This is a genomic window from uncultured Sphingomonas sp., from assembly GCF_913778135.1.
Lineage (GTDB): Bacteria > Pseudomonadota > Alphaproteobacteria > Sphingomonadales > Sphingomonadaceae > Sphingomonas.
On the sequence record NZ_CAJYVU010000050.1, the window covers coordinates 1 to 41,451 of the forward strand.

The 41,451-nt window shown below is 66.2% G+C and carries 32 protein-coding genes and 1 tRNA gene; 14 read left to right on the forward strand and 19 right to left on the reverse strand.

Annotated features, from left to right (window positions below):
* Window positions 1-1,367, reverse strand: a 1,367-nt coding sequence (locus QZ847_RS05260; protein WP_294353877.1) for a GAF domain-containing protein, incomplete at its 3' end; no start/stop codon positions are given.
* Between the two features lies 1 nt (window position 1,368).
* The gene (locus QZ847_RS05265; protein WP_294353880.1) at window positions 1,369-2,757 is read right to left on the reverse strand and encodes a TIGR03013 family XrtA/PEP-CTERM system glycosyltransferase; all 1,389 of its coding nucleotides are present in this window, start codon (window positions 2,755-2,757) and stop codon (window positions 1,369-1,371) included.
* A 148-nt stretch (window positions 2,758-2,905) separates the two neighbouring features.
* Here QZ847_RS05265 and QZ847_RS05270 point away from each other — a divergent pair, with 148 nt between their 5' ends.
* Entirely contained in the window at window positions 2,906-3,949 is a 1,044-nt protein-coding gene (locus tag QZ847_RS05270; protein WP_294353883.1) for a mannose-1-phosphate guanylyltransferase/mannose-6-phosphate isomerase, read from the forward strand.
* A 22-nt stretch (window positions 3,950-3,971) separates the two neighbouring features.
* Here QZ847_RS05270 and QZ847_RS05275 read toward each other — a convergent pair whose 3' ends face one another.
* The 5 genes from QZ847_RS05275 to QZ847_RS05295 all read right to left on the reverse strand — a co-directional run bounded on the left by QZ847_RS05275 (window position 3,972) and on the right by QZ847_RS05295 (window position 8,720).
* Complete coding sequence (locus tag QZ847_RS05275) at window positions 3,972-4,415, reverse strand: DUF3429 domain-containing protein (protein WP_294353887.1); 444 nt, start codon at window positions 4,413-4,415, stop codon at window positions 3,972-3,974.
* Between the two features lie 26 nt (window positions 4,416-4,441).
* Window positions 4,442-5,008 carry a Uma2 family endonuclease gene (locus tag QZ847_RS05280; RefSeq protein WP_294353889.1) on the reverse strand — a complete coding sequence of 189 codons (567 nt, stop codon included), beginning with the start codon at window positions 5,006-5,008 and terminating at the stop codon, window positions 4,442-4,444.
* A gap of 183 nt (window positions 5,009-5,191) precedes the next feature.
* Entirely contained in the window at window positions 5,192-6,835 is a 1,644-nt protein-coding gene (gene groL / locus QZ847_RS05285; protein ID WP_294353891.1) for a chaperonin GroEL, read from the reverse strand.
* A 53-nt stretch (window positions 6,836-6,888) separates the two neighbouring features.
* Window positions 6,889-7,176 (reverse strand): co-chaperone GroES, encoded by a 288-nt coding sequence (gene groES / locus QZ847_RS05290; protein ID WP_093003109.1) that lies wholly within the window; start codon window positions 7,174-7,176, stop codon window positions 6,889-6,891.
* A gap of 128 nt (window positions 7,177-7,304) precedes the next feature.
* Complete coding sequence (locus tag QZ847_RS05295; protein WP_294353895.1) at window positions 7,305-8,720, reverse strand: MATE family efflux transporter; 1,416 nt, start codon at window positions 8,718-8,720, stop codon at window positions 7,305-7,307.
* A 133-nt stretch (window positions 8,721-8,853) separates the two neighbouring features.
* Here QZ847_RS05295 and sppA point away from each other — a divergent pair, with 133 nt between their 5' ends.
* The gene (sppA, locus tag QZ847_RS05300; protein WP_294353898.1) at window positions 8,854-10,722 is read left to right on the forward strand and encodes a signal peptide peptidase SppA; all 1,869 of its coding nucleotides are present in this window, start codon (window positions 8,854-8,856) and stop codon (window positions 10,720-10,722) included.
* A gap of 84 nt (window positions 10,723-10,806) precedes the next feature.
* On the forward strand, window positions 10,807-11,220 hold the full coding sequence (locus tag QZ847_RS05305; RefSeq protein ID WP_294353900.1) for a hypothetical protein: 414 nt from the start codon (window positions 10,807-10,809) through the stop codon (window positions 11,218-11,220).
* A gap of 4 nt (window positions 11,221-11,224) precedes the next feature.
* Here QZ847_RS05305 and QZ847_RS05310 read toward each other — a convergent pair whose 3' ends face one another.
* Complete coding sequence (locus tag QZ847_RS05310) at window positions 11,225-11,851, reverse strand: trimeric intracellular cation channel family protein (protein ID WP_294353902.1); 627 nt, start codon at window positions 11,849-11,851, stop codon at window positions 11,225-11,227.
* 201 nt (window positions 11,852-12,052) lie between these two features.
* Between QZ847_RS05310 and dapB the strand changes: the two genes are divergently transcribed.
* The 4 genes from dapB to QZ847_RS05330 all read left to right on the forward strand — a co-directional run bounded on the left by dapB (window position 12,053) and on the right by QZ847_RS05330 (window position 13,990).
* Window positions 12,053-12,781: a 4-hydroxy-tetrahydrodipicolinate reductase gene (gene dapB, locus QZ847_RS05315; RefSeq protein WP_294353905.1), complete on the forward strand. Its 729-nt coding sequence runs from the start codon at window positions 12,053-12,055 to the stop codon at window positions 12,779-12,781.
* Window positions 12,782-12,784: 3 nt separating this feature from the next.
* Entirely contained in the window at window positions 12,785-13,477 is a 693-nt protein-coding gene (gene nth, locus QZ847_RS05320) for an endonuclease III (RefSeq protein ID WP_294353907.1), read from the forward strand.
* Complete coding sequence (locus QZ847_RS05325; RefSeq protein WP_294353910.1) at window positions 13,474-13,863, forward strand: hypothetical protein; 390 nt, start codon at window positions 13,474-13,476, stop codon at window positions 13,861-13,863. The genes nth and QZ847_RS05325 overlap by 4 nt, the downstream gene beginning before the upstream one ends.
* Before the next feature lie 50 nt (window positions 13,864-13,913).
* Window positions 13,914-13,990, forward strand: a tRNA-Arg gene (locus QZ847_RS05330).
* A 2-nt stretch (window positions 13,991-13,992) separates the two neighbouring features.
* On the opposite strand, the gene QZ847_RS05335 is transcribed toward QZ847_RS05330, so the two are convergent.
* Genes QZ847_RS05335 through QZ847_RS05345 form a run of 3 tightly spaced genes read right to left on the reverse strand, consistent with a single transcriptional unit; the run spans window position 13,993 to window position 15,462 of the window.
* Entirely contained in the window at window positions 13,993-14,421 is a 429-nt protein-coding gene (locus QZ847_RS05335) for a DUF1178 family protein (RefSeq protein ID WP_294353912.1), read from the reverse strand.
* A 24-nt stretch (window positions 14,422-14,445) separates the two neighbouring features.
* Window positions 14,446-14,703 (reverse strand): glutaredoxin 3, encoded by a 258-nt coding sequence (grxC, locus tag QZ847_RS05340; protein ID WP_294353915.1) that lies wholly within the window; start codon window positions 14,701-14,703, stop codon window positions 14,446-14,448.
* Window positions 14,704-14,751: 48 nt separating this feature from the next.
* Window positions 14,752-15,462 carry a ComF family protein gene (locus tag QZ847_RS05345; protein ID WP_294353919.1) on the reverse strand — a complete coding sequence of 237 codons (711 nt, stop codon included), beginning with the start codon at window positions 15,460-15,462 and terminating at the stop codon, window positions 14,752-14,754.
* Between QZ847_RS05345 and QZ847_RS05350 the strand changes: the two genes are divergently transcribed.
* Window positions 15,344-16,390: a methyltransferase domain-containing protein gene (locus QZ847_RS05350; RefSeq protein ID WP_294353921.1), complete on the forward strand. Its 1,047-nt coding sequence runs from the start codon at window positions 15,344-15,346 to the stop codon at window positions 16,388-16,390. The genes QZ847_RS05345 and QZ847_RS05350 overlap by 119 nt on opposite strands.
* On the opposite strand, the gene QZ847_RS05355 is transcribed toward QZ847_RS05350, so the two are convergent.
* From QZ847_RS05355 to QZ847_RS05380, 6 genes are all read right to left on the reverse strand, one after another.
* Entirely contained in the window at window positions 16,387-16,773 is a 387-nt protein-coding gene (locus tag QZ847_RS05355; protein WP_294190687.1) for a response regulator, read from the reverse strand. The two genes, QZ847_RS05350 and QZ847_RS05355, sit on opposite strands and share 4 nt — an antisense overlap.
* Window positions 16,774-16,831: 58 nt before the next feature.
* On the reverse strand, window positions 16,832-19,222 hold the full coding sequence (locus QZ847_RS05360) for an ATP-binding protein (protein WP_294353924.1): 2,391 nt from the start codon (window positions 19,220-19,222) through the stop codon (window positions 16,832-16,834).
* The gene (locus QZ847_RS05365; protein WP_294353927.1) at window positions 19,207-20,490 is read right to left on the reverse strand and encodes an EAL domain-containing protein; all 1,284 of its coding nucleotides are present in this window, start codon (window positions 20,488-20,490) and stop codon (window positions 19,207-19,209) included. Before QZ847_RS05365 ends, QZ847_RS05360 begins: the two co-directional genes overlap by 16 nt.
* A 281-nt stretch (window positions 20,491-20,771) precedes the next feature.
* Window positions 20,772-22,244 (reverse strand): NAD(P)/FAD-dependent oxidoreductase, encoded by a 1,473-nt coding sequence (locus tag QZ847_RS05370; protein WP_294353929.1) that lies wholly within the window; start codon window positions 22,242-22,244, stop codon window positions 20,772-20,774.
* A 59-nt stretch (window positions 22,245-22,303) separates the two neighbouring features.
* A complete protein-coding gene (locus tag QZ847_RS05375) occupies window positions 22,304-26,524 on the reverse strand; it encodes a translocation/assembly module TamB domain-containing protein (RefSeq protein WP_294353932.1) in 4,221 nt (1,406 codons plus the stop codon).
* Entirely contained in the window at window positions 26,524-28,644 is a 2,121-nt protein-coding gene (locus QZ847_RS05380) for a BamA/TamA family outer membrane protein (RefSeq protein ID WP_294353960.1), read from the reverse strand. The genes QZ847_RS05375 and QZ847_RS05380 overlap by 1 nt, the downstream gene beginning before the upstream one ends.
* Window positions 28,645-28,893: 249 nt before the next feature.
* Between QZ847_RS05380 and QZ847_RS05385 the strand changes: the two genes are divergently transcribed.
* The 5 genes from QZ847_RS05385 to QZ847_RS05405 all read left to right on the forward strand — a co-directional run bounded on the left by QZ847_RS05385 (window position 28,894) and on the right by QZ847_RS05405 (window position 37,170).
* Window positions 28,894-30,060, forward strand: coding sequence for an acyl-CoA dehydrogenase family protein (locus QZ847_RS05385; protein WP_294353935.1), 1,167 nt, complete (start codon window positions 28,894-28,896; stop codon window positions 30,058-30,060).
* On the forward strand, window positions 30,057-30,830 hold the full coding sequence (locus tag QZ847_RS05390) for an enoyl-CoA hydratase/isomerase family protein (protein WP_294353938.1): 774 nt from the start codon (window positions 30,057-30,059) through the stop codon (window positions 30,828-30,830). The genes QZ847_RS05385 and QZ847_RS05390 overlap by 4 nt, the downstream gene beginning before the upstream one ends.
* A gap of 155 nt (window positions 30,831-30,985) precedes the next feature.
* Window positions 30,986-32,248: an efflux RND transporter periplasmic adaptor subunit gene (locus QZ847_RS05395; protein ID WP_294353940.1), complete on the forward strand. Its 1,263-nt coding sequence runs from the start codon at window positions 30,986-30,988 to the stop codon at window positions 32,246-32,248.
* Window positions 32,249-35,542, forward strand: a complete 3,294-nt coding sequence (locus tag QZ847_RS05400) for a multidrug efflux RND transporter permease subunit (RefSeq protein WP_294353946.1) — start codon at window positions 32,249-32,251, stop codon at window positions 35,540-35,542.
* Window positions 35,542-37,170, forward strand: coding sequence for an efflux transporter outer membrane subunit (locus tag QZ847_RS05405; RefSeq protein WP_294353949.1), 1,629 nt, complete (start codon window positions 35,542-35,544; stop codon window positions 37,168-37,170). Before QZ847_RS05400 ends, QZ847_RS05405 begins: the two co-directional genes overlap by 1 nt.
* Before the next feature lie 55 nt (window positions 37,171-37,225).
* Here the strand turns inward: QZ847_RS05405 and QZ847_RS05410 are convergent, their stop codons facing one another.
* Both QZ847_RS05410 and QZ847_RS05415 read right to left on the reverse strand, forming a co-directional pair.
* Window positions 37,226-37,567 carry a phasin family protein gene (locus tag QZ847_RS05410; protein WP_294353952.1) on the reverse strand — a complete coding sequence of 114 codons (342 nt, stop codon included), beginning with the start codon at window positions 37,565-37,567 and terminating at the stop codon, window positions 37,226-37,228.
* Between the two features lie 80 nt (window positions 37,568-37,647).
* Window positions 37,648-40,872, reverse strand: a complete 3,225-nt coding sequence (locus QZ847_RS05415) for a cytochrome P450 (RefSeq protein WP_294353954.1) — start codon at window positions 40,870-40,872, stop codon at window positions 37,648-37,650.
* A 113-nt stretch (window positions 40,873-40,985) separates the two neighbouring features.
* Between QZ847_RS05415 and QZ847_RS05420 the strand changes: the two genes are divergently transcribed.
* The coding region (locus tag QZ847_RS05420; RefSeq protein WP_294353957.1) for a homogentisate 1,2-dioxygenase at window positions 40,986-41,451 on the forward strand (466 nt) is incomplete at its 3' end.

Sequence of the window (41,451 nt, forward strand, 5' to 3'; positions counted from 1 at the left end):
TCGTGCGCGCGTTCCTCCGCCAGAAAGCTCGCCGCCTGCTGCCCCGCCGCGCCGAGCAGGTCGAAATCCTCCCAGTCGAGCGCGCGGGGGACCAGCGGATGCGCGAGGACGACCGCACCGATCAGCATGGTCCCGCGCAGCAGCGGCACCACCGCCCAGGCATCGTCGCGCGCGATCAGCCACGGCGGCATGGCCGCGGTCTCATCCGCCGGCGCATCTCCTCGCCGGCAGCGATCGAGGTCGATGATCCGCGCGGTTTGCGCCAGATACGCGATCAACGCTTCTGCCCGGACGGATGGCGCCTCTTCCCAGCGCCAGGCCGAACCCGTCATCAGCTCGTCACCTTCGACGTAGAGCAGCAGGCCTGCGGGCGACCCGGTCAGATCCGCGATCGCCTGCACGACCCGGTCCGGCAAGGACGGCACGTCGGCGCCAGACACACCCAGGGTCTCGGTAAAGCGCATCCACTCCGCACGGTAATCGTAGCGATGACTGAATAGGTGCTTGGCGATCATCACCTTTGACCAGGCGCGCAGCCACGGCGTCGCGACAAAGGTGAACAATGCAGTACCCGTGCCGATGACGAACGCGACCTGGAACACCCGCGCATGCGTCCCCGCAATCTCGCCCAGCAGGCCGGTTACCGCAATTGCGACGGCAACGTAGGTCATTCCGCCTATGACCACAATCATCTGCGCCGCCGCCGCTCTCGACACGCTGAGCGTACGATCGGTGGGGCGCTGGACCGCGACAATCGCCGTCGTTGCCACCAGCACATTTGCCACGCCGCGCAAGGTCGTCAGCCCGTCGGCCCATGTACCCGCAGAATAAGCGACTGCGAGCACGAACAGATCGCTCACCCACATAACCGCCATCGCCGCGGTCAACACCGCCGTTGCCTCGCTCCAGCGGCCTGCACGTGCGATCACGTGCTGGTGCAGCAACACGAGCGCTCCGATGGTGGCGAGCAGACGCAGGATCAGCCACAGCCGCTCGACTTCAGCTTGCGCGTCACCGCGCATCTGCACCGCGAACGCCACGACCAGCGCTGCTGCCAGCAGTAGGCAGAGCGCAACCGACATGTAGACGCCGACACGCCAGCGCGACTCGCCCGCGACGTTCGCGGACAGCGCGAAAAGCACCGCCAGCCAGCCCGCATTGCGCACGATCACCAGCACTCGCGCGACCAGGTCACCGTCACCAATCCCTGCAACGCTCAACGACCAAAGCGCGCTCGATCCAAGCGCGAACAGCAGCAGCCACCGCGGGATCGCGCGTAGCGGCGATCGCGCCTCGGCTAGCGCAGCGCCGACGAACAACAGCGCCGCCAGGCCGTGCAGCCAGATGATAAACGCCGCGACCGTCACCTCAGCGTGCGCCCTCAGGCCACAGCACGACGCGCAATGTCTGCAACAGGATCAACAGATCGAGGAACGGCGTGTAGTTCTTCGCGTAATAAAGGTCGTATTCGAGCTTGTGCCGCGCGTCCTCAGTTGACGCACCATAGGGATAATTGATCTGTGCCCAGCCGGTGATACCCGGCTTCACCATGTGCCGCTCGGCATAGAATGGCAGTTCGCGTTCCAAATCGGCAACGAAATGCGGGCGTTCGGGGCGTGGGCCGACGAAGCTCATTTCGCCCTTCAGCACGCTCCAGCATTGCGGCAGTTCATCGATGCGCACTTTCCGGATCAGCTTGCCGATGCGCGTTATTCGCGGATCGTCCTCCGCCGCCCATACCGCCGTGCCGGCCACCTCGGCGTCCTGCCGCATCGAACGCAGCTTCAGGATATCGAAGGGCTGGTTATAGAGCCCTACCCGACGTTGGCGGTAAAAGGCCGGACCGCGGCTCTCCAGCTTGATCGCCACCGCAGTGACGAGAACCACCGGCAGCGCGAGGACCAGCAGCAGCAGGCTGACCGCGACGTCGAATGCGCGCTTGAACATGCTCGACAGCATCCGTCCCGAAGAAAACCCGTCGGAGAAGATCAGCCACGATGGATTGACGCTGTCGAGATCGATGCGTCCGGTCTCGCGCTCAAGGAAGGTCGAGTAATCGATCACGCCGACGCCCGTCGTCTTGACGCGCAACAGGTCGCGCAGCGGCAGCGAGTTGCGCCGCTCCTCGATTGCCAGCACAACTTCGGTCGCGTCCAGGGCGAGCACGTAGTCGGCCAAATTGTCGATCGCGTCACGACCTATGGCGGTGTCGATGACCGTGCTCGGCTCACCCATCGCAACGTTGCCGACGATCTTGAAGCTGGCCCGCGGCCGCGCGGCCAATTCGGCGAGTTTCGCCGCGCGACGCCCCGCACCCAGTACAAGGATGCGCCGGCGAAGCGCATCGCCGCGAATGAAACTGCCAATCGCGAAACGCACCCCGACGAGGCCGGCGATGGCGAAGATCATGCCAAAGAACAAGTTCGATCGCCAAAAGGTGATGGCGGGCGTCAGAAAGAACAGCAGCGACAGGAAAATGATGCCGAGCGATATGGCGACCAGCAATCGGGCAGTCGCGAAGCGCCAAGACTCGAACGCGTGCACCCCGTAGGCGCCGACAGCGACCATCGCGATCTCGAGCGGCAGCGCGAACGACAGCAATTGCGGGATGCGGGTAGCGACGCCCTCGACGTCCATGCCGATCTGCCAGGCACGCACCTGCCACCCTGCCTCCGCTGCCAGCAGCAGTAGCATGAAGTCGAGCAGCCCGAGCAGCAGTACCGCATTGGGTACGTAATGTTTGAACACCCGCGTCATGGAGGCCGCACCCTCGCGTTGTAAGCCTTTCCGACAGGCCTTCGCGTAAATTGGCAAAGATTTCCTGAACGTGGAGCTTTGTAGCAGCCGGGTCGTTACGCCTGCGTTGCCGTTTTGAGCGGCAGCGGGGGGACTGAGGAGAATACATTTGTCAGCCATTGTGCCGGTGATCCTGTCCGGCGGATCGGGAACGCGTCTGTGGCCGATGTCGCGGCCGGAGCGACCCAAGCAGTTCCTGGCGCTGACCGCGGCCGAGACGATGCTGCAACTGACCGCAGCGCGTGCGCACGGCGACGCCTTTGCAGCACCCATCGTGGTCGCGAATGCGGCGCATGCCGATCAGGTCGAGACGCAACTGGCCGAGATCACCGCCTCGCCGCAGGCGATCATCCTGGAGCCCGCGGGGCGTAACACCGCGCCGGCGATCGCGCTGGCGGCGCTCGAAGCCGACGGCAAGGCACCGCTGCTGGTCATGCCGTCCGACCACGTGATCGCCGATCCGGACGCGTTTCACGCCGCGATCCATGCTGCGCTGCCGCTGGTCGAGGATGGTTGGATGATCACCTTCGGCATCACGCCAGACGCGCCGGAGACGGGCTACGGCTACATCAAGGTGGGTGACGAGGTCGCTGCCGGTGTTCACCGCGTCGCTCGGTTTGTTGAAAAGCCACAGCGTGATGTGGCGGAGGCGATGATCGCGAGCGGCGATCATGCCTGGAACGGTGGCATCTTCCTGTTCTGCGCCGACGCGTACCTAAAGGCACTGGAGCAGTTCCGACCCGACATCCTCGCGGCCGCGAAGGCGTCGCTGGAGGGGGCGCAACGCGATGGCGTGCGGGTGCACCCCGATAAGACTGCATTCGAGGCCTCGCCATCGGACTCGATCGACTATGCGGTCATGGAGAAGGCCGAGCGCGTGGCAGTGGTGCCGGTTACGATGGGGTGGAGCGATGTCGGCAGCTGGGACGCACTCCATCAGATCGCCGACAACGATGCACACGGGAATGTCGTGAACGGCGACGCGATCGTGCTCGACAGCCGCAACTGCCTGGTACGCAGCGATGGCGCGCGGATCGCGATGGTGGGGGTCGAGGACCTGATCGTGGTTGCGAGCGGCAACGACATCCTGATCCTGCCACGTGGCCGCAGCCAGGACGTCAAACTGCTGCAGGAAGAGATGAAGCGAAAATGAACGACTTAGGCGTGGCTGCCGCTCAATGCATCAGCCACGCCCAGCATGCCGCCAATCCTGCAGCGCCGAGCAGGAACTGCGGGCCGCGTAACGTGGCAAAATATGCAGGCGCGTTGCCGCGGCGGCCTGCACGTCGGTCAAGCAGCGCGACAAAGGCGTAACCCGCTGCCAGCAGCGCAAGTGCGATCGAGGCGTAGGGCACGATCAGCGATAGGCCGGCGATCGAAAAATAGGACAGCGCGACCGCGATCTCGGTCGGTTTGGAGGCATTTGGATTGCCGAAGCCGTAGCCGCGCCGCACGCCGGCGACGAACGCGAGGATCAACGCACCCCAGATGATCGCGCAGTTGAGCGCGATGACTTTCCATTCGGCCGGCAACGTCCAGGCGCCAATGCCCGCAGCGACCAACGGAAGCATGGGACCGAAGCCGAGGATCTTGCCGTCGAGGGGTATACGATTGCTCATGCCCGCCCGAACGCACAACCAGCCGATCAGTCGCGCGCGAAAATCTCATCGTGCGGGATCGACAGCTTGAGCGCGGGTAGATCGATGTCGTGCGGCTGCGCGAACAAATCGTCGCGCCACGACGTGGGACCGAGCCGCTGGATCACCCGGCTGAGTTCGCGCTCGGGATCAACGAAAACGATCGTGTCGACCGAAGCGATCGAGCGATATTGCTCCAGCTTGTCGACGCGGTCGATGTTTGACGTCGATGGCGACAGCACTTCGAACAGGACCACCGGGTCGGAGTAGATGCGCTCGGCCTGCTCGCGCTCATGGCTGCCGGGGTTACCGCAGTAGACGCTGACATCCGGGTAGCGACAGTTTACGTCATCGACCCGAAGCCCCATGTCGGCGTTGTAGGCACGACAGCCGGTGCCGCGCAGCTTGCGGTGCAAGAAAGCCAGAATGTTCACTGCCACGCGCGAGTGTGCGGGCGTGCCGCCGGTCATCATCTGGATGACGCCATCGATCAGCTCGTACTTGCGATCGGTGCCGAAATCGATGTCGAGGAACTGCTCGACCGTGATCGGCTGGTAGGCAGCATTGCTCCGCATGACAGTCAAGATAACGCGGATGATCCAACAAAAGAAGGGCCGGGCGGATCGCTCCGCTCGGCCCTCTTTCGGTGGGATGGCAGCGGCGAAGCCGCTGCTGGGCGTCGAACGGGTCCGGCTTTCGCCGACCCGCCGGCCGTTCTGATTTCTGTCCGGGGCAGGCTTCCCTGCCCCGGTCGAAAGTCAGAAGTCCATGCCGCCCATACCGCCCATGCCACCGCCCGGCATCGCCGGCGCTGCCTTGTCCTCGGGCACCTCGGAGACGGTCGCCTCGGTGGTGATGAGGAGGCCCGCGACCGATGCTGCATTCTGCAGCGCGGTGCGCACAACCTTGGTCGGATCGATCACGCCGGCCTGAACCAGGTTCTCGTAGGTGTCGGTCGCGGCATTGAAGCCGAGCGAGGTGTCGTTGCCCTCGAGCAGCTTGCCCGAAACCACCGCACCGTCGTGACCGGCGTTCTGCGCGATCTGGCGCACCAGCGCGGTCAGCGAGCGGCGGACGATGTCGATGCCGCGCGTCTGGTCCTCGTTCGTGCCGGTCAGCCCCTCAAGCGCCTTCGACGCGTAGAGCAGCGCCGTGCCGCCACCGGGAACGATGCCCTCTTCCACCGCGGCGCGGGTCGCGTGCAGCGCGTCGTCGACGCGGTCCTTGCGCTCCTTCACCTCGACCTCGGTCGCACCACCGACCTTGATCACCGCCACGCCGCCGGCGAGCTTCGCCAGACGCTCCTGGAGCTTCTCGCGGTCGTAGTCGCTGGTGGTGTTCTCGATCTGCTGGCGGATCGCCTCGGTGCGGCCCTTGATCGCGTCGGCTTCACCCGCACCGTCGACGATGGTGGTGTTGTCCTTGTCAATCGACACGCGCTTGGCGGTGCCGAGCATGCCGAGCGTGACGCTCTCGAGCTTGATGCCGAGATCCTCGGAGATCACCTCGCCCTTGGTCAGGATTGCGATGTCCTCGAGCATCGCCTTGCGACGATCGCCGAAGCCCGGTGCCTTGACCGCTGCGACCTTCAGGCCGCCACGCAGCTTGTTGACGACCAGCGTGGCAAGCGCCTCGCCCTCGATGTCCTCGGCGATGATCAGAAGCGGACGACCCGACTGCACGACCGCTTCCAGGATCGGGAGCATCGCCTGCAGGTTCGACAGCTTCTTCTCGTGGATCAGGATATACGGATCGGTCAGCTCGACCGTCATCTTGTCCGGGTTAGTGATGAAGTACGGCGACAGATAGCCGCGGTCGAACTGCATGCCCTCGACGACGTCGAGCTCGAAGTCGAGACCCTTGGCCTCTTCAACGGTGATAACGCCTTCCTTGCCGACCTTCTCCATCGCCTCAGCGATCTTCTCGCCGACTTCGCGGTCGCCGTTGGCCGAGATGATGCCGACCTGCGCGACTTCCTGCGAACCGGAGACGGGCTTCGAGCGCGACTTCACGTCCTCGATCACCTTGGTGACGGCGATGTCGATGCCGCGCTTCAGGTCCATCGGGTTCATGCCGGCCGCAACCGACTTCATGCCCTCGCGCACGATCGCCTGGGCGAGCACGGTCGCAGTGGTGGTGCCGTCACCGGCGGTGTCGTTGGTCTTCGAGGCCACTTCGCGCACCATCTGCGCGCCCATGTTCTCGAACTTGTCCTTGAGCTCGATCTCCTTGGCGACCGTCACACCGTCCTTGGTGATGCGGGGCGCACCGAAGCTCTTGTCGATGACGACGTTGCGGCCCTTCGGCCCCAAGGTCACCTTGACCGCATCGGCGAGGATGTCGACGCCGCGCAGGATGCGCTCACGCGCGTCGCGGCCGAATTTCACGTCCTTGGCTGCCATGTTGGCTACCCTTTCAGATTACGAAGTTGAGAAAGTTGAGGTTCGAAGAACGCTCAGCCGACGATCCCGAGGATGTCCGATTCCTTCATGATCAGCAGGTCTTCGCCATTGACCTTGACCTCGGTACCCGACCACTTGCCGAACAGGATGCGGTCGCCGGCCTTGACGTCGAGCGGGGTGACCTTGCCGTCCTCGGCCTTGGTGCCGGTGCCGGCGGCGACGACTTCGCCCTCCTGCGGCTTTTCCTTGGCGGTGTCGGGGATGATGATCCCACCGGCCGTCTTCTCCTCTGCCTCGACGCGGCGGACGAGAACGCGGTCGTGCAACGGACGAAAGTTCATTGCTGAAACCCTTTTTCGATTGATGACACTTTTTTGGCACTCGGCTTGGGCGAGTGCCAGCGGAACGGCATATGTGTGGCGCCCCATGCATCGTCAATGGGGACGGATGAGCTTTTCGGAACCTTTTTTCAGGCCGAGCGTGAGCCCAGCAGGCCGAGCCGATCGCGCGCGTGCCAGCGCCACAGCAGCAGCACCGATACGGCGAGAAGCCCCGACGCCAGCCCGATCCAGATACCGGTACCCGCAAGCGATGTCCCGAAGCCGAGCGCGGCCGCGGTGCCGAAGCCGATCACCCAGTAACCGAACAGCGCGACCAGCATCGGCACGCGCGTGTCCTGCAAGCCCCGCAGCACCCCGGCCGCGACCGCCTGTGCACCATCGACGAGCTGGAATACCGCGGCGACGGCGAGATATTGCAGCGCGAGCGGCACCACCGCTGCGTTCTGCGTGGCGTCGACGTCGATGTAGGCGGAAATGAACACCCGCGGTGCCAGCCACATCGCGATCGCGCTCACCCCCATGAAGCCGATGCCGAGCGAGAGCGCGGTGCGCCCTGCCCTTGCCACCCACACCGCGTCCTGCGCACCGAACGCCAGCCCGACGCGGATCGTCGCCGCCTGCGCGACGCCGAACGGCACCTGGAACGCGACGGCTGCGATGTTGAGCGCGACCGCGTGCGCCGCGACCTCGGTCACGCCGATCAACCCCATCAGGACCGCCGCACCACCGAACAGCGCGCCCTCGAACAGCCAGGTGAGCATGATCGGCACGCCCAGCCGCACGATCTCGCGCGCGCGTGTCCACTCCGGGCGCCACCAACGCCCGAACAGGCGATAGCGCCGCAAGCGACGGTCGGTGAAGAAAATGAGCAGATATGCCGCGACCATGCCGGTCGTGCTGACCACGCTGGCGATCGCCGAGCCCTCCAGCCCCAAGCGCGGGAAGCCGGCATTGCCGAAAACGAGCAGCCAATTCACGAGGATGCTGAGCACCAGCGCGAGACCGGTCACCACGAACGCCCAACCGGGACGCCCCAGCGCCGCCGCCAGAGTCCGCAACACGCCCGCGACCACGCCGGGGATCGTCGCTAGCAAGAGGATGTCGAGGAAGCGCCCGGCGCTGACGGCGACGCGCGGGTCCTGATCGGCCAGCAGCAGCAGCCGCTCACCGTTGGCGAGGATCGCCATGATGACGAGTGATGCCGCAACGCCGACCCACAGGGCCATGCGCACGCTGCGCCGCACCTCGCGTACCGCATGCGCGCGCTGCCCCAGCTCGGCCGCGATCAGCGGTGCAGCGGCGCTGGTCAGCCCGATAACCGCGTAGAGCAGCAGATTGAACAGGAACACGCCCATCGTCGACGCGGCGAGCTCGAGCGTGCCGATGCGTCCCAGAAAGATCACGTCGACCGCGGCGACTGCCATCTGCAACAGATTGGCCGCGACGAGCGGTCCTGCGAGCCGTGAGAGCGCGAACAACTCATCCCGCCAGCCGGTCGGGCGCGGCTCGTCGAGCGGTGCGGGAGTGGTCGGGCCGACGTGCATCGCCGCAGCCGTTAGGCGGTCGGACGGCCGTTGACCATAGAAGCGTATTGCTCACGCCATACACGGCGCGCTAACACCGTGGGTAAGGGGCGAACTCGCCCACGAGGATAGCGATCATGAAGCTGGTGTGCGCATGAAGTTGGTACGGGGCGCGTGGAAACTGCTGGTCGGCATCAAGGACGCGCTGGTGCTCGTCCTGCTGCTGCTGTTCTTTGGTGCATTGTTCGCCGCGCTGAACGCGCGCAGCCGTGCGCCGGCGATCAAGGATGGCGCCTTGGTGCTCGATCTGAACGGCCCGATCGTCGAACAGCCGGAGGACGTGTCATTCACCCAGTTGCTGAGCGGGCAGCAGGTCGGCCGGCAGTATCGCCTACGTGACATCATCCGCGCGCTGGATACCGCCAAGAGCGACGACCGCGTCAAGGCGGTGGTGGTCGATCTGGAGAAGTTCGGTGGCGCCTATCCAGCGGCGCTCGGTGAGGTTGCCGACAAGCTCGCCGAGGTACGCCGCGCGGGCAAGCCCGTGCTCGCCTGGGGCATCGCCTATACCGATGGCGGCTACCGCATCGCCTCGGCAGCGAGCGAGATCTGGATGGACCCGCAGGGCGGCACGCTGTTCTCAGGGCCCGGCGGCACGCAGATGTACTATAAGGGGCTGATCGACAAACTGGGCGTCAACGCGCACGTCTACCGCGTCGGCAAGTTCAAGTCGGCGGTCGAACCCTACATCCGCGCCGACCAGAGCCCGGAGGCGCGCGCCGCGTCCGAGGCGCTGTACGGCGGCCTGTTCGAACAATGGCGCACCGCCGTGCAGCAAGCGCGACCGAAGGCGCAGATCGCGGGGCTGCTAGCCAATCCAGCACAGGTTGTACAGGCCGCGGGCGGCGACATCGCGCAGGCCAATCTGCGCGCGGGGATCGTCGATCACCTGGGCGACCGCGTCGCGTTCGGGCGCCGCGTCGCGCAAATCGCGGGTGGTGACGACAAGAAACCCGCCGGCTTCTTCAACACGATCGACTATGACGCTTATGTCGACGCCAAGCCGTTGCCGAAGACGGGCAAGATCGGCATCGTCACCGTCGCGGGCACGATCGTCGATGGCAAGGCAGGTCCGGGTACCGCGGGCGGCGACACCGTGTCCGACGCGATCTACACGGGCCTGGCGAAGAACGACCTCAAGGCGCTCGTCCTGCGCGTCGACTCGCCCGGCGGGTCGGTGCTGGCGTCGGAGAAGATCCGCCTTGCCTTGCTGGAGGCGAAGCGCCGCGGCTTGCCGATCGTGGTGTCGATGGGCGGGCTCGCCGCATCGGGCGGTTACTGGGTGTCGACACCCGGCGACGTGATCTTCGCCGAGCCGAACACCATCACCGGCTCCATCGGCATCTTCGGCGTGATCCCGACGTTCGAGAACACGCTGGCTAAGGTCGGCATCACCAGCGACGGCGTCCGCACCACGCCGCTGTCGGGCCAGCCGGACGTGTTCGCGGGCACCAACCCAGTGATCGACACGGTGATCCAGTCGACGATCGAGCACGGTTACATGCAGTTCCTGACCCGCGTCTCGCAGTCGCGTCACCTGCCGGTCGCGCGCGTCAACGAGATCGGCCAGGGTCGCGTCTGGCTGGGTGGACCGGCGCGCCAGCTCGGCCTCGTCGACCGCTTCGGTTCGCTGTCCGACGCAGTGGCGGAAGCCGCAAAGCGCGCGAAGGTGGATGCAACCGACATCGTCTACCTGGAAAAGCAGCCCGGCTTTGCCGCAACGGTCGCGAAGCAGTGGAACCGGGACGAGGACGAGGACGCCAGCGCCGGATCGGACGTGATGTCGCGGATGGCGTGGCAGCAGCGCCAGGTGGCAGCGCTGGCGATCGGCGATGCGCGCCGGCTCCTGTCGGGTTCGGCCGTCCGCGCCGAGTGCCTGGAGTGCGCCGGATCGGGGCCGATGGTCGCGCGCGCCGTCGATGTGCGCCTGCTCGACCTGCTGCTCGCCAGGCTGGGGCTGTGATCTGACCGGCTCCGCGCGCCGGACTGGCGTGCGGAGCCGGACAGGTCAGTCTGCGTTCAACAAGCCTCTGCTACGAGGCCAACGATGCCGAAAATATCCCAGCTGCTGTTCGGTGCCGCGGCGCTGGCGCTGGCAGCGATCACACCAACGTCGCCAGCGACCGCGGCGCGTGCAGATCCCGACGCCGAGCTGCAGAAGCTGCTCGACGGGCACGTCGCGGGAAAGCCGGTCGAATGCATCTCGCTCCCCAACGTGACCGGCAACACGATCGTGACCGGCCGTGCGATCGTCTACCGAGTCGGCACGCGATTATACGTCAACGCGCCGCCCGAGGGCGCCAAGCAGCTTCGTCGCGACGACATCATCGTGACGCGGACGTTCGGCACCAACCTGTGTCGCGGCGATATCATCCGACTGCTCGATCGCACGTCCACGATCCCGCACGGCTTCGTCGCGTTGGGGCAATTCGTTCCCTACACGAAGCCGAGATCGGACTGAGCGCTCAGCGTCGTCCGCGATAGGCGGGCAGCGCCAGATGCCAGCGGATCGCCGCGGCGCGCAGCCCGAAGCCCATCAGCGCGGCGACGATCGCGGCCGTGCGCGGATCGACGCTGCATTCGCGCAAACCGACGAACATGCCCGAGGCGAGCGCCGCCGCAGTCACGTACAGCTCGGGCCGCATCAGGATCGACGGCTCACCCGCCAGCACGTCGCGGATGATCCCGCCGACACAGCCCGTCACGACCCCCATAAGCGCGGCGGGCAGCGGCGGCACGCCGTAGCCGATCGCCTTCGCAGCGCCGTAGACCGCGTAGGCGGCGAGCCCGATCGCATCGAACCAGTCGAGCGCGGCGCCGCGCCACCAGCGCTCGGGCGTCAGCCATACCAGCACCGCGACCCCCAGACATACCGCCGCGACGCGAGCATCATGGACCCAGAACACCGGTGCGCCGATCAGCAGGTCGCGAACCGTTCCCCCACCCACCCCGGTAATCAGCGCAAAGAAGGCGAGCGTCACGAACGTCTGCCCCCGCTGCGCCGCCGCCAGCGCGCCAGATGCGGCGAAGACCGCCAGGCCTGCGATGTCGAACCACGGAGCGAAGACGGGCAGGAGGACCTCGGGCGGCATGGAGCCGCGCCTAGCGGATGATCGCCGCGGTGCAAGCGTCGGGCGGTGGCACGCTCCAGCCGACCGGCCGCAGCAAGCGCAAATTTACCTGTTCGCGTGGTCGCCCCTGTCACATCGCTGTGCCATAGCGCCCTTCATGACAACGCCGTCCTACCTGCCGCAGCGCCCTTCAGACGCCCGCTTTCCTAGGGGCAGCGCACGATGACCGCGATTGGGATTTTTGGCAGCAACGGTCGCATGGGTCGCGCGATCGCGACGATCGTCGGCGACGAAGGCGGCACGATCGCGGGCGGCGTCGATGCGGGCGGCGATCCCGTACCGCTGGCGCAGGCAGCCGACGTTTTAGTCGATTTCTCAACGCCTGCCGCGCTCCAGCCGCATCTCGCCGCCGCCGTCGCAGCGGGAACGCCGATCGTGATCGGCACCACCGGTCTGTCGAACGCGCATCACGCCTTGATCGACGAGGCAGCGCAGCAGATCGCGGTGCTGCAGACAGGCAACACGTCGCTCGGCGTCACCTTGCTGGGCATATTGGTGCGCGAGGCGGCGGCGCGGCTCGGCAGCGACTGGGACATCGAGATCGTCGAGATGCACCACCGCCACAAGGTCGATGCGCCATCGGGCACCGCGATTCTGCTCGGCGAGGCGGCGGCGCAGGCGCGCGGCACGTCACTCTCCGAAGTGCGCGTCGACGGCCGCGCTGGGCTGGTCGGCGCGCGGACGGAGGAGACGATCGGCTTTTCCTCGCTGCGCGGCGGCAGTGTGGTGGGCGACCATCAGGTTATCTTCGCTGGTGAGGGCGAACGGATCGAGCTGGGGCACCGCGGCGAGGACCGCACCATCTTCGCCCGCGGAGCGGTAAAGGCAGCCCTGTGGCTCGCCGGCCGAACGCCGGGACGCTATCAGATGGCAGAGGTGCTCGGGCTGTAAGCGATGAAGAAGGCGGACGTCGTCGAGTTCTACGCGCGGCTGGCGGAGGCGAACCCGCATCCCGAAACCGAGCTTGAGTTCGTCAACGCCTACACCCTGCTGGTCGCGGTGGCCCTCTCGGCGCAGTCGACTGATGCGGGCGTCAACAAGGCAACGCGCGCGCTGTTCCGCATCGCCGACACTCCGGCGAAGATGGTCGACCTCGGGCTCGAGGGTTTGAAGGAGCACATCAAGACCATCGGGCTGTACAACACCAAGGCAAAGAACGTCATCGCACTAAGCCAGATGCTCATCGACCATCACGGCGGCGAGGTGCCCGCTGACCGCGATGCGCTCGAAACGCTGCCCGGGGTCGGGCGCAAGACCGCCAATGTGGTGATGAACTCGGCGTTTGGCGCGGAAACCTTCGCGGTCGACACGCACATCTTTCGCGTCTGCAACCGCACCGGCCTCGCCCGCGGCAAGACCCCGCTCGCGGTCGAACTCAAGCTTGACAAGGCGACGCCGCAGCCGTTCCGCCTGCACGCGCACCACTGGCTGATCCTCCACGGACGTTACACCTGCAAGGCGCGAAAGCCGGAGTGCTGGCGGTGCATCGTATCGGACTTGTGCGCGTTCAAGCCGAAGACGGCGCCGCCTCTCACGAAGGCACCCGCTGCTAAGGCGGAGACCAACAAGGCGGCGATCGGAGAGTGACCATGCGCTACGCCGCCCTCGCCTGCTGCCTCGCCCTCCTCGCCGCACCCGGCGCTGTACGCGACCGCAACACCGGTCCCGTCGCGACACCTGTGGGGCCTGCCCGAAACTGCGTGCCGATCACGCAGTTGCGCGACAGCCTGGTGCGCAGCGACCGCGTCATCGATTTTCGCACGACCGGCGGCCGCGACCGTTACTACCGCGTGACCTTGCCGCAGTCGTGCCCGGGGTTGAGCTTCGAACGCCGGTTCAGCTACGCGACATCGATCGGCCAATTGTGCGCGCAGGACATCATCACCGTACTCTATCAGGATGGCGGACTGACGCGCGGCGCAAGCTGCGGCCTGGCGCCGTTCCAGCCGGTGACGATCACCCGAGCACATTAAGCCAATTTGTGGTGGCGCACCGCGAATAGCTGCGCTAACCGCAAGGACAGGCACCCGTAGCTCAGCTGGATAGAGCGCTGCCCTCCGAAGGCAGAGGCCACAGGTTCGAATCCTGTCGGGTGCGCCAGCTTAATTCAGCGACTTCGGCGGAACGATCGGGACCAGTAACGGCGCGACCGGCACGCCCTCGTCGATCAGCGCGCGCGCTTCCGCCGGCGTCGCTTGCCCGTGGATCAGGCGATTGGGCTTCTCACCATCGTGGATCGCGCGTGCTTCGGTGGCGAAATCGCGCCCGACCCAGTTTGAATCCTTCAACGCGGCGGCCTGCGCGCTGGCTACGGCGTTCAGCAGCGACTTGATGTCCGGCTTTCCACTCGCCGCGACACTGTTGCCCTTCGCGCCGACGCGCGGCGCCATCACCGCCTTCTCCACCTCGTCGGTGCCGCAGATCGGGCAGGCCAGCAGCCCGCGCGCGCGTTGATCCTCGTATGCGGCAGTGGAGCCGAACCACGCTTCAAACACGTGATCGCCCGAGCAGCGAAGGTCGAAGACGATCATCGGTTAACTGCCAGCCGCGCACGCTCACGCGGCGAGCAGCGGGTCCAGCTTGCCCGCACGATCGAGCGCGACCAGGTCGTCGCATCCGCCGATATGCTGGCCGTCGATGAAGATCTGCGGCACCGTGGTTCGCCCGTTCGCGCGCGCGATCATCTCGTCGCGCTTGGTACGATCCATCGTAATGTCGGTCTCGCTGGCTTGCGCGCCCTTGTCGCCGAGCAGCCGCAGCGCGCGTGCGCAATAAGGACAGAACGCCTTGGTGTAGATTTCGACCTGTGCCATTGGACTGACCTGTGGTTGCACACCCGGCTTGTCAATCCGCGCGCCACGCTAAATGCCACGGTCATCGAGCACGCGGGTCCAGGTGAGGATCGTCACGCTGGCCGCACCGGCGCGAAGCATCACCGCGGTGCACGCGTCGGTCGTCGCACCGCTGGTGTAGACGTCGTCGACGAGTACGACGTTGCGCCCCTTTACGCCCTCGCCGCGCACACGAAATACTGCGCGTACTGCCTGCGCCCGTGCCCGGCGCGAGTGGCCGCGGAGCGGTGCGGTGGCGCGGTGACGCTCCAGCGCCGTGCGATCGACGGGCACGTTGCCTAGGCGCGACAGATGATCCGCAATCAGCGCTGCCTGATTATAGCCCCTGCTCCACAGTCGCCAGCGGTGGAGCGGCACCGGAACGAGCACCTCGGTCTCCGGAGGCATATGCCGTCTCATCAGCCTGGCAGCGGTCTCGGCGTAGGCAACGCGACGCGCATATTTGAGCCGCAGCGCAACCGTCCGCGCGACCGTGCCGTATGCGACCGCGGCGCGAACGCCCGCGTGCCTCGGTGGATCGGACAAGCAGCCCGCGCATCGCGCCTTCTGTCCGCGATCATGATCGAACGGCAGATTGCATCCGTCGCACCACGGCGGACCGATGAAGCGCAGACTGGACCAGCAAGGAGCGCAGAAGCGATGTGCGGCCGAGACGATCTCTCCGCAAGCCGGGCAGCGCGGGGGCAATGCCAGGTCGCGCAGCGTCGCCAGCATCGTCATCACCGCCCGCATTGCGCTCGCTTTCCCGATCCTGCCAACCCGCCCCCTTGTCGTGGCTTTGACGCGTCGCCACAAGCGAGGCGTGACCCCGCCTCCCGAAATCTTCGACCGCTCGGCGCGACGGCGCCAGCGTGATCGTGCCGCTGCCAACTTTCGCGACCATGACTTCATTCGCGCGATGATGCTTGACGGCATCGAGGAGCGGCTCGGCGCGGTGCTACGCGGCTTCGACGACGTACTCGATCTCGGCTGCTTCGACGCGAGCTTCGCGCCGCCGGCTGGTACGCGAGTCGCGCGCTTCGATCCCGGCCATGCCTTCGCGATCGCCGCAGGCGGCGTGCAGGGGGACGAGGACCGGCTGCCGTTCGCCGACGCCAGCTTCGACCTGGTCGTCGCAGCTGGCACGCTCGATACCGTCAGCGATCTGCCGGGTGCATTGTCGCTGATCCGCCGCGTGCTGCGTCCCGGCGGGCTGTTTCTTGGCGCATTCCCAAGCGCGGGATCGCTTGCGACGCTGCGTGCGGTGCTGCGTGAGGCGGAAGCCGACAAGCCCGCGGTGCGCATCCATCCACAGGTGGAGGTGCGGTCGGCCGGCGACCTGCTGCTGCGCGCGGGCTTTCGACTGCCGGTCGCAGACGCGGAAACGCTGACCGTGCGCTATGGCTCGCTGATGCGATTGCTCCAAGATGTGCGCGGGATGGGTGCGGCGAACGTTCTAAAAGATCGCTCGCCACTTGTGCGCGAAACGCTGGCGCGCGCGGCGGCTGCGTTTGCTGCGCGCGCCGACGCAGATGGTCGCACGTCCGAGCGGTTCGAGATCGTGTTCCTGACCGGCTGGGCTCCATCGCCCGAGCAGGACGCCGGGCGCCGCGGACCACCGCAACCAGCGGGCTCCGCACTGCCGCGTCCCGCCGGACCGTTCGGCTAAATCAGTTCGTCGTCACCGCCGGTTGCGAGCAGCCGGCCCATCGCTTCAAACAGCGAATCCATCGCCACGGGCTTGAAGATGACGTCGTCGGCGCCCGCGGCGAGGCAGCGTTCGCGCAGGTCGACCGCGCGATCGGCGGTGACGACGATGATCGGCAGCCTTCCCTTCGCGTCATCGCGCGCGCGGATGTGCTGAATTGCGGTCAGCCCGTCCATGCCGGGCATGCGCAGATCGACGAGGATCATGTCGAATTCTTCGGCTTCGATGCGGTCGAGGCCAATTTCGGCGCTCTCGGCCTCTTCCATGTGTGCGCCCGCGACATCGAGCATGTCGCGCACGACGCGGCGGTTCATGCGATCGTCCTCGATGAAGAGAACGTTCATGTCCTAACCGTCCGTTGCGACCTGGTGCCCGTGTTGCGTTTCACTAGTACACCCTAGCCTAAGCCGCGCCGCGCACAAGCACACGTTCGAGCCGCATGACATGATCGACCAGTTTCTTCTTGCCGATCGGCCGCTCGATAACCGCATCGACCCCACTGGCGAGCAGGCGTGCGCGACGATCCGGGCCCAGCGCGGGCGTCAGCAGCGCTACCGGCGCAGTGCCGAGAAACTCGGCCAGCACCGGCAGCGTCGCTGCGTCGTCGAACATTGCCTCATCACCATCGATCAGGACGCGATCGAGGGTGCGGGCGCTCGCGATATCCGACGCCTCCGCCAGATCGGCCGCACACACCAAATTTCCGTGCTCCTCGAACAGAGCCTTTAGCATCGCACGGGTGATCGGGCTGCGGACGACCAGCAGCATCGGCGGCGCTTCGGCGAGGTCGGCAGGCGGCTCCGCGGCGATCAACGGCAGGTCGAGCGTGAAGACCGCGCCCTGCCCCAGCGCGCTCACCACCGTTACGTCGCCGCCCATCGCGCGCGACAGGCTGCGACAGATCGAGAGGCCGAGCCCGGTTCCGCCGAATTGGCGCGTCGTACCCGCATCCGCCTGCCGGAACGAATCGAAGATTACCTCGTGCGCCTCGGGCGCGATGCCGATCCCGGTGTCGGCCACCGTGACATGGAACCGATCGCCGGTACAGGTCACCGCCACGCTCACCGACCCCGCCGGGGTGAACTTCACCGCGTTGGAAAGCAGATTGAACACGATCTGCCGCAAGCGGACCGCGTCGCCGATGATCCATCCCGGACAAGCGTCGATCTGCACATCGAATGACAGGTGCTTCGCCTGCGCCTGCTCGCGCCACAGCCGGCACGCCTCGTCGATGGTGCGTCGCAGATCGAGCGGCGCCTGCTCGAGCGTCATCTTGCCAGTTTCGATCTTCGCCACATCGAGGATATCATCGACGAGCGCGCGCATCGTCACCCCTGCGCCGTGGACCACCGACAGACGGTCGCGTGTCTCGGTGTCGAGCTGCCGGTCAGCGATCATGACCTCGGTCATGCCGAGGATGCCGTTCAGCGGGGTACGGATCTCGTGGCTGGTGGCGGCAAGAAATTCGGTTTTCACCGCCAGCGCGCGGGCAACCTTGTCACGCGCGACGCGCAGCCGGTCGCGACTGCGCCGAAGCGTCCACATGCCAAACGCCAGCAACCCGATCACTAGCGCCACGCCCAATGCGGCGATGACGAAGACGGTGCGCTGCATGCGCGCCTGCTCGCGCTCGTGCGCGACCGTGGTCTGCAACTCGTCCGCCTTCAGCTTGGCGATGCGCAGTTCCTGGTTGGCGTAATCGAAGCGGGCGGCGGCGAGTGCGGCGCTGTTCGACCGCGCGACCTCGGTTGCCTGATCGTCGAGCCGCTTGAGCGAAGCGAGATGTTGGAGCGCTAGGTGGTCCTCGTGCAGCGCGGCGTAGATCGAATAAGCCGTCTGGTGGTCGTCACGTTCGGTCAGGATCGTACGGGTCAGGTCGACACCGGCGAAGCGCTCGTCGATCAGCGCCCGCGCGCGCGTCAGGTTGCCGCGCTGGAATGCCGCTTGTGCCGCGAGTCGAAGGAAGGTGGGTCGAACCGAACGGCCCTCGGGCGCAGCAGACATCGACAACCCGCGCGCGATCGCAACGTCTGCGTCCGGGAGGCGTCCTTGCAACAGGCGAACGTTGGCCATGTTAGCGAGAGTGATGGCGGTCATGCCGACGCTCTGCAGCCTGCTCGCCAGACGGTTCGCCCGAACGAAGTCACGCTCGGCTTGATCCAACCTGTTGATGGCAGTGTAGGTGGCGCCGCGCCCACTATACATGGAGATCAACAGACCAGGATCACCATCATACGCGTCAATCGCCTGACCAAAGTAGCGAAGTGCCGAAATCCGATCGCGTGCTCCGTCGTAAAGTAGAGCCAAATTTATCAAGGCCTTCGCTTGGCCACGCCTGTCCTTCTCATCAGAGAACAGCCTATAGGCCTGCTGAAGACTGGGTAGAGCCTCCGCTGTTCGACCAACCTCTATCAGGCTTCCGCTTCTCGACAGCAGGATATCTGGATAAATTGACGGCAAGGGTCGAAGTGTTGCTGCCTCTGTTTCAGCTTTCTTCAGGATCGCAACAGCCTGGGTCGGATCATTGCTCCGGCTTGCGGCCTCTCCGCGCAACCAAAGTGCTATTGCCGACGCGCTCCGCCGCTCATACGCTTCAGGCAGTGATGCAGCAATTGCCTCCGCTTTCTTGGCGATTTCACCAGCCCTTTCTGGTGAAATCAACATCTCCGCCTTGGATGCAGCAATAGCCTGATCGAAAGCACCTTTTTGCGGAACAGGTGCTGCGGCCAGCACAGTCACGCAGGCGGCCGTCAATAGCAACGGCCTGACGGATCTGATCAGCCGCGCTTCCACGTCGCGGCCAGTCGGTTGAAGCTGTCCCGCGACACTTCCGGTGCGCGGCGATGTCGGTCCTCGCGCAAGAAGGTGACGAAGGCGTCGAATGCGATCGGCCGGCTGATCAGGAATCCCTGGATCATGTCGCAGCCCATCACCGTCAGCAGCGCAAGCGCTGCGTGCGTCTCTACGCCTTCGGCGACGACTTCCATGTCGAGCGCGTGCGCGAGATCGATGGTCGAGCGAACGATCAGCGGGTCGCGGTTGGAACTCGTCAACTGTGTGACAAACAGCTTGTCGATCTTGAGTTCGCGCGCAGGCAATTGTTTCAGATAGGCGAGGCTCGACAGGCCAGCACCATAATCGTCGATCGAGATGCGGATACCGATATCGGCGAAGCGTTGCAGGTTGGCGATCGCGCTCTCCGGATCGCGGATCACCGACGTTTCGGTCACCTCGAAGCCGAGCGCCGCGTCGTTGCCACCAACCATGCGGCAGGCATTCGCCACGAACAAATCGTCCGACAGCAATTGACCGGAAATGTTGACAAACAGCCGCATATCGTAGCCAGCGGTACGCAGCCTGGCTGCATCGACGATCGCCTGCTCGATCGTCCAAAGGGTCAGCCGCCGGATCAGCTGCGCCTGTTCCGCCACCGGAATGAAGTCACCCGGCAGGATCAGCCCGCGCGTCGGGTGCTGCCAGCGTATCAGCGCTTCCGCGCTCGTGATCTCCTGCCGTCGCGCGTGCACCTTCGGCTGGTAGAACAGGACCAGTTCGCCCCGACCGATCGCGAGGTCAAGTTCCTCGGCCAGCTTCTTCGCGTCGTGCGGCAGCGCTTCGATCGCCTGCGTGACGGGCTTGTCATATTCGCGTGCCTTGGCGAGCGCGCGCTCGGCTTCTTCGGCCAGCGTCACTTCGTCGGTCTGCCAGCTGCCCACCGCGCCTGCGATCACGATCTTGATACGGTGCGGCTCACCGTCGAGATCAAGCGGGTCCTCGAACGCGCGGCAGGCTGACGACATCAACGTATCGAGCTGTTCGGGTGCCTCACCCTCGACATCCAGCTCGATCAGATTGCGCCCGATCGCACGCACGCGTGCATCAGCCAATGTCAGACGAAGCCGCTCCACCATGTCCTGAACGAGCACGTCGGCGCGCGCGCAGCCGAGATAACGGCGCAGATAGGTGAAATTCGCTGCCTCCACCAAGACGTGGAACCGACACGGCGACCGCATGCGCGCGACGGCGTGGATGAGCTCGGCAGTGTTGGCGGACGCGTCCATGCACCGTAACTAGGCGCACAGGACTGAAGAATGGCTTAAGACCAAAAGATGGTTAATGATGAGTTAACCGCGTTGATGAAGTCGTTAAAATCGCCTAACCAAGAGAAGCCTTCCGACGGGAAGGCGTTTCTGGGAGAAAATCATGCTCGCGTTTATTTTCGCGCTGATCACCGGGCCGATCATCCGCCCCTGGTAATCACGACCGGTTCGGACGTTCGCCATGGTCTTCCGAGACCTGCGGCCGTCCGAACCACCTCATCGAAGCTGATTAACAAGCTAGCTTAGGCAGTCGCTATCTCAAATTCGCGCGCCGGATTGCCTAACTCCATCTCGTTCTCGATCGATCCGAATCGCAGCGCCATTACGTCAAGTGCGTAATTCTGATTGAGCCGCCACGGCTTACGGTTCCCCTGTCGCGGCAGGTTGTCGATCGCGCGCTGGATATACCCCGATGAGAAATCCGCGAAGGGCTGCGGCTCGATCGCCGCGACGCCAATCCGCGGTGTCGCCTGTCTAACCTTCTTGCGTCGCATCGCATTAAGCAGCCGACAGACGTAGCGCGCAACCAGATCGGCCTTCAGCGTCCATGACGCGTTGGTGTAGCCGAAGGTGAAGGCGAGGTTTGGCACGTCGGAGAACATCATCCCCTTGTACTGCAGCGTATCGGCCAGGCGCACCGGCGCGCCATCAACGCTGAACGTGGCACCACCCATCAATGCCAGTTCAAGACCCGTCGCGGTGACCACCACATCTGCCGCGATCTCCTTCCCCGACATCAGGCGGATACCGGTGCGCGTAAACGTCTCGATCGTATCGGTGACCACGGAGGCTTGGCCACGCTTGATCGTGTCGAACAGGTCGGCGTCGGGAACAAGGCAGAGCCGCTGATCCCACGGATTGTAACGCGGGGTGAAATGCGTCTCGACGTCGTAATCGGGACCGAGGTGCTCGCGTACCATGCCGAGCAGCCGCTCCTTGGTGCGAGCGGGTCGCTTTCGCGCCAGGTTGTAGAACAGCATGCCGAACAGCACGTTCTTCCACCGCGTAATCCCGTAAGCGGCTTTCGCGGGCAGCATGGCGCGCAGGCGGTTGGCAAGGCCATCCTCTGCCGGACGCGAGACAACATAAGTGGGTGAACGCTGCAGCATGGTGACGTGCGCCGCCTGCTTCGCCATTTCGGGCACCAGCGTCACCGCCGTCGCACCGCTGCCGATCACGACGACCTTCTTGTCCTTGTAATCGAGGTCGCCCGGCCAGAATTGCGGGTGAACGATGCGGCCTTCGAACTGCTCGGTTCCCGCGAAGGTGGGCGCGTGCCCCTTTGCGTAATCGTAATAGCCCGAGCACATGTAGAGGAAGTTGCACCGTAACTGGCGCACAGCGCCGTCGTGCTCGACCTCCAGCGTCCATGCGGCATCCGCGGTCGACCAGGCGGCGCTTTTCACGCGGTGACCAAAGCGGATTTGGCGATCAATCCCGTGCTCGCGCGCGGTGTCCTCGATATATTCGCGGATCGAGGGTCCATCGGCGATCGCCTTGGCCTGGGTCCAGGGCCGGAAGTCGTACCCGAGCGTGTGCATGTCCGAATCGGAGCGAATGCCGGGATAGCGGAACAGATCCCACGTCCCGCCGATCGCCGCTCTCGCCTCCAAGATCGCGAACGTACGATCGGGACAGTTCTTTTGCAGGTGGTAGGCCGCGCCAACGCCCGACAGCCCCGCCCCCACGATAATCACGTCGAACTGCTCGGTCATTGCCGGCTCCTCTTCCTGGGAGCCGGCTTACACGGATGTCAGTTGCGCGGGAAGACCGATCAGAAATCCTTCGAGTAGCGCAGCTGCATGTTCGACCCGCCGAACGATCCCGCCTGTGACAGCACGCTGATCGCCTTGGTCAGCGCGATCGTCAGCTGGGTCGCGGTGAAGCCGCGCGCATCGGTCACGATCTCGATGTAGATGTCGTCGGTCAGGTATTTGCCCGCCGCGAGCGAGGTGCCGCGCCCGGTCGCCTCATCGGCGCCGAGCACGCGCAATCGGTCGAAGCCGGTCGCCGCCCGCAGCTTGCCGAGCGGGTTGAGCCCGCCACCCGAGCCGCGCAGCGAATTGAGCGCGGACGCGAGTTGGATCGCCTCGGTCGCGGACAGATTGGCCGGATTGGTTCCGAACAGCAGCCGGCTGAGCACCTCGTCCTGCGGCAGCGCCGGGGTCGAGGTGAAGGCGACCTGTGGCCGCTGACCGGTGCCAGTGATCGCAATATTGAACGTCGTGCCGTTCTTCGTCGTGGTGGCGAGAATGTCGATGTCCGGGTCGGTCAGCCCGCCACCGCGGAAGCGTACGCGCCCGCGCGTTACCTCAAAACGGTTGCCCGAGAAGGAGTAGGTACCGCGAACGATGTCGAGTCCGCCCGCGATCGTCGGTGCAGCCGAGGTGCCGCCGATCCGCATGTCGGCCTCCCATTCGCTTTCCAGCCCCATGCCGGAGACGAACAGCTGGTTGTCCGCGTGAACGCGCAGGTCGAGCTTGAACAGCCCTACCGACGGCGCTGCCGGACGATCGGTTGGTCGCGCGACGCGGATCTCGCTCTTCTTCCGCACACCGGTCAGCTCGGGCACCTCGGCCGCGCCCTGACGGATGATCTGGTAGCGCGCCTCGGGGATGTTGATGTCGCCGCTGATCAGTCCGCCGTTGGCGCCGTTCTGCACCCGCACGGTTCCGGTCGCCGTAGCACCGAGCGCATCCGACTTGGCGAGCCGCGCATTGTCGAGCCGCGCGGTCACGTCGATCGGGAAGCCCTGCGCCGCCGCCAACCCGACTGTACCCTGCGCCTGCACCGTGCCGTCACCCGCCCGCGCCGACAGACTCGTGAGCTCCAGCCTGTCGTTGTTGAACCGCGCCGCAATCCGCATCTGAGACAGCCGCGTGCCGTACGTTTCGTTGTCGTAGGTCAGGTTGTCGCCGCGAATAAGCCCGTTGATTCGCGGCGCCGATATGGTTCCGCCTAAATCGGCCGCGACCGCGATCGGCCCGGACAATTGCTGCTCGGCGAGACCGGCGAAGCTGAACAGGACCCCCGACGGCCCGTTGTAGCGGATGCCGCCGGACAGCGGTCCCTGCATCAGCCGGGTCGACCAGCTGCCGCTACCAGCCGGTGTCAGCCGCGCGACCATGCGCCCGACCGTCGTGCCGCCGCGCTTGATGAGCGCGCGCCCTTCGCCCACCGCTGCGTCGAGCCGGCCCTGGAAGACTACGTCGACCGGTTCGGAGACCGCCGTAAGGCTCGACCGCGTGAAATTCGTGATGTTGAGCCGCACGTCCGCCTCCGGCACCGCGCTGGCAGAGCGCTCGACGTAATCCAGACTGCCCGTTGCCTGCCCGCCTAAACCGATATTGGGCACGAAGGCGTTGGCGATGCCGAGATCGAGCCGGTCGAGCCGTGCCTGCGCTCTCGTCTGCCCACCGCCGTAGCGGCCGGCGAGGCGCAGGCTGCCTTGGCTGAAGTCTATGCGGGTAGGCTGCAACTGATAGCCGCCGCCCGCTGGGACGATCCGCGCCGGGTTTGCGGTGCGGAACGCAATCCCGTTCGCCTGACCCTGCAACGCGGCGAGATATTCGCCCGGCAAAAGCTTCGCATTGACGGCGACGCGGAACGGCACGCTGTTCGATCCGGTCAGCAGCGCCTGCGCCGTGCCACGCCCACCGGTATAGTTCACCTTGACGCGACCGGCCTGGATCACGGTCGGGCCATAGCGCAGATCAGCGACCTGCGCGTCGGCGACGACTGAGGGAGCATTGTCGTACAGAACGACCGTGCCGTTGATGATCGCGCGCCCGATCGTGAAGTCGGTCGTACCCGGGATGGTTGCTGCATACGCGCGCGCGTTGACGCTGGCGCGCTGGTACTTGCCCTGCGCGCCGAGGTCGGCGGTACCGGTCAGCCCCGATCCGGCGAAGCGCACCTGTCCGGCGAAGGGTCCGGCGGCGGTTTGCACCACTCGTCCGGCGAAGTTGATCCCGGCGAACACCACGCGGCGAATGTCGACCGCGAGTTGGTTGCCGGGCGTGACCAGCACATCGGCGGTGAACGGACCGTAATTGGTCCCGCCGGTCGCGTTGACCTGATACGCGCCGCCGCGTCCAACGACACGGGCGTTGAGATTGGCAAGCCCGATTCCCACGCCGGGCCGCGGTGCACGCAGGCGCACCACCGGCGCGTCGGTCGAACCGGTGACGCGCGCGTAGAGCGGGCCATATTGCGTCGAATAAGCGTCGGCATCGACCAGCAGCCCGCCGCGGGAATCGTAGCGCCCCTGCCCGCGTGTGACGCGGAACTGCGGCGCGTTCAACCGCAGGTCGGTGAAGGTGACGATCCCCTCGGGCGAGTAGCCGAATCGCGTGCTCGCCGTCGCGTTACCGCCGAGGAAGTTACGTACGCCCTCGTTGAACAACTGCTTCGTGCGCAGCGCGACGCGGCCATTGATCCCGAAGCCGCCGTTCGGACCCGGCACCAGATTGGCGTCGGTGGTCAGGTCGACGATGCCGACGCTCTCGACGCGGAAGTTGTTCACCCGCCCCTTCAACCCGCCGGTGTAGCGACCCGTCGCGACATTCGCCGCAATTACGGCGTTCGCGTCGATATTGTCGGAGCGGATGCGCAGGTTGTCAGACAGGATGTTCGGCATCGAGATGGCGAGGTCGCCGTCGACGCGGACGTTGGTGGTGAGGCCACCGAGTGCGGCGTTCAACCCCGTGATGCGGCGCGCGCGGGCATGGACCGGCACGAGGATGCGGTCGGCGTTCACGCGCGCCAGGCCCTCTGCGTAGACGCTCTCGAGCGTGGTCTCCGCAAACCCAAGCGAGGTCGCGCGCAGCTTGTAATCGACCGTAGGCGTCGCGAACGCGCCGTTCAGGACGACGCGTGCCAGCACGTTGCGGCCGCGCAAATTGGGCGCGATCGCCCCCGGCGTCAGCAGCGCGGCGTCGACCGCGAAGTTGCCGAGCCGCGCGTTGGCGAGATCGATGAGACCGCCGGCGTCAACCGACAGCGCGTTCGACTTGAGCTTGACGCGCGTGTCGACGCGGCGCTCATTCAGGTGCGCGTCGATCGCGACCTGCAACCCCGGCGCAGTCAGCCGCTCGACCGGACCTTCGAGGTAGAGCCCGGGGCGGGTCATGCCGTTGATCTGGAAGCGCCCGTCGTTCGCCTGAAGCGCGAGATCAGCGAGCGTGCCGCCACCGAGCGTCGCGATTAGCTTGCCCCGCCAATCCTTCCAGCTGCCGCGCCCGTCGATCGTGGCGTTGAGCGGCGCCTTCAATCCGGCGATCTGCGCGATCGCACCGTTGGCGGGCGCGGCGATCCGCGCGCGGATGTCGAGCTTGTTGTCTTCGGGTACGGCGTCGATCTTGACGCGCGCGGTATCGCCGCCGGCGACGCCGGGCGCGCGCAGCGCAACCGCGTCGACGGTCAGTTGCGCGCGGCGGTCGGCGATATGCGCCTGCCCGTCGAAGCGTGCGATGTGGCGCTGCCCCGCAACCAGCGGCTCCATGACGAAGCGCGCGACCTGCAACCGCCCGATGTCGATGTCGATGTCGGGTAAGATCGGGGAGTTGGCGTCCTCGGGCTTGGGCGGGACGGTCTTGAGCTCGGGATTACGGCGCAGCGTGATCAGCTGGCTCGACGCGCGTCGCACGTCGATGTGGTTGTTGAGATAGTCGAACGGACGCCAGTCGACGTCAATTCGCGGCGATTGCAGGAACGTTCCCTTGGGGTCGTTTACGCGCACGTCGACCAGCGACATCTGCCCGTACAGCGAGCCCTCGATGCGGCCGACGCGGATGTTCAGCCCCGACTCGGTCGTGTAATCGCCGACGCGATCGGCGACGAAACGGCGGCCGGGATCGGTGTTGATGCCCAGCACGATCGCGACGAGCAGCAGCACGATCGCAACGACGGCGATCGCAAGCCATTTGAGCAAGCGCTGCCACAGCGGGCGGTTGACGACGACCACCTCGTCGGCAGGGAGCGTGTCGTCAGCCATCAAAACGCCTGCCCGATCGAGATGTAGAGCGCGATCTTGCCGTCGCCCTCGCGCGGGTTGAGCGGCGTCGCCACGTCAACGCGCATCGGCCCGAAGTTGGTATAGAAGCGCCCGCCGATGCCCGCGCCGTAGCGCAGGTTCTTAGCGGTCGGGAACGTACCCTCATACGCGTTGCCGGCATCGAAGAACGGCACGATTCCGAAATCGCCGAAGCGATACCGTGCCTCGATCGCGAATTCGTTGAGGCTGCGACCGCCGACCGGATTGCCCTCAGGATCGAGCGGGCCGAGCCGCTGGTAGCCGTAGCCGCGCACCGATCCGCCGCCGCCGCCGTAATAACGCCTGGACGGCGCGAGATCGTCGCGCTCGATGCCGAAGATCGATCCCGCACGCGCACGGCCAGCGATGACCAGGCTATCGTTGACCGGGTAATAGCCGGTCGCCTCCACCATCGTGCGCGCATACGGCCTGACCCCGCCCGACACGGCGGTTTCCGGGCTGACGTTGAGCTTCAGGCGATAACCCTTGGTCGGGTTGAGCAAATCGTTCGAGCGGTCGAACAACACCTGTCCCGGTAGTGCGGCGATGCCGTAATTGCGGCGGCGACGTCCACCAGCCTGGAAGTCGTAGCTCTGCTCGTTGGTGCCGACCAGTTCGAACCCGAAAGCATAGGTGAGCGGCTTTTGCCAGATCGGCGTCGAATCATAGCTGATCCGCCCCGCAATCGTCGCGGTCACCGCATTGAACGCGTCGTAATCCTGCCTGAGCACGCTGCCGAGCAGGCTGACCGTGCGGTCGCGCTTGCCCGCGTTCTGGCGACGGAAGGTGACAGAAGCGCCCTGCTGCTGCGTGCCGCCGACGCCGGTCACGATCAGCGCGCCTTCGGGCGGGAACAGATTGCGGTGCGTGAACGCGGCCTCGACCTTGACGCCCTCACCGGTGCCGTAGCCCGCGCTGCCCGACAGCGAACGGAACGGTCCCTTGGTCTGCCGCACCAGCAGATCGACCTGCTCGGTCCCGTCCGGACCCGGCTGTCCGGTGCGGACCGGCTCAACCGAGACGTTGGAGAACAGCCCAGTCGCGACCAGCGCCTGACGCAGATCGTCGGTCAGGCGAATGTCGTAGAGCTGACCCTGGTCGAAGCGCGGAAAGACGTTCAGGTGATCGACCGACAAGACCGGATCGCCCTCGGTGCGCAGCACGCCGAAGGAGGAGCGCGGTCCCGTGTCGACCGGCAGCGTGTAGGCGCCCTTCCATGTCGCATCGTCGAGCAGGATGTCGCGCTGCCCGACCTTGACGAAGGGATAGCCTTGTTGCGGCAGTTTCAGGCTGACGTTCGCCTCCGCGCCCTGGATGCGCGCGGCCTCGATCGGATCGCCGACCTTGAGCGGCAGTTCACGCTGGACGAGCCCCGTCGGCATGGTTGGCCCGGTCTGCACCTGGATCGAGCCGAGCGTGTAGATCTTGCCGGGTGTCGCGCTGACGATCGCGCGCAGCTTGTTGCCCGCCGCCGCGGGCTGTTCAAGCGTCGAGATCGCGGTGCTGTCGTAATAGCCAAGCGACTTCATCAATCGCACCGCCAGACCCTCATCCTCGCGCGCACGCGCCGAGACCTGCGTCGCGTTGGCGGCCTTGCCCTTGCCTTCCTTGAGCGCGGACAGTGAATTGAACTCGTCGGTGAGGTTGAGCGGATCGAGCCCGCGTACCACCGTGTCATAGGCGATCTCGGGCGCGTTGCCGCCCTTTACGTCGGCGACCGTCTGCAGCGGTTCGGTGTTGAAGGTCGACAGAGGCTCAAGCGGCTGGGCGAGTTGCGGATCAATCGACGCGGGCGTGGCTAAGGCACCGGGCACGATCGGCTGCTGGGCCGCCGATTGCGCAACCGGCGCAATTGTTTGCGAGGTCGTGGCGGCTGGCTTGCTCACACTTGCAGTCGCTGGCGCAGTGTCGAGCGGCATCGGCTCGAGCGGCGCGTTTATGTCATCGCTGATCGGAGGTAGCGCGCTGTTGAACTCGGCGTCGGGGATGATCGCCGCGTCACCCTGCTGATCGACGGACGGCTGGGTCGCGGACTTCGGCGCATCGGGACCCCGTGCGGGCGCGCTGCCCGGCTGGTTCATCTGCGCCGCTGCCGGCGCCGTCACCAGCGCAAGAGCGGACGACGCCGCCAGCAATGACACTTTAATCGAAAAACCCACGCACTCGCCCCTTTGCGCGAGATGTCGGCTTTACCGTTACACCCCCGTCACACCCGCAACGCCTGATACGCCAATGGGTTGCCTCTACCCGGCGTGACTTTTCAGCCGCGCCATGTGGCATCCTATCTGCCGCGCGCGTAAGAGCAACGCAACGATCACTTGGGAGAGCCCATGAACTTCGAATTGGACGAAGACCATCGCATGATCGCCGACCTCGTGCGGCGCTTTGTCGAGGACGAATTGGTGCCGCTGGAGGCCGGCGTGCTCGACCGCGCGATCGCGGGCGAGGAAGTGCAGCTGACCGCCGAGGAGACCGAGCGGGTCAATACGGTGTCGCGCGAACTGGGCTTGTGGGGTCTCGACGCGCCCGAGGATGTCGGCGGACACGACTTGCCCGCAGTCGCGATGGTCGGCGTCAACGAGGCGATGGGTCGGACGATCGTACCCTACACGCTGCCGCCCGACTCGCCCAATCTGCGCATGCTTGCCGCGACCGTCAACGACCGCCAGCGCGAGGCGTATCTGGCGCCTTACGTTGCGGGCGAGACGATCAGCGCGATCGGCATCTCCGAACCCGGAGCGGGAACCGATCCCGCCGGCATGAAAACGCACGCGGTCCAAGATGGCGACGACTGGGTGATCAACGGGCGCAAGATCTGGATTACCAAGGCGAACCGCGCCGACTTCACCATCCTGATGGCGGTGACCGACCGCGAGAAGGGCGCGCGCGGCGGCATGAGCGCGTTCCTGGTCGACAAAGATGCGCCCGGTTTCCAAGTCGTGCGCCCGATTCCGGTGATCGGCGGGGAGACGCTTTACGAGGTCGTGCTGGAGGATTGTCGCGTACCGGGCTGGAAGCTGCTCGGCACCGAAGGACAGGGGTTCGCGCCGATGCAGCTCCGCCTCGCCACACGGCGCGCGGAAATGGCGGCGAACGCGATCGGCATGGCGCAGCGCGCGCTCGACATGATGATCGATTATGCGCCGCAGCGCTCCACCTTCGGCAAGCCCTTGTCGGAGCGGCAGACGATCCAGAACTGGGTGTCGGACGCGGCGATCAAGCTGCACGCCGCGCGGTTGATGACCTACGATTGCGCGTGGAAGCTCGATCAAGGGCGCGACACGCGTACCGAGGTATCGATGATCAAGAGCTTCGCGCTCGAAACCGCGTGGGAGGTGCTCGATCACGCGATGCAGTGTTTCGGCGCGATGGGCATGACGCGGGAGATGCCGCTGCAGCAGATGGCGGCGCGCATCCGCTTGATGCGGATCTACGACGGTCCGACCGAGATCCATAACTGGGTGGTCGCGCGCAATCTGCTGGGAACACGGGCATGAGAGAGCATATCGCAGTAACGAAGGCCGATCACGTCGCCACGGTCGTGATCGATCGACCACCGCACAATCACGTCAACGCCGTGCTTGTAAACGCGCTCGCCGACATGTTCGAGGATTTGGGCCGCGACGACGACGTGCGCGCGATCGTGCTCGCGACCGCCGGCAAGGTGTTCTGCGGCGGCGCCGACCTGACCGGCGACAAGCCGCTGGCCGACGAGAGCGGCGAGAGCGAGACACCCGCGCTGTATCGCGGCGCCTATCGCCTGTTCGCGTCGAAGAAGCCGGTGGTGGTTGCGGTGCAGGGTGCGGCGGTCGGCGCCGGGCTTGGCCTGGCACTCGTCGGCGATTTCCGCGTCGCGGCGCCTGAGGCGCGCTTCTCCGCCAATTTCGTCACGCTCGGCTTTCACGCCGGGTTCGGGATCACCGCTACCCTGCCCCGCGTCGTCGGCGAGCAGCACGCGTCGCTGATGCTGCAGACCGGGCGGCGCGTGAAGGCGGAGGACGCGCTGCGTTACGGGCTGGTCGACGAGATCGCACCGCTCGCCGATCTTCGCACCGCGGCTGAGCGGCTAGCGGGCGAGATCGCGGCCAACGCGCCGCTCGCGGTCGAGGCGACGCGCGCGACGCTGCGCGGCGATCTGGCCGAGGCGGTACGCGCGCGGACCGAGCACGAGCGCGCCGAACAGGATCGGCTGATGCAAACCGCCGATTTTAGAGAGGGGATCAAGGCGGTCGGCGAGCGGCGCAAGGGCGATTTCGTGCGCGGTTGAAGGCTTAATCGTAAGGCCTTGGCTGCGAACTTGCGGAAAATAACGGCGGCCGTTGCGAAACATTTGCGACAAACGCCCGATAAGCGCATCTGGGACAGACAGGCTGTCGTGGGCGTGTCGCGCACGATCGGCATCACAGGCTGGCGGGTGAAAGATTGATCAAGCGTGACCAAGGGCGGTACCGCCGCCTGCTGCTCGGCATCGCCGTGGCTCCCGCCGTCCTGGCGCTGGCTGCATGCGGTGGCGGTGGCGAGCAGCAGAAGGGCAAGAGCGGCGCGGGCGGGCGTGGTGGCGCCGGCGGTCCCGCGCAGGTCGGCTATGTCGTGGTCCAGCCGACCTCCGTGCCGGTTACGACCGAGCTCGCCGGTCGCGTGGTCGCATTCCAGAGCTCGGAGGTTCGCCCGCAGGTGTCGGGCGTGATCCAGCGCCGCTTCTTCACCGAAGGATCGATCGTCAGAAAGGGTCAGCCGCTCTACCAGATCGACCCGTCGCTCTACCGCGCGTCCGCGAACGAGGCGCGCGCGAGCGTCGCCAATGCGCAAGCCAATGCCGAGGCTGCGCGCATCCGCGCCGATCGCTACAAGCCGCTCGCCGAGATACAGGCGATCAGCAAGCAGGATTACACCGACGCGGTCGCGACGCAGCGGCAGGCGCAGGCGCAGATCGCGCTCAACAAGGCGCAGCTCGACACTGCGCGGATCAACTTGCGCTTTACCACCGTTCCTGCGCCGATCACCGGTCGTATCGGCCGGTCGCTGTTCACGGTTGGCGCGCTGGTCAGCGCGACGCAGACCGATCCGCTGACCACGATCCAGCAGCTCGACCCGATCTTCGTCGACATCCAGCAGTCGAGCGCCGAGCTGCTCGCGCTGCGGCGCGCGCTCGCCAGCGGAGGCGCGGTGCCCGCGCGCGCCGACGTGCGGCTGATGCTGGAGGACGGCAGCGACTACGGCCTGGTCGGCAGCGTCGAATTCGCCGAGGTGGTGGTCGACCAGTCGACCGGCACGGTGACGCTCCGCGCGCGCTTCCCCAACCCGCGCGGCCTGTTGCTGCCCGGCATGTTCGTGCGCGCGCAGTTCAGCCAGTCAATCGACCAGAACGCTTTTCTGGTGCCGCAGCAGGCGGTCTCGCGCGATCCAAAGGGCAATGCGACGGTGTGGCTCGTCGGCCCGGGCAACAAGGCGGTGGAGCGTACCGTTACTGCCGAGCGGACGCAGGGCGTCTACTGGGTCGTGACCGCCGGTCTGAAGAACGGCGACAAGATTATCACGCAGGGAACCGGCACGCTGAAGGCGAACGCGCCGATCCGCCCGGTTCCCGCCAATACGCCACAGAAGGTCACCCCGCCGCCATCGAAGGACGGCAAGGCCGGTCAGGCCGGCGACACCACCGGTCGCGGCCAGAGCAAGGCCGGCTGAGTGCTGTCACGCGTCTTCATCGATCGCCCGATCTTCGCCTGGGTCCTTGCCATCATCGTCATGATGGCGGGCGTCGGCGGCATCCTGGGCCTGCCGATCGCGCAATATCCCGACGTGGCGCCGCCGCAGGTGTCGATCCGCGCGAGCTATCCCGGCGCTAACGCGCAGACGATCCAGAATTCGGTCACGCAGGTGATCGAGCAACAGCTGACCGGCATCGACGGGCTGCTGTATTTCAGCTCGTCCTCGTCCTCGCGCGGCTCGGTATCAATCAGCGTGACATTCGAAAAGGGTACCGATCCCGACATCGCGCAGGTTCAGGTGCAAAACCAGATCCAGCAGGCGATCTCGCGCCTGCCGCAGCAGGTGCAGCAGCAGGGATTGACCGTCCGCAAATCGAACCCGGACAACCTGCTGATCGCGGGCGTCTACGACATCAGCGACAAGATGACGAACCAGGACGTGTCCGATTACCTGGTGTCGAACCTGCAGGACCCGCTCGGCCGCGTACAGGGCGTCGGCGACACCAACGTGTTCGGCGCGCAATACGCCATGCGCATCTGGCTCGATCCCGCACGCCTCGCGAGCTATCAGCTGATGCCCGGCGACGTCGTCACGGCCATCACCAACCAGAATACCGAGGTCGCAGCCGGTGAGATCGGCGGGCAGCCGATGCCCTCGTCGCAGATGCTGAACGCGACCGTCACCGCGCAGTCGCGGCTTCAGACGCCCGAGCAGTTCCGCAACATCATCCTGAAAACCACCAGCAGCGGCGCGACTGTACGGTTGGCGGATGTCGGCCGGATCGAACTGGGTGGCGAGAGCTACGCCGCGTTCAGCCGCGTCAACCAGCATCCCGGTGCGGGCATCGCGGTGCTGCTGGCACCCGGCGCCGACGCGCTGCAAACCGCCGAATTGGTCAAGGCCGAGATCGCGCGGGTTGCGAAGACCTTCCCGCCGAACCTGCGCATCGCCTACGCCAACGACACCACCGACTTCATCAAGCTGTCGATCGAGGAAGTAATCAAGACGCTGGTCGAGGCGATCATCCTCGTCGTCATCGTCATGTTCGTGTTCCTGCAGAGCTGGCGCGCGACCCTCGTTCCGACGATTGCGGTGCCGGTGGTGCTGCTCGGCACGTTCGCGGTCTTCTATCTCGCGGGTTTCTCGATCAACACGCTGACGCTGTTCGGGCTCGTCCTCGCGATCGGCCTGCTCGTCGACGACGCCATCGTGGTGGTCGAGAATGTCGAGCGCCTGATGGAGGAAAACCCGGGCATGAGCCCGCGCGATGCGACGATCGAGTCGATGAACGAGATCACCGTTGCCCTTGTCGCGATCGCGCTCGTGCTGTCGGCGGTGTTCCTGCCGATGGCGTTCTTCGGCGGGTCGACCGGCGTCATCTATCGCCAGTTCTCGCTCACCATCATCTCGGCGATGGTGTTGTCGGTGCTCGTCGCGCTGATCCTCAGTCCCGCACTCACCTCGCACCTGTTGAAGGCGCGCCATGACGAGAATGGCGATCTGCACCAAACGTGGCTTGGTCGGAAGGCGCCGTGGGTCGCCGACAAGCTCGAGGCGGCGAAGAACTGGTTCAATGACAGCTTCGACCGCATGGTGAAGCGCTACACCCACGCGGTCGAGCGGGTGATCGATCACCGCTGGATCTTCGTGCTGATCTACTGCGGGATCCTCGCACTACTCGCCTTCCTCTTCCTGCGGCTGCCGACCGGGTTTCTGCCAACCGAGGATCAGGGCGGCGCGATCGTGCAGTTCCGCCTGCCCGCCGGCGCGACGCGCGGCCGCACCGAGGAAGTGCAGCGTCAGGTCGAGCAGTATTTCGCGAAGAACGAAGGCCACAACATCCGCACGCTGTTCAGCGTTGCGGGCGGTGGTGGCGGCGGCACCAGCGGGCAGAATACGGGCCAGGCGTTCATCTCCTTTGTCGACTGGGCCAACCGCACCGACAAGGCGGATGCGGCTGACGCGATCGTCGCGCGCGCGTCGGCCGCGTTCCGCGGGCTTCGCGACGCGCAGGTGTTCGCGCTCGTCCCCCCTGCCATTCGCGGTCTCGGCCAGTCGGAAGGCTTCACGATGGAGCTCCAGAACGCGAGCGGGATGAGCCAGGAGAAGTTCAACGAGGCTCGTGACGCGCTGCTGGAGAAGGCGAATGCCGACCCGAAGCTCGCCGGCGTGCGTCTGACCGAGCTGCCCGACATCGGCACGCTGAAGGTCGATGCCGACCCGCAGAAGCTCGCCGCGCTCGGCCTATCGCAGGGTGACGTCAACACCACGCTGTCGACCGCCTGGGGCGGCCGATACGTCAACGACTTCATCGATCGCGGTCGCGTGAAGCGCGTCTACGTCCAGGGTGACGCGCCCTACCGCGCCGAGCCCGAAGACCTGTACCAATGGTTCGTCCGCAACAGCTCGGGCACCATGGTCCCGTTCAGCTCGTTCGCGAGCCTCGGCTGGTCGCAGGCGCCGACGACACTGTCGCGCTTCAATGGCATCTCGTCGTACGAGTTCCAGGGACAGGGAACCCCGGGCGTCAGCTCGGGCGAGGCGATGGAGCGGATCGCGCAGCTGGCGGGCGAGATCCCCGGTACCAGCATCGCGTGGGCGGGCCTGTCGTATCAGGAGCGGCTGTCGTCTGGTCAGGCACCGCTGCTCTACGGTCTGTCACTGATCGTCGTCTTCCTGTGCCTCGCGGCCTTGTACGAGAGCTGGACCATCCCGATCGCGGTGCTGCTGATCATTCCGCTCGGGCTCATCGGCGCGGTCGCGCTGGTGACATTGCGCGGGCTCACCAACGACGTCTACCTGCAGATCGGCCTGCTGACCACGATGGGGCTGGCGGCAAAGAACGCGATCCTGATGATCGAGTTCGCCGAGCAGGCCGAGAAGAAGGGCGCGCGCATCATCGACGCCGCGCTAGAGGCCGCCAGGCTGCGTCTGCGCCCGATCTTGATGACCAGCCTCGCCTTCATCTTCGGTGTGCTGCCGCTCGCCATTTCGACCGGCGCGGGTGCGAACAGCCGTATTGCGATCGGCACCGCGGTGATCGGCGGCATGATCACCGCGACCGTGCTGGCGATCTTCTACATCCCGCTCTTCTTCGTGCTGGTCCGCCGCGGCACACGCGACGGCATCAAGGGCCTCCGCCGCGACGCCGATCCGAGCCACCCGAACGACGACGGGGACGGTGAAAACGGCCCGAAGGATCAGCCGCCGACGCCGCAGCTGCCCGCACCCGCCGGCCACCCCGCCCTTCCCGCACCGGACCACGCCTGATGCGCCCGACATTCCGCCCCCTCGTGGCGCTGTTGACGGCGAGCGCGCTCACCGCCTGCTCGCTCGCGCCCAAATACGTCCGCCCCGATTTGCCCGTGCCGCCATCGTGGCCGGTCGGCGACGCATACCTGCGCCAGACCGAGGCGCCGCTACCCAGCGTCAGCTACCGCGACATCTTCCGCGACCCGCGATTGCAGCGGATTATCGATCAGGCGCTGGTCAACAATCGCAACCTGCGCGTCGCGGTCGCCAACATCGAGGCGACGCGCGCGCAATATCGCATCCAGCGCGCCGACCTGTTGCCGCAGCTCGATGCGACCGGATCGTACAGCTATCGCCGGCCGGGCAACTCGGGTGTCACCACCGGCGTGCCGATTGGCACCGGCGGCAACGCGGGTGGCGGGGGAACGGGAGCTGGAAATGGCAGTGTCGGGAATGGCGGCACGGGCGTCGGCAATGGCGGAACCGGGGGCGGCAACGGCGGAACCGGCAATGGTGGCACGGGCGGCGGTACGGGCGGAACGAGCAACTTCTCCTCTAACCGAAGCACCTTCAGCGCGCAGCTGGGCGTCACCGCGTTCGAGATCGACCTGTTCGGTCGCGTCCGCTCGCTGACCAGCGCGGCGCTCAATCGCTATTTCGGGCAGGAAGCGGCGGCACGCGCGACGCGGCTGACCTTGGTGTCCGACATCGCCAACGCCTGGGTCACCTACGGCTCGGACGCCAGCCTGCTCAAGATCGCGCAGGACACCGCGACCAGCGCTCAGCGCAGCGTTCAGCTGACCCGCGCGCGACTGGCGGGCGGCGTCTCGCCGCGCAGCGATGTGCGCCAGGCCGAACAGGTACTTGAAACGGCGCAGGCCGACCTCGCCCAGCAGCGCAGCCTGCTCGCGCAGGATGTGAACGCGCTGCAACTGCTCGTGGGCGCGCCGGTCGACGGCAGCTTGCTGCCTGCGTCGATCGACGACGCGGCGAAGAATTTGGGTGAGCTACCCGCCGGGCTGGATTCGGGCATCCTGCTACGCCGGCCAGACGTAGTGCAGGCTGAATATTCCCTGCGTGCCGCCAATGCCGAGATCGGGGCCGCCCGCGCGCAGCTGTTTCCGCGCGTCGCACTGACCGCCGTGGTCGGCTTCGCCAGCACTGCGCTTCGCACGCTGTTCACCGGCGGCGCGTTCAATTATTCGGTCGCGCCGAACGTCAGCTACCCGATCTTCCGCGCCGGTGCCGGGCGCGCCGGGGTCGATTATTCTAAGGCGCAACGCGACGCCGCGCTGGCGACTTATGAGGGGACGATCCAGACCGCCTTCCGGGAGGTGTCGGACGCACTCGCGCGGCGCGGCACGATCACCGACCAGCTCGCCGCCAACCAGCGCTTCCTCAACGCGGCGGCCGACACGCTGCAACTCGCCAATGCGCGATACCAGGGCGGGATCGACACCTATCTGACCAGCCTCGACGCGCAACGCTCGCTCTACACCGCGCAGCGCACGGTGGTGCAGACGCAGCTGACGCGCGCATCGAACCTCGTCACCCTCTACCAGACGCTCGGTGGCGATTCACAGCTTGAGGCTACGGCGCAGGGGCCGGTGCTGCCAGGCAGCACACCGACGCAACCACGCCCGTAACGCCGAGCGGATCGTCACCTCTACGACGAAGGCGTAAAGGTGACGATCGTCCGGCTCAGCCCGACTTGCCGCCGCCCTGCATCGGCGCGACTGCCTCACGACCGAACTTCATGATCAACTCACCGATTTCGCGCGCCTGGTTCATCGAGCGCTGGCTCTGCTCGCGCAGATAATCGCTCTGAATGCGCATGACGTCGCCCAAGTCCTTGGCCTGTGCCGCCGCGCGCATTGCCGCGAACGCCTGCTCGGCGTTCGTTTGCGCCTGATCGATCATCGCAATGCCGAGGCTCGACGAATTGTCCGCCATCTTCTGCCCCGACGCGCGCATCGCCTCGCCCGCGCGCTGCGCGCCCTCGAAGGCCGCGCCGGTCGCGTCGTTCGTGTTCTCGTCCGCCATTATTATGCTCCTCTCCGCGGCCGGCTACCGGACCGCTTGCACCGGCTTAACCGAGCGGGCGCGAAGCGGTTGCACCCGCGCTATTTACCGAAGCCGAACACGTCCTGGTGGAAGCGGCCGCCGGCGATTAGCTGTTCGAGCCACGCCGAACCCTGCGCGTGCTCGCCGCCAACCTGTTGCATCCAGATGAGTACTAAAGTGTCTCGTACCGCGGGCGCCATGTAGCGGCCGTCGCCGCACAGGAACACACTCGCGCCCGCCTCCAGCGCGCGCCAAACGCGCTCCTGCTCGGCCCAGAGCGCATCCTGCACGAACCGCCACGGGTGCGACGGCACCGCGGAGAAGGCGAGGTGCAGGTCGATCAACCCGTCCGCCGCCCAAGCCTCCATCTCGTCGCGACAGAACCAGTCATGGTCGGGATGACGGCAGCCGAAGAACAACAGGCTGGTCGCGACCTGCTCGCCCGCCGCCACCTGCACCGCGCGTTCCTGCAGAAAGCCGCGCAAGGGTGCGAACCCGGTGCCAGGCCCGATCAGGATCATCGGCTGCGCAGGGTCCGCGGGCGGTGCGAAAGGGGGATTGGGGCGACGGACGTGGCCGAAGACGTGCTCGCCCGGTGTGAGCGCCTTCATGTAATCGGACGCGAAACCGCGGTGCTCGCCGAACCCCGACCAGGCGGGCGCCGCGATCGTGCCGACGATCAGGTCGGCGACGTCGGGCGAGACGAGCGGCGACGAAGCGATCGAGTAGAAGCGGGGCTGGATCGCCGGGCTCCAGTCGATCAGCTGCTCCAGCGTCACCGCTGCGGCAGGGTGTCGTTCGATCAGGTCGAGCAGAGAGACGCGCTTTTCGGCGACTTCGGTGTCGAAAGCGCGCTCCAGCGCCTCAAGTGTTGCCACGGTGTGAGGGCACCGCGTGGTGCAGCGCAACCCCGTGAGCGCACGCCTGGACACCGTCTCGGACAGCTCAACGAAGTCGGTCAGCAACTGCTCGACCGTCACCGTGGCGCCGAGCGGCAGATGCTTGAAGCGGCCGCCCTGCGCGTCGACGCGCACCTGCGTCGCGCCGCGCACGCCGAGCAGGTCGAGCGCACGCGCGACCAGATCGGGGCGATTGCGCGCGTAGACCGCAAGGTGATCGCCCGCGGCATAATGCTGGCCATCGGCCAGGCGCACACGCACCAGCCGCGTCGACGGGCGCGGCGGTTCCTGTGCGAAGTCCCACAAGCCGTTGGCCGGCTGCACGAGCTCGTCGTTGGCGACGATCTCCAGCCGCTGCGCATGCTCGGGCAAGGCACGCGCGCGCGTCTCGGCGGCGTCGACCGGCACCAGAGAGAGCGTCGCGTTATTCGCCGCCGGCTCCGCCTGTGCGCCCAGTGCCTGCCACAGGTCACGAACGAAGGCCGCGATCGCGCCATCGAAGTCACCCTGCCCATCCGCCTCTCCGCGCGGCACCAGCCGCTCGCCACCCGCTGCCGCGATCGCGGCGTCGATCCGTTTCGGGAACGCCTGGAAACTCGGCCACTGGCTGTTGCCGATACCGAGCACGGCGTAGCGCGCGCCCGACCAGTCCGCACCATCGAAGGCGCCGGCATCGAGCGCGCGCTCGATCTCGACCGCGCTGTCGGGGGCGCGGCCGTTATAGGTCGCGGTCACGATCACGATCACCTTGTCGGCGGGCGCGGCACCGCCCTTGAAGCTCTCGTTCATCGATCGCACGACGACGTCAAACCCGTCGGTGCGCGCACGCTCGGCGATCTCCTCCGCCACGTCGCGCGCGGTACCGAGTGAGGTGCCGTAGAGCAGCACGAAGCGCTGGCCCGACCCTGCTACGGCACCGACTTCGATCGCTTCATCCGCCGCCGCGGCTTCGCCCATCTGCAACCGCTCATGGCTCCCGCGCAGCCGGACGCGCATGGTGAATTCGTCGGGCTTGATCGACAGCGTTTCCTTGACGCGCAGCGTGTAGCTGTGCGGGTCGCTGATCGCGAAGGCGCGCAGCAGCATGGCGAGCGCGATCTTCGCCTCGACCATCGCGAACTGCCGCCCGATGCACGCGCGCTCGCCGTTACCGAACGGCTTGTACGCGTGCGGGTGACGCGCGGCCTCCGCCTCGGGCAACCAGCGGTCGATGTCAAACTCGTCTGGGCGGTCCCACACATCGGGCGCGCGGTGAAGGCCGGGGGTGAAGATGTTGACCGGCCGATCCTTGCGCATCTGCCAGCCGGGTTTGCCGCCGCACGCGCCGATCACCTGATCCTCGAACGGCGCGACGCTGAACGCGGGCGCGGTCGGCCAGAGCCGCAGCGCTTCCTTCAGCACGCGCTCGATCACCTCCAGCTTCGCGACATGGGCATAGTCCGGCCGCGTGTCGTCCGGCAGCACGCCGTCGACCTCGGCATAGGCCTGCGCGAGCACCGCCGGATTGCGCAGCAGGTAAGTGAAGGCGAACGTCAGCATCCCCGACGTCGTCTCGTGTCCCGCAATCAGGAAGGTCAAAACCTGATAGCGGATGTTGAGATCGTCCAGCCCTTCGCCCGTTTCCGGGTCGACCGCGGTCAGCATCAGATTGAGCAGGTCGCGGCCGTCATTGGGGTTGACGCGGCGATCGGCGATGATGCCGTCGACCAGCGCGTTCATCTCGGCGATGTCGGCCTCGTATTGCGCCGCCGCGCGCTTGGCGAAGCGTTGCTGGACAGGCAGTCGCGTGATGACGTTGAGCGCTTCCGACAAAGCGCGGCCCAGTGCGACGAGGAAGCTGTCGAGCTCGTCGCGCTCGAACGAGTTGAAGCGATGGCCGAACCCCGCGATTGCGATCGAATCCAGCGTCAGCCGCGTCATGTCGTCGGCAACGTGGACGTCTGTGCCCGCCGCGCGCGTCCACTTGGCGACGAGCTGATCACACACCTCGACGATCATGTCGAAATAACCGCGCATCGCGCGCTGCGAAAAGGCGGGCAGCAGGATGCGGTGCGCCTTGCCCCAGTTCGGCTCCTCGCTGAACGCGGTGAAAAGCCCGTCCCCTGCGAACTTGCGCACGACGCGCAACGCCGGCCCCGGCATCTTGCGAAAGCGCGTCTCATCCGACAGCTCCGCCACAAGGTCGGGATCGGTGACGAAGATTGATACGCGGCTGCCGAACCGCAGCTTGAAGATGCCTTGCGGCTCTGATCGACTGACGCTGAGCAGGTGGCCGATTAGCCCCGCACGCGCGATCTGGTGCAGGTGGCCGATGACCGGCAGCGCGCGCGGCATCGGCACCGGTGCGGACGGCGCGACGGGTATGTCGTTGGGTTTGCTAGCCATGATCGCCGTTGCTCCGTTGCGCGTGCCAAGCCTCAAACACGGGCCCGGCGCCTTGCGCAAGTTGCCGCAACGGCAGGCTGGCGGCACGCACCGCTGGCCGGTAGAAGGCGCGCATGGTCCGCTTTCTGCCCTCCATGCTCGAACCGCTGGTCGCCGGCATCGCCGCAGCAGTGGGGATGACGCATCCCGCCAATGCCGCGATGCAGGATCCGGCGACCGACCCGGGTTGCGCCAACGTTCGCGTCGCTATCCCGGCCGAGCTGTCGCACTGGAGCATGCGCTCCCCGCTGACCGCGGGAAATGCGCCGCGCAACGCCCCTGTGCTCGCAATTAATCGCGCCGCGGACCTCAGACTCGCACCGCTTGGCGAAGTGCAGCCGCGGATCGCGCCGGGCAGAACGCCGGCGCCGGGCAGCTATGCGGGCCTCGCAATGTTTCAGGTAACGCGCCCCGGTACCTACCGCGTCGCGCTGGGGCAGAAGGCGTGGATCGACGTGATCCGCGGCCGCGCAGGCGTGCCGTCCAGCGCACACACGATGGGCCCGCGCTGCACCGGCGTCGCCAAGCTGGTCGATTTCC

Excerpts from the sequence above, each read along its gene's own strand:
- QZ847_RS05265 (WP_294353880.1), bottom strand. The coding sequence starts at position 2,757 with ATGACGCGGGTGTTCAAACATTACGTACCCAATGCGGTACTGCTGCTC.
- QZ847_RS05275 (WP_294353887.1), bottom strand. The coding sequence starts at position 4,415 with ATGAGCAATCGTATACCCCTCGACGGCAAGATCCTCGGCTTCGGTCCC.
- QZ847_RS05280 (WP_294353889.1), bottom strand. The coding sequence starts at position 5,008 with ATGCGGAGCAATGCTGCCTACCAGCCGATCACGGTCGAGCAGTTCCTC.
- groL (WP_294353891.1), bottom strand. The coding sequence starts at position 6,835 with ATGGCAGCCAAGGACGTGAAATTCGGCCGCGACGCGCGTGAGCGCATC.
- groES (WP_093003109.1), bottom strand. The coding sequence starts at position 7,176 with ATGAACTTTCGTCCGTTGCACGACCGCGTTCTCGTCCGCCGCGTCGAG.
- QZ847_RS05295 (WP_294353895.1), bottom strand. The coding sequence starts at position 8,720 with ATGCACGTCGGCCCGACCACTCCCGCACCGCTCGACGAGCCGCGCCCG.
- sppA (WP_294353898.1), top strand. The coding sequence starts at position 8,854 with ATGAAGTTGGTACGGGGCGCGTGGAAACTGCTGGTCGGCATCAAGGAC.
- QZ847_RS05305 (WP_294353900.1), top strand. The coding sequence starts at position 10,807 with ATGCCGAAAATATCCCAGCTGCTGTTCGGTGCCGCGGCGCTGGCGCTG.
- QZ847_RS05310 (WP_294353902.1), bottom strand. The coding sequence starts at position 11,851 with ATGCCGCCCGAGGTCCTCCTGCCCGTCTTCGCTCCGTGGTTCGACATC.
- dapB (WP_294353905.1), top strand. The coding sequence starts at position 12,053 with ATGACCGCGATTGGGATTTTTGGCAGCAACGGTCGCATGGGTCGCGCG.
- nth (WP_294353907.1), top strand. The coding sequence starts at position 12,785 with ATGAAGAAGGCGGACGTCGTCGAGTTCTACGCGCGGCTGGCGGAGGCG.
- QZ847_RS05335 (WP_294353912.1), bottom strand. The coding sequence starts at position 14,421 with ATGATCGTCTTCGACCTTCGCTGCTCGGGCGATCACGTGTTTGAAGCG.
- grxC (WP_294353915.1), bottom strand. The coding sequence starts at position 14,703 with ATGGCACAGGTCGAAATCTACACCAAGGCGTTCTGTCCTTATTGCGCA.
- QZ847_RS05350 (WP_294353921.1), top strand. The coding sequence starts at position 15,344 with ATGAAGCGCAGACTGGACCAGCAAGGAGCGCAGAAGCGATGTGCGGCC.
- QZ847_RS05345 (WP_294353919.1), bottom strand. The coding sequence starts at position 15,462 with ATGACGATGCTGGCGACGCTGCGCGACCTGGCATTGCCCCCGCGCTGC.
- QZ847_RS05355 (WP_294190687.1), bottom strand. The coding sequence starts at position 16,773 with ATGAACGTTCTCTTCATCGAGGACGATCGCATGAACCGCCGCGTCGTG.
- QZ847_RS05365 (WP_294353927.1), bottom strand. The coding sequence starts at position 20,490 with ATGGACGCGTCCGCCAACACTGCCGAGCTCATCCACGCCGTCGCGCGC.
- QZ847_RS05370 (WP_294353929.1), bottom strand. The coding sequence starts at position 22,244 with ATGACCGAGCAGTTCGACGTGATTATCGTGGGGGCGGGGCTGTCGGGC.
- QZ847_RS05375 (WP_294353932.1), bottom strand. The coding sequence starts at position 26,524 with ATGGCTGACGACACGCTCCCTGCCGACGAGGTGGTCGTCGTCAACCGC.
- QZ847_RS05380 (WP_294353960.1), bottom strand. The coding sequence starts at position 28,644 with ATGAACCAGCCGGGCAGCGCGCCCGCACGGGGTCCCGATGCGCCGAAG.
- QZ847_RS05385 (WP_294353935.1), top strand. The coding sequence starts at position 28,894 with ATGAACTTCGAATTGGACGAAGACCATCGCATGATCGCCGACCTCGTG.
- QZ847_RS05390 (WP_294353938.1), top strand. The coding sequence starts at position 30,057 with ATGAGAGAGCATATCGCAGTAACGAAGGCCGATCACGTCGCCACGGTC.
- QZ847_RS05405 (WP_294353949.1), top strand. The coding sequence starts at position 35,542 with ATGCGCCCGACATTCCGCCCCCTCGTGGCGCTGTTGACGGCGAGCGCG.
- QZ847_RS05410 (WP_294353952.1), bottom strand. The coding sequence starts at position 37,567 with ATGGCGGACGAGAACACGAACGACGCGACCGGCGCGGCCTTCGAGGGC.
- QZ847_RS05415 (WP_294353954.1), bottom strand. The coding sequence starts at position 40,872 with ATGGCTAGCAAACCCAACGACATACCCGTCGCGCCGTCCGCACCGGTG.